A 57,671-nucleotide genomic window follows, 5' to 3' on the forward strand; every position below is an offset into this window, starting at 1 on the left:
ACGAGACCCCGCGCGTTGAGCGCGTATCCATCGACGAAGCCTTTATCGATATCACACCGGGTCGCTTTGCGCCCGAAGACCCGCTGCTGGTTGCGCGGCGTATAAGCGACCGCGTGGCAGGGCTGGGAGTGACCTGCTCCATTGGCGTGGGCTGCAACAAGACGGTCGCAAAGATCGCAAGCGAGCGGGATAAGCCGTTTGGGCTGACCATCGTGCGCCCCGGAACCGAGCAGCGCTTTTTGGCCGCGCTGCCGGTATCTGCCATGAGCGGCATCGGGCGCTCGGCCGAGGAGCGACTGCGCCGCATGCGCATCTACACCCTCGGCGAGCTATCACGTGCACCGGAATCCACCTTGTCCTCTATTTTTGGCGTCAACGGCGAACGCATGCGCCAGCGTGCGCTGGGACTCGAAATCTCCGAAGTCACGAGTCTCGATGAAGAGCGCGAGGTCAAGTCGGTCAGCAATGAACGCACCTTTGCGAAAGATTTGACTGAGCGTGGGGATATTGAGGCGGCGATTGCGCTGTTGGGAGAGTCAGTGGGACGCCGCCTGCGCCGTCAGGGGCTGACGGGTGCCACGGTAACGCTCAAGCTTAAGTATTCGTATGGCAGCGGGCGTACGGCACAGCGCCGGCTGCCTCATCCGACCGACGATGAGAACATCTTCGTGGCGGTTGCACTCGAACTGCTCGACAACATCTGGCAGGATGGCATGCATGTTCGCTTAGCGGGCATCGGCATGAGCGACTTCGACCACCAAGGCGGCATCCAGACTGACCTGTTCTGCGAGATCGATGACCGCGGAGCCCAATCCAGCGACCGCCGCGACCTCTCCGTCGCCATCGACGCCGTCCGAGACAAATTCGGCGACACCGCCCTTTCCTTCGGCCGCCAATCCCGCTTCAACGATTAACCGCCTTTGGGCAAAAAGAAAGCCGGGCAGGTGCGGAAAACCACAACTGCCCGGCGAAATGCGCGAGGCTAGCTAAAAAGCCCCGTATCAAATGAGCTACTAGAGGAGGTCGAGGGGGAGCTGGGGGGCGTCACCCCAGAGCTTTTCGAGGCGGTAGAAGTCGCGGGCTTCGGGAGTGAAGACGTGGACGACGACCGAGCCATAGTCCATGAGCATCCAGGTCTTCTGCTCGCGGCCCTCGATGGAGAACGGGTGCTCACCGCAAGCCTCGGCGACCTTTTCCTCAATCTCGTCGACGATAGAATCGACCTGACGGTTATTGGTACCGGTGGCGAGCACAAAGTAGTCGCACACATCGGAGAGCTCCGTTAGATCGAGCACCTGCACGTCCTCGCCCTTCTTGTCGTAGGCGGCCTGCGCGGCGGCGCGGGCGACATCCTCGGCGGCGACACCGCTCGCGGACAGCGAAGCGGCGGTACGGTCGGACGTGGCGGCGAAGCTCTTGTGCTCCACACCTTCAAGAATCTGCTCGTCAGTCATGGTCTCGTCGGCCATGGAATACCTCTTTCTAGACACACCCGAGCTAGCGCAGCTGGGCGTAATGGTTGTAAATCGTAATAGCCGTGGGATAAAGATAGCGCCCGGACTGGATCACATAGACCAGACCCTGCGCAAAACAGGAGAAGAACAACTCGTCGAGCGAGGACTTCCCCACCATCTTGCGCAGCGCATGGGCATAGTCGCCGTGGCGGTTGGGCTCGATGGCATCTGCCACAAAGACCACCATATCAAGCGGCGTCATGTCGCAGGCACCCACGGTGTGACGGTCGACAGCCTGGAAAACAGCCGGCGACAGCTCGGGGAAAAGCTGCGGAAGCTCATAGGCGGCAACAGGGCCATGCAAAAGCGGCGTCGCTGCGGAAGGAGAGCCGGCAACCTTGATGCCATAGTGAAGCGCGCGGGCCACGAGCTCGTCATCGGAAAGCACCTTGTCCCAGTCGTGAATTAAGCCGGCGGCAGCGGCATCAAAGCGGTCAACGCCGTAGACCTCGGCCAGATGAAGTGCGGTCTCGGCAACACCCAGCGAATGCACATAGCGCTTGCGCTTATCTTTCATGCGAACATCGAGCAGCTCTTGAATGCGCTTGAGCAGCGCGCGCTCATCGCCCTCAAACTGATCCTCTACCGACAACGTAGCCCCCATCACTCAAAATCTTCTTGACCCAGATCGACATACAAACTGCGCTTGCGAATGTAGCCGAGCACAGACTCGCTCGTAAGATAGCGCACGCTCATGCCGCGGGCAACTCGCTTACGAATGTTCGTCGAGCTGATCGCCAGCGCCGGAATCTGAATATAGCGCACATCGAACGGCAGCCCCGACTCTTTGATTCGGGCACGCGCCGTATCGATATCAAAACCCGGTCGCGTCGCCGCAATAAAGGTAGCAAGCTCAGCGATTTGCTCGGCATCATGCCAGGTCACAATATCGATAATTGCGTCGGCGCCCGTAATAAAGTAGAGCTTTACCTGCGGCGGGTAAAAGTCGCGAAGGGCATGAAGCGTATCGGCAGTATAGGTCACGCCCGGACGGTCGATCTCGAAACGGCTCGCCAAAAAAGCCGGATTCGCGGCGGTGGCGAGAACCGTCATGGCATAACGGTCCTCGGCAGGCGTCACCGGTTTGTCGAGTTTAAAGGCAGGAGAGCCGGCCGGCATAAAGAGCACAGCGTCCAAGTCGAGCGACTCGCGCGCCTGCTCGGCAGTCACCAGGTGCCCGTAATGAATCGGGTCGAATGTGCCGCCCATAATGCCAAGCCGAAACTCTTTGCCCTCTTTTATGGGCAGCTCGGGCAAACCGATTCCACCGCGCAGCGACATGGCTTACTCGCCCTCCGAGGTCTCGGCATCGTCCGCGGCATCCGCCGCATCGACAACCTCGACGCCCTCATCCGCAGCATCGGCCACGTCAATGGCCTCAACAGCAACGTCCTCGCCAGCGTCCTCGAGCTCCTCGTACTCCGAGAAGTCCTCAGCGCCCTCAAAGTCAAAGGCGCGCTGGCAAATGCGAACTTCGTCGCCCGCACGGCAACCGGCCTTCTCGAGCGCGTCATCAACACCCATACGCGCAAACTTATGCTGCAGGTAAATGACGGCTTCCTCGTTTTCCCAGTCGGTCTGAATGACCATGCGCTCGATGGCACGACCGACCACGCGGAAGGCATGGGGCTCTTCTTGAACAATGCGGAAACGCTTCTCACGCTGCAGACGGCGGCGCTCCCACTCATCGTCGCGCAGATCGACCGGCTCATCGGAAACCGCCAACTCGGCGCGCAGCTTAGCCACCTGCTCGCCCACGGCAAGCATCAGCGTGTTGAGGCCGGCGCCCGTCACGGCGGACACGGCAAAGAACATATGTCCGTCGTCGAGCGCTGCGCGCTTAAGATCTGCAATCTTGTCGGCCGTGCCCGGCGCGTCGCACTTGTTGGCGACGACGATCTGCGGACGCTCCGAAAGCTCGGCGCCATACTGCTCGAGCTCACGGTTGATGATGCGGTAATCCTCAACCGGGTCGCGATCCTCAAAACCGCCCGTCATGTCGACGACATGCATGATGAGCGCCGTACGCTCGATGTGGCGCAGGAACTGGTGGCCCAGGCCTTTGCCCTCGCTCGCGCCCTCGATCAAACCAGGAACGTCGGCAACGACGTAAGAATACTCACCGGCACGCACCATGCCGAGGTTCGGCACGAGCGTTGTAAACGGATAGTCGGCGATCTTGGGACGGGCGGCACTCATGCGCGCGATGAGCGAGGACTTGCCCACCGAGGGGAAGCCCACGAGTGCGGCATCAGCCATAAGCTTCATCTCGAGCTCAATCCAGTGCTCCTCGGCCGGTTCGCCCAGCTGAGCGAACGCGGGCGCGCGGCGCACCGACGTCACAAAGTGCGTGTTGCCCAGGCCACCGGCACCGCCGGGCGCCACGACAACGCGCTCGCCATCGTGCACCAGGTCGGCAATCTCGAACATCGGGGTCTGCGTCTCGGGGTCGAGCTCGCGCACCACGGTGCCCATGGGAACCTTCAGGATCAGGTCCTCGCCGCTCTTACCGTTACGACGGGCACCCTGCCCGTGCGTGCCGCGTTCGGCGCGGAAGTGATGCTTAAAGCGGTAATCGATCAACGAAGACAGCTGAGCATCGGCCTGGATGACGACATTGCCGCCACGACCGCCGTCGCCGCCATCGGGGCCGCCCTTGGGGACAAATGCCTCGCGCCTAAACGACATGCATCCGGCTCCGCCGTCGCCGCCGCACACGTTAATGCGGCTGATATCGGTGAACTGTGACAACAGAATCGCCTCCTACAAAAAGAGGGAGACCCTTGAATCCTAAAACTCAAGTGTCTCCCACATATGTGCTCTATGAAGGGTGAATTACGCGTTCGCGAGCGGGCGTACGCTGACCCTGTGCTTGATACCCTTGTGGAACTCAACGGTACCGTCGACCAGCGCGAACAGCGTGTCGTCCTTGCCACGGCCAACGTTCTCACCCGGGTGGATGTGAGTGCCGTGCTGACGGACGAGAATCGTGCCCGTGGTTACCGTCTGGCCGGCATAGCGCTTCGTGCCAAGGCGCTGACCGCGGGAGTCACGGCCATTACGGGAGGAACCGAGTCCTTTTTTGTGTGCCATTGTGTATACCTACTCTTTCGTTACGAGTGTAATCTACTCGGCGACGGGAGCCTCGGCAACAGCCTCGGCCTCTGCCTTGACAGCCTTCTTGGCGCGGGACGTAGCCTGGACCTTCACGATCTTCAGCTTGGTGAGCTGCTGACGGTGACCCTTCAGACGACGATAGCGCTTACGCTTGTGGAACTTAAAGACCAGCTGCTTCTCGCCCTTGAACTGCTCAACGATCTGAGCGGTAACCTTGGCCTTGGCCAGCTTGTCGGGATCGGTGACGATCTTCTTACCATCGTTGAGGAAGATGACCGGCAGGGTGACCTTGTCGCCCTCATTGCCCTCGATCTTCTCGACGGTGATGACATCGTCGGTGGCGACCTTGTACTGCTTGCCGCCCGTGTTAACGATTGCGTACATGTTTACTTGCCCTTCATGCATCAGTTAGTGCAACAGCCGAATATAGTAGCAGGCGAAAATACCCCCGTCAACGAGTATGTGGAGCAAATCCACAAGTTCGCACAGGTATGGGGCTGACGAGTCGGCCCTCGTCGTCCTCGCATGCTTGATTCTGACGCTCGACATCGTAGGAGCAGATGGTCACGAGGTCTTGCATACCGGTGGAAACAATAGGTGCATCCACGCCCGGGGTCAAGCCCTGCAACAAAACATCAGCTGCAGAAAGCAAAATTTCCGGTCGCATAGAGCCCTCGTTATCGGCATGGGTGTCGAGCATAAGCACTAAATGGTCCGGGCACTCCCCCGCCGTGAGCTCATAGCCCACGAGCGTGTGATCCAAATCCAAGCGCTTGCTCTTTTTGCCGCGCGCGTAGTCGATGCCATGGTCCGCGCGCAGCGTGTCGATCGCACGACGCACCTCGTCGGCGCTTACGGGCGCCTCGGGATCCAAGTGCAAATCAATGCGATACGACAAGCGCGTGAGCTGCGCCGTCAACGCCGGCGTGCGCACGTCGATGTACGCCGCCTCGATGGGTGCCAGATCGGCCGGAGAGGCCGCAGCCAGGCGCCCAAACGCCTCGTCGAGCGCCACGAACTCGGTCATAAACAGGTCATACCACTCGCAGGTCGACGACGTACCCACCGGTAGCGCCGAAGAGAAGCTCACGCGCATGTGAGGAGAGAAACCCTGCGTGACGGCATAGGGAAGTCCCGCACGGCGCACGATGCGCTCAATGGTATGGATTACTTCGAGATGGCCCAGGTACTTAAGGCGATCGCGCTTGCCATAGCGAACACGAAGCCTAAAGAGCGTGGGGTTGTCGGTCAGGCGCTCACTCATGCGCGATCACCCATCAATACATTCTTGGCGTGGAGCGTGGGGCAGATTCCGCAGCCGGTGCACGACGTGCGGGTGCAATCGGGAGTCGTGACACCCTCGAGCGAGCGACGGTACTCGCGCTCGAGGAAGCCGCGCGTGCAGCCGGGGCTCACGTGCTCCCACGGCAGGCGCCAGTCCAACTCGTAGGGCAGGTGCACGAGCTCATTGAGGTCGATGCCGTTTTTGGCAGCAGCCTCCTTCCAGTTATCGAGCGAGAAATGCTCTACCCAGGCGTCAAAGCGAGACCCCGAGCGCCAAGCATCGATGATGACGGGCGTCATGTCACGACCGGCGCGGGACAGCGCGGCCTCGATGAGCGAGGTCTCGGCATCGTGGTAATGCACGCGGACGGCACGGTTGCGAACGCTCGTGATAAGCAGCTTCTGGCGGCGCTTGACATCGTCGTAGTCGAGCTGCGGGCACCACTGGAACGGCGTGGCAGCCTTGGGGATAAAGACCGAAACCGAGATGGACACCGAGATCGAGCCGCGACGAGTCTTGGGCACCACGGAACGACCGAGCTCCAGCACGTGATCGGCCAGATTGGCAATGGCCACGATGTCCTCGTCGCGCTCGCTGGGAAGGCCCATCATAAAGTAGAGCTTCATGCGGTTCCAGCCGGCCTCGAAGGCCGCCTTGGCCGCACGGTCCAGGTCCTCCTCGGTCACGTTCTTGTTAATGATGTCGCGCATGCGCTGGCTGCCGGCCTCGGGCGCGAACGTCAGGCCGCCCTTCTTTTCGCCGGCGACCGACTCGGCCATATCCACGCCAAACGAATCCAGGCGCTGAGACGGAATCGACACGCGAATACCCGTATCCTCCAGGCGACGGTTGAGCCTGCCGAGCACGTCACGAATGCAGGAATGGTCGGTCGTGGAGAGCGAGGTCAGCGACACCTCGTCATAGCCGGTCTTTTCCAGACCCTGAATCACCGACGAGACGATCTGGTCGGCCGAACGCTCGCGCACCGGGCGATACGTCATGCCGGCCTGGCAAAAACGACAGCCGCGAGCGCAGCCGCGCAGAATCTCGATAGACAGGCGATCGTGGACCAGCTGCGCATAGGGTACGCACGACTGCGACAGCGGATTCGTGGCGCCGAAATCCTCGACGACGCGCTTGTAGACCACGGTCGGAGCATCCTTGCTCTCGCGCGGCACGGTGTAGCCATGCGGCGAGCAGGGCTCGTCGTGACGAACCTCATAGAGCGACGGCACGTAGTTGCCGGCAATGGATGCAAGCTGCTCAACAATCTGCTCGCGCGGGACCCCTTCGTCGCGCAGGTGGCGATGCAGCTGGCAGGTCTCGAGCAGCGATTCCTCGCCCTCGCCGATGAGGATGGCATCGAAGAAGGCCGCGTACGGCTCGGGGTTGTACACCGAGGGACCGCCGGCGATGATGATGGGGTCGTCTTCGCCTCGGTCGGCCGCCAACAGCGGAATGCCAGCGAGGTCGAGAGCCTCGAGGAAGTTCGTCACCGCCATCTCGTGCGGCACATGCAGGCCGACAATATCAAACGAAGCGACCGGCGCTGCACCCTCGAGCGACAGCAGCGGAATACCCGCCTCGCGCATGGCGTCACCCATATCGGGCCACGGCACATAGCCGCGCTCACAGGAGATGCCCTCGGCCTGGTTAAGGATGTTGTAGAGGATGGCGATACCCTGGTTGGGCAGACCGACCTCGTACACATCCGGGTAGATCAGGCAGCAACGGTAGTCGGCATCGGCCTTTGAAAGCGTGCCCCACTCGTGATCGATATAGCGGCTCGGCTTTTCGACCTTGGCGAGCAGCGGCTCAATTAAATGAAAGCAGTCTTGATACGGAACGCGCAACGGAAAACCCCTAAGCAGCGAGATCGGATGCGTCTTGGTAGGACGCCATAGGACGGGTAGCGCCCGCGACCGTGGTCACCAGATCGCGAACGCGGGAGAACGTGGCAGTGACCACCTCGTTGGCATGGCTGTAGTCGACATCGCGCTCGTAGAGCGAAACAAGCGCACGGCCCATGCCATAGGTGCCCGCGGCAGCAGTGAGCGCCTTAACGGCAAACCCAATATGCGGCGTCTGCTTGACGAGCGCGCGGGTGACCGCGCGGATCACAAGACCGCCGGCAAGCACGCCCGCGACCTCGTAGCCGCGCTCAGGCTTAATGCCGCGTCCAAAGACGGCAGCGAGCTCAAAGAGCATGCCCACCTGCGCCAGCGCCATAACGGGATAATCGGCGCCCGGCAAAAACACCAGCGCACCGGTCGCCATATTTGTGAGCGCGCACGAGGTGATGATTCGATTGGCCGCCGCGATGCGCATGAAGGCAAAGTTCGCCGCAAAAGCCGTTTCCTTTTCGGTGCGATCGAGAATCCAGCGGGCAAGCGTCTCGAGCAGATACGTCTTATCGGTTGCCGCCACCACGCCGAGCATGGGCGTGGACTCCTCGATAAACGGCACCTCCACAGCAGACTCGGCAAGCACGCACACGGGCGCGCCGGCGATCACGAGCTCCTGCACGGCACTCTCCAAGCGGTCGGAACCACACGAGAGCACCAGTACCACATCGGTATCGGTCTTTGGAGCAATTCGCTCCTCCCCCAGACGCTCGACGCGCACAATGCCCGAGGTCGTCTGCGGCACAAAGGCGTCACGCACCGTCTCGGCCAGAAAGCGCGAGGCAGACGAATCCAGATAGACCGAGACGCGCACCGGCGTATCGGAATCCTTCTTAACGGACGCGCCCATCTTAAAAGCGCGGGTAAGCTTATCTACGGGAATTTTCATAGCAAACCCCTCCAGCGGTTACGCGGCGCCCGAACGATGCCGCCATATGGATTGTACGATACCCACCGTCAGCAGCTGAATCATCATCGAAGACGAACCGAAGCTAATAAACGGTAGCGGAATACCGGTAATCGGCATCATGCCGATGCACATGCCGATGTTTTCGAAGGTCTGGAACGCCCACATGCCAACGATGCCCACACACGATAGGCGCAAGAACAGCGACTCACACTTAAAGGCGACGCGAATCGTCGAAAAGATCAGCAGCACGTAGAGACACAGGAGCAAAAAGGAACCGCAAAAGCCAAAGGTCTCGGACAGGAAGGCGAAGACGAAGTCGGTGTGGAACTCAGGCAGAAAGCCGCCGGCCGACTGCGTCGCATGGCCCAAGCCCTTACCAAAGAAGCCGCCCGAGCCAACGGCGATAAGCGACTGCTGCAGGTTGTAGGCATCGTCCGAATCGGCATTATCGGGGTCGATAAAGACCGTCAGACGGTTCATCTGATACTGCTTGATGAGCACATCGTGGCCGAGCAACGAATCAAAGACCGAATCGAGCGCCAGGACGAGGGCCACCAGGCCCACGAGCAGGGCCAGGGTCGACAGCACCCATTCGCGGCGTGCACCGCTCATGCAGATAACGATGGCGCCCGAAACCAGCACGACCAGACCCGAGCCCAGGTCGCCCATGGCGACGACGGCCAAAAACGGAATGGACAGCATGCCGCAGAGCTTGACGTAGTCGCGAACGGTATCGATGCGGCCGTTATACTGCGAGCCAAGCGTGGCAATAAAGAAGATGGTGATGAGCTTGGCAAGCTCAACCGGCTGGAATGTCAAGCCGATACCGGGAATCTTGATCCAGCCCGTCATGCCCAGACCGCCTGTATAGGACAGACCCGGAATCTTGGGCGAGAAGATAACGATCAGGTCGATGACGAGCAACGCCGTCGAGAAATTAGAAATACCGCGCAGGTCGGTACGCCAGACCAGCACCGCCAGCACCGCCCCGATGCCAATTCCCAGAAGATGACGTGAGAACGAGGCATCGGCCTTAAACTGCGAAGCCGACCAGATAATGATGGCACCGTAGGCGACGAGCGCCACTGTAGCCACGAGCACACCGATATGCACCTTTTGGCGAAACGTGCCGCGCGAGGCCGAAAGTTGCTTGTTGACGCGGTCCAGGCTGCTGCGAGAGCCGGTCTTGGTTGAACGGAACAGATCCGCCGGAGAAAAATCCATCGCAACCTCCTATCGAACCGAAGAATCGCCCGAAGCCGAAGAGGTATCGGGCTCGTCATAAATCACGCCGAGCACGTCGCGCACGACATGCATCGCGGTATCTGAGCCACCGCCGCCCTGCTCCAGGACAGTAGCGATGACATACTTGGGATCATCGGCCGGCGCATAGGCGCAGAACCACGCGTATTCGTCCTCGCCGCTTTTCTCGCCCGTGCCCGACTTGCCGTATACCTGCGGCGTCAGGGTGCCAAAGTGAGCCGCCAGGGACGTCGATGCCGTGTAAATCACGTCGTGCATGCCGTTGCGAACAAGAGCCAAATCCGAATCGCTGTTGATCTTGGCCTCCAGGCGCTTTTTCTTGCCTTTGCCGTTGTACTTATAGGCATCGCCGTCGCCATCGCGCGACACGGCAGACAAAAACACGTGAGGCACGTACTGCTTACCGCCGTTGGCGAGGCCCATGTAGGCGCATGCCATCTGCAGAGGCGTCACCAAAATGTCGCCCTGGCCGATGGCAATGTTGGTCATATCGCCGGCATTCCACTTGCGGTCCTCGGCAGAGGCGTCGGTGAAGTACGACTCTTTCCACTCGGCATCGGGAATACGGCCCGCGCCCTCACTCGGCAAATCGATACCGCAGGTCTTGCCTAGGCCCCAGCGACGAAAGACCTCCTGCAGGCCCTCGGAATGTTGCTCGTTATAAAAGAACGCCTTGCCCATATCGTAGAAGACGGGGTCGCACGAGTTGGCAATACCCGACTGCAGAGTCATGGTGCCGTGTCCAGACGTCAGCCAGCAGCGCTTGCCCCAAGCCTTGCCCAGGCCCGTCCAATAGCCCGTGCAGTTGGTTGTCTGCGTTGAGGTATAGGTTCCAAACTCAAGACCGGCCAGTGCCGAGAGCGGCTTGATGGTCGAGGCCGACATGTACTGTCCGCTAATGGCGCGGTTGAGCAGCGGGTGCGAACCCTTGTCATCATTGAGCTCGGTCCACACGTCATTTGAGACGCCGCCGATAAAGACGGACGGATCGAACTTGGGCTCGCTCGCCATGCCCAGGATCTCGCCATTGTTGGGATCGAGGCACACCACAGCGCCGTTGCCGGCATTGCTGTAGCCAGTGGTCTTGGCAAGCTCGATGGCGCTCGCCAACGCCGTCTCACAGGCCTGTTGGATCTTAAGGTCGAGCGTGAGCTTAATGTCGGAGCCGGCCTTGGCGGGCACGGCGCCGGCCTGACCGGTCACATTGCCCGAGGCATCGACCTTGACGGTCTGCTCGCCACGAATACCCTGCAGCAGGTTTTCGTAGTAGCTCTCAACACCCGCCTGGCCCACGATATCGCCCGACTGGTACGTAATCCGGCCAGCAGAAGCATCATCATCGCCAGAGGTTTTCTTATTCTGGGCCTCGAGCTGCTCGGAGGTAATGGTGCCGGTATAGCCCAAGATATGGCATGCCGTCTCGCCATATGGATACTGGCGCTCGGTACGCTCGGCAATCTTGACGCCCGGGAACTCGCCGGCGTGCTCCTTGATATAGGCAACCGTGGAGCGACGGACGTCCGTCGCGATGGTATGCAGGCTCTGGGCGCCCTCGGAATTGTCCTGGATATTGCGCAGAACCGCCACGTAGGGCATACCGAGCACATTGGCAAGATGGCGAACCAGAACCTCATCCTCGGCAAGGTCGCGGTAGGCCACGACAGCAAGTGAGGGACGGTTCTGGACAAGCGCCACGCCATTGCGGTCGAGGATGCGGCCGCGCACAGCGGGTGTGGTAACGGTGCGTGTCTGATTACTATTGGCCTGCTTCTCGTAATAGTCCGACGAGACCATCTGCATGCCCCACAGCTTGACGGCAAGCGCCGCAAACATCGCGCCCACACCCGTGGTGAGGATGGAGAAGCGGCCCTTAAAGGCGGTCGCCGCGGTATTGCCCTCGCCCTCGGTGGCGCGCGGGGCCGTTCCATGCTGCGTATCGTAGGTAAAACGGGAATCGCCGCGACGCATGATGACCAGCGCGACCACGATGGCCACAACCAGCACGATACCGGCGATAATAACCGTCATCTGGGAAGACATCTACGGGCCTCCCCTATTTGAGCTTACGGGTCTTGGGCTTAAAGCGCATGCCCGTCTGGCGTCCGCCACGTGCGGAGAATCCATAACCGGACTGCGGCACGACGCCGGACATCAAAAACGGAATGGCAACCAGACCCGTCAGGATCGAAGACGGCAGCGCATGGCCGAAGATCGCAACGACAAAGCTCGTCTCCAAACCCATAAACAGCAAGATGATGCTGTAGATCACATTAATGACGAGCGCGAAGGCGCCCACCGTGATGCCGCGCGCACTCGGGGTACCGCCCGTCTGACCGGCGGCGCTATGCACCAGGGCAAAAGAACCCACGGTCAGCAGGAGCGACATAACGCCCACCGGCACGGCAGCGGAAAGGTCATAGAACAAGCCACTGCAAAAACCGCACACGACGGCACGGGTCGGGTCGCCCGAGAACACGCTTAGGCACACCAGGATAATCATGAAGTTGACGCGACCGCCCGCAATGGAGATCTGCGGTGCCAGGCCTGCCTGCAGCAGCACGCACACGATGACGGCGATTACAAACGTGCGGGAGCTCATCCCCTGCTCGTGTAGATCCATGGACATGCCCCCTATTCGCTCGAGCCGGAATCGGTCGTCTCGGACGTGTCGGAACCGTCATCCGAGCTCTCGTTCTTCGTCTTGGTCGCAGCATCGCGCGACGTTCCCTGCGGCGTGCTATTAGCGGTGCTCACGTCCTCATCCGAGGCCGACTGTTCGTCGGTCAGCGAGGTGATGACCAGCACTTCCTCGTTGTTCTCGGCCGTGGTCTGATCGCGCACCACAATGGTGTAGTACACGTCGTTTGCCGATTTCTCAACCGACGAGACGGTGCCGAGCGGTAGACCCTTGGGGAACACACCGCCAATGCCCGAGGTCACGATGATGTCGCCAACCTTAACGTCGGAGTCGACGCTCACATACTCAAGACGCAGCGTGCCGTCAGCCTGACCCTGCAGCATGCCCTGGGCGCGCGTGTCCTGCACCATAGCGGACACGCCCGAGTTCTCGTCGCCAATCAGGCGCACGGTGGACGTCTTGGCCGAGACCTCAATAATCTGGCCTATGACACCGGCAGAACTCGTCACAGGCATGTTGATGGTAAGACCGTCGGCAGAACCCTTATCGATGGTAACGGTCGAGGTCCAGGCATCGCCCGAAGCGCCGACGATACGAGCTGCAGTGGACTTGAGGTTGTAGGTCGACTGCAGACCGACCAGACCCTCCAGTCGCTCGGCGGTCTTTTGAGCCTCGGAGAGCTCGGCGACCTTAGAAGTCAGTTCCTCGTTTTGCTTCTTAAGCTCGTCAAGCGTGTCCTGTGACGCCGTAAGGTTAGAGAACACGTTACCGATCGCATTGAAGGGAGCCGCCACAGCCGAGCCCAGAAAACGCACCGGCGAGGTAATCGTCGTCACGCCCGAACGCACGGCATGAATCGGCCCCGTCTCGCCCTCGCGAATGTAAAACGTGAGCAGCAACACCGAAATCAGGCTGAAAACAATCAACGGGCGCATACCCGTTGATTGTCGCTTGGTATTCAGATTTGTGGAGAAACCCGAAGATCGTGCCAAATGGAATCCACCTTTTGGAAATTAAGCATTGGTCTGGACGAAGCCGCCATCAAACGCATTGGCCTCGAGCACGCGGGCACAGCCGTTAACAACGTTATCGAGCGCCGTGGGGCTGACGTTGACCGAAACGCCGGTCTCATCGCGCAGGCGCACGTCGAGACCGCGCAGCAGCGCGCCGCCACCGGTCAGCAAAATGCCGTAGTACATAAGGTCCGAGGCAAGATCGGGAGGCGTAGCGTCGAGTGCGTCCTTGACGGCCTTGGCCATCTCGTCGAGCGGCTTATTGAGCGCGCGACGAATCTCCTCGCTCTCGATGCGCACGGTCTTGGGCAGACCGGTAATCACGTCGCGGCCGTTGACCTCGACGTCGAGCTCGTCCTTAAGCGGCACGGCGGAGCCGACCTTGATCTTGATGTCCTCTGCCGTACGCTCGCCGATGGCCAGGTTGTAGGCATCACGAACGTGCGTGAGGATGGCCTGATCGAACTCGTCGCCGGCAATACGGATGGACTGCGAGACGACGATGCCGCCCATAGCGATAACGGCAACCTCGGTGGTACCGCCGCCGATGTCGATGACCATGGAGCCGGTGGGTTCCTCGACGGGCAGGTCGGCGCCGATAGCGGCTGCCATAGGCTCTTCGATCAGATAGGCCTGGCGGGCACCGGCCTGGATCGTGGCCTCAAAGACAGCGCGCTTCTCGACCGACGTGACACCGGAGGGAACGCAGACGACAACACGCGGACGCGGAGTCCACGGATAGCGCTTCTCGGACGCCTTGTCGATAAAGTAGCGAAGCATGGCCTCGGTAACATCGAAGTCGGCGATGACGCCGTCCTTCAGGGGACGAACGGCCACGATGTTGCCGGGCGTACGGCCGAGCATGCGCTTTGCCTCGATACCGACCGCCAGGATGCGCTCGTCGTTCTTGTCGATGGCGACAACGGAGGGCTCGCGAATAACGATGCCCTTGCCGCGCACGGAGACAAGCGTATTTGCGGTGCCGAGGTCGATGGCAAGATCGCCCGCATAGCTACCGAAGAACATATCCATCAAAGAAAACAACGCAACTCCTGATGTGTTGGATGATTGCTGGAAAACTACTAGCTCATCATACTAGCGCAAGCCCGGCACCTCACTTGCGGTGAAGCGCCGGGCAAAGCTAAATCCCATAAGGTCACTACTGGTTGTCAGCAGCCGAGAAATCCATATCAAGCGAAGAAACGGCCCAGCCGATATGGTTGTCGGAGCGCACGAATTTGACGGTGTACTCCTGCTCGCCGCCCTTGGACAGCGATGCCTTCACCTTAGCGGTCGTCTCGGTCATGGACTGATCCATGCCCTCGACGGACACGGTGGCACCCTGCGGAATCGAGGAGATGATCATCGACTTAGCGTCCTCGGACAGGTTCGAGGCCAGGCAAGAATCGGCCTTTGCGGTGTCACCGTCGCCGGCAGCCTGGAACAGATCGGTAACGACAGACTCCTGAGACGGGAAGCCAAAGCCGCGCGTGTAGGCAAAGCCCAGACCGCCCGCGGCGATCAAAATGAGCAGAAGCAGCACGATGAAGACTTTGAGACCCGTGTGGCGATGGCGACGACGGACCTTGGCCTGCTTACGATCCTGACGGTCCTGCTGGACCATCTCGGACTCGGACAGCGTAAAGAAGCCGGTGTCCGAGGGATCGGGCATAAACTGACCGGTCGCGCCCGTAGGATCGAGCGGATCGACGGCAGGAGCGTCCATCGCGGGCGCCGGGGCCGTGGCCATAGCCGTCTGGGCAGACAGCGCGGCAAGCGAATCGTGCACGCGGGCAAGCTCATCGGCCTGCTCGGAGGTGAGCTGGTAGATGCCATCGGCAGTAGCGGCGTTAAAGGCATCGAGTGCGTCGGAGGGACGGCCGGCGGCAGAAAGCGCCTGACCCATGCCGGCGTTGAGCGCACGCGTGTCGTCGCGGGGGCCGGCAAAGTCGATAGCCGTGCGGTAGGTCTCCACGGCATCCGCCGGACGGCCGAGCTTAATGAAGCAACGACCGAGCTCGCCGAGCGCGGCGGCAGGAGCCGGATTGGCGCCGTCGATGGCAGCCTGACGGAAGGCGGTTCCCGCGTTGGCATAGTCGCCCGATTGGAACAGCGCATTGCCCAGGCCCAGATAGGCCTTGAACGGCGTGGCATAGGAAGCATCCTGCGTAGCAGCAGAGAACGCCTGGGCGGACGTCGTGTAGTCGCCCACGGCGGCGAGCGCCTTGCCGCGGTTGGTAAGCAGCGCGCCGCGCTTGCCGTAGGTGCCGTCGTTGAGGGCGGCGGCATAGGCCTCGGCGGCCTCGGCATACATGCCCAGGTGCATCAAAGCGTTGCCACGAAGGTGATCGGCCTCGCCCATAATCTCATCGGGAGTCTTTGCCGCCCCAAGCATCTGGGCTGCAGCGGAAAAATCACCCGCGCGGTAAGCGGCGCGGCCCTGTTGGATCAGCTGGCTATTCAAGGAAGTCCCCTTTACTCGTGAACGATCTCGACATGGACGATCTCGTCGCCGGCACGCAGCTGCGAAATCACATCGAGACCCTCGACCGTGGTACCAAAGACGGTGTAACCGGAATCGAGGTTATGCTGGGCACCCAGGCAGAAGTAGAACTGCGAACCCGCGGAATCGGGGTCCATGGAGCGTGCCATGGCGAGGGCGCCATCGACATGGCTGTTGCGCGGATTGGTGGCAAACTCGCCCTTGATGCAGTAGCCGGGGCCACCGGTACCGGGCATACCGTCGGGGCCCTCAAGACCGGCAGCGACGTCGGCGCCGGACATGTCGCGGGTATTGGGGTCGCCGCCCTGGATAACAAAACCGGGCACATAGCGATGGAACTTAAGGCCATCATAGAAGCCCATCGTGGAAAGCTCGCAGAAGTTCGCGACATGAATGGGAGCGCCCTCGCCGTCAAACTTGACCTTGATGGTACCCTTCGACGTCTCGATTACGGCGCACTCGTCGCCGACAAGCTGATACTCGGGCGTGTAGAGCTCTTTCTTAAAACCAAACATGTGGTTCCTTCCTCGTGCGTTTAAAGCATATTTGTACGAATTGTAGCAATAAGCACGGGTTTACATCAATTGCGCACGTAGGTTATGCCGACTATGGCGAACTAATTTTAGGAACGCTGCTGCGGCTTCCAGGAACCCACATTGGCATCGTACTGGTTCAGCGCGCTGTTGCCGCCCTGCGCGATGGGCGCCAGGATCTCGCTTTGGTGGGAACTCATCGACTCGCCATCGGGAATGGCCAGCGAGATATCCCAGCTCTGGCAGATCACGTCGACGCGCTCATACATCCACTCGGCAAGCTGCTTTAAGTGGGCGATGTCGTCCGCATAGACCGTATCGTCCTGGTACTTAAGGTTGTTGAGCTCATCTTGCGTCTTTTTGATCTGGTCGCGCAGGGCGTAGGCACTCTGCGACAGCTCCTGACGGGTGGACAGCGGCGTTCGGAGATAGCCGTTGTTAAAGGAATCGATGACCTCGCCGATCTGGTCCTCGTCAGCATAGGACACGATGGTCTGATACAGACCGTCGAGCCTGGTATAGAGCTGATCATCGGTGAGCACGGTTTCTTCCTGGACCACCTCGGCAGAATCGTCCTGCTTGGTATCGTCCTCGGTCGCCTCGCCCTTTTGGCGCGTGGGGAAGGTCGTCTGCGCGGCCTGGCCAAACTGGTCGTAGAAGCCGGGCATGACACCCATGGGATCGGCCGTCACGAACCAATAGGCACCACCGCACACAAGGGCAAGGACCGCGATGACAATAAACGGCTTGGGGATATGACGCTTGTGCTTGTGATAGGCGTCCTCGTCGGGATGCACCTTGCGCTTGGGTTTTTGAGCATCGTCGTGCAGGGAAACCGGCGTGGGAATATCGACCTTGGGGATACCGAAATCCTTATCGAAAGCTGGCAGCACGCAGGTCTCATTGGGGTCGGCGGCGTCCGAAAGCACCGCAGCGGCAGAGGCCGGCGCATGCGGCACCTCGGTATCGATCTGCTCTTGCGTTAGGCGCGGAAAGCCCGCCGTGCGGCCCGCTGCCAGGTCGGATGCTGCCGCGTCCTCGGAGAGGATACCCGGAGCGGGGCGTCCGCATTTGGGGCACGTACGATCATGCGGAGAAAGACGGGCACCGCAGCCCTCACAGAACACGAACTCGGTGTGCTCGGGACCATCGCCCGGACCCACATAGGCGTTGCAGTAGGGGCAGAACGAGGCGCCGTCCTCGATAGTCTTAAGGCAATGCGGGCAGATCACGGCATCCTCTTTTCGAAGCAATTCAAACAATCGAGGTTAGAGCATAACATCGCCACGGCCCCACAGGAGCAAGGCACCAATTCAACATCGCCAAGGCGCGTAGTTACTTCTTCTTTTTGCTCGGCATCGAGACTTTGATGCCTTGGGCGGACTTGGTTACGCGAGAGCGCTTGGCTCCGCTACCCTTCTTTTTCTTGGGCTGGGCCTGGGCCACGCCCTCGAGTGCGCGGGCCTCGGCCTCACGAACGGTGCGAGATTCGCGGCGCTGCGCCATGTCGGCGGCGACGCGCTTGGCAAAACGCTCCGCCGTCGAACCCGTCGAGCTCACCTTGCCGCCACCGCGACCCAGGCGGACGCGCACACCGCGACCAAAACCAGTTGCGGCATGACGACGACGCGGCTTAAGCGAATCTATCATCGTGGCGAGCTTAAAGAACACCGAGCAGGTAAAGGCCACGATGACAGCCAAGATAACCATCTGGCCCATCGACAGGTTGGCAATAGACAGCAGCTCCGGGAATCCGATAACGCCCACCAAGATGCCAGCGACTACAAACACAAAGAGCGCCACACGTAAGGGCGTGAGGGGCTGCGAGATACGCCAGATCAGGCTGACGCTCGCCGCGCACGACGTAAGTAGGCACATCGTAGACAGCGTGAGCTGGTTAAAGCCAAACACGCGCGCCACAAAGATATCGAGCGCCGCGGCCAAAATGACCGCAATCGACGCCGGCAGTGCCCGCTTGAGCACGTTCGTCAGGAACGACCCCTTCACGCGAGCATTGTTGGGCTCCAGGCCCAACACAAAGCCCGGCGCGCCGATGCAGAAGAAGTTGATGAGCGTCATCTGAATCGGCTCGAAAGGGTACGGCGGCAGCGCGATGCACAGTGCCGCCAGGCCCATCGAGAACAGCGTCTTAGTCAGGAACAGCGAGGCCGAACGCTGCAGGTTGTTGATGGAGCGACGGCCCTCGGCCACCACGGCAGGCATCGAGGCAAAGTCGTTGTCGACGAGCACGATCTCGGCCACGTTGCGCGCGGCATCGGAGCCGGCCGCCATAGCCACGGAGCAGTCGGCCTCCTTGAGCGCCAGCACGTCGTTGACGCCGTCGCCCGTCATGGCCACGGTGTGCTCGCGGCGCTTGAGCGCCTGCACGAGCTCACGCTTCTGCTGCGGGGTCACACGACCAAAGACATGGTAGCGGTCCACTGCGGCATCGAGCTTGGCCGGCGTATCGAGCGTCGTGGCGTCCACATAAGCGTCCGCCCCTGGCACGCCCACCACGCGCGCGATCGACGACACCGTACGCGGGTCGTCGCCACTGATCACGTTAAGGGTCACGCCCTGCTCGTTAAAGTAGCCGATGGTCTCGGCCGCCGAGGTACGAATCTCGTCGCGGATGGTCACAAAGCCCACGGGCTCGGCCTCGCCCACCATATCGCCATCGGGCGTAAAGCCGTCTACGCTCGCCACCACGAGCACGCGGCAGGTATCGGCAAGCTCGGCGACACGGTTCTCGACCTGGGCAAACGCACGATCAGAGAGCACAAACTGCGCCGCACCCATCACATAGGAGCCCTGCGCAAACGACGCGCCGCTCCACTTTTTGGAGGACGAGAACGGAATGACCGACAGCGGCTCGGACACCTCGACCGGGCGATCGGCGTAATAGTTGAGCAGCGCCTGGCAGGTCTCGTTGGCATCGGCCGAAGTCGCACGCGCCACGTTAGCCAGAGCAAAATCGAGCACCGTGGTATCAACGGGAACGGCGGCGTCGCTCTCCCCCGCACCCATACCCTCGATCGGCAGCGGATACGTGCCCTCGACCTCCATGCGACCCGACGTGATGGTGCCCGTCTTGTCCAGGCACAGCACGTCGACGCGAGCGAGCGTCTCGATGCAGTAGAGCTGCTGCGCCAGCACCTTGCGGCGGGCCAGGCGCACCGTGGCGATGGCGAGCACCGACGAGGTCAGCAGCACCAGGCCTTGCGGGATCATGCCCAGCAGGGCGCCCACCGTGGACAGCAGCGCCGACGAAGGCACATGACCAGCCAACAGCTCGGAGAAGCACCACGAAAGCGCGCTATCGCCCGGAGTTCCCGCGGCATCCCACAGCTCGCTCACACTCGAGGCAAACAACGCCAGACCGAGCGGGATCATGATGATGCTCGCAAAGCGCACGATGGCGTTAAGCGCGTTCATGATCTCGGAATTGACCTTTTTGACGTACTTGGCCTCGTTATTTATTTTGGCCACGTAGTTGTCGGCGCCGGCATGGATCACGCGGGCGCGCAGCAGGCCCGAGTCGATAAAGCTGCCGCTCATGAGCTCGGAACCGGGCTGTTTCTTAATAAGATCGCTCTCGCCCGTCAGCAGGCTCTCGTTCACGAGCGCCTCGCCCGAAACCACCACGGCGTCAGCGGGGATCTGGTCGCCGCGCCCCAAGCGGATGATGTCGTCGAGCACGATCTGGTCCAGGTCGAGCTCCACCTCGGCGCCGTCGCGCACCGCGATGGCCTTCTTGGAGGTCAGCAGCGTGAGCTTATCGACCATCTTCTTGGAACGCATGGACTGAATGACGCCGATAGCGGTGTTCAAGAACACCACGAACAGGAACGTCAGATTCTTAAACGAACCGGTCAAAATGACCAGGAACGCCAAGATCACGTTGATCAAATTGAACAGCGTGCAGAGGTTCTCGATGATGAGCTCTTTGACCGACTTGGTCTTGAGCTCCATGTTGCGGTTGATCTTACCGGCGGCGATGCGCTCCTCGACCTCGGCGGTCGAGAGTCCGCGCTCGATATCCGTTGCTGCCATACCACGTCCCATCACGTCGCGTCGGTATAAGAAAAACCGCCCGGACCATGCGAGGTTCGGACGGTCTTACGTTCGATGGTGCCCCATGTTGGATTCGAACCAACGGCCTTCTGCTCCGGAGGCAGACGCTCTAATCCCCTGAGCTAATAGGGCCAACGTTTGGCATTATACCCAAGTGCACCACGGGCTATCAAAATAAAAGAAAAAGCTTTGCAATTCCGAGGAAGACGCGGCGCAACGGCTCACTTTAGAAGGCAAAAGCGAATCAGATAGTATAAACTCTCATGCACCATATATACACGGCTCGCGATGCGGGCCGTTTTTGCAAGGGTTATCCACCGAGATGAGAGGCGCACCATGATTGCAATTTTAAAGCAGAGCGCCAGCGACGAGGCCGTCAGCCATATCGTCAGCTGGATTGAGAAAAAGGGCCTGAAGACCGACGTCTCGCGCGGCGAGAACGAGACGATCATCGGCCTGGTGGGCGATACGACCAAGATCGACCCGTTCCTGCTCGAGTCCATGGACGTCGTCGAGCGCGTGCAGCGCGTCTCCGAGCCGTTCAAGCGCGCCAATCGCAAGTTCCACCCCGAGGACTCCGTCATCGACTGCGGCCACGGCGTCAAGATCGGCGGCGATCAGTTCCAGGTCATCGCCGGCCCGTGCTCCGTCGAGGGCGAGAACCTCATCCGCATCGCCCGCCGCGTGAAGGCCGCCGGTGCCACGATGCTGCGCGGCGGTGCCTACAAGCCCCGCACTTCCCCGTACGCCTACCAGGGCATGGGCCCCGCCGGCCTGGACCTGCTGTGCGAGGCGTCCGCCGAGCTCGACATGCCGATCGTCACCGAGATCATGGATCCGCGCGACGTGCAGGTCTTCTTGGACAAGAAGATCGACGTCATGCAGATCGGCGCGCGCAACGCCCAGAACTTCCCCCTGCTCAAAGAGGTGGGCAAGACCAAGACTCCGATCTTGCTTAAGCGCGGCATGTCCGGCACGATCGATGAGCTGCTCATGGCCGCCGAGTACATCATGAGCGAGGGCAACGACAACGTCATCCTGTGCGAGCGCGGCATCCGCACCTTCGAAACCCGTACTCGCAACACCTTCGACCTCAACGCCGTGCCGGTGCTGCACCACCTGTCGCACCTGCCCGTCGTCGCCGACCCCAGCCACGCCACCGGCTACACCCGCTACGTTGAGCCCATGGCGCTTGCCGCGACCGCCTGCGGCGCCAACGGCCTGGAGATCGAGGTCCACGACGAGCCGAGCCGCGCCTGGTCCGACGGCGCCCAGGCCCTCACCCCCGATCAGTTCGACGACACCATGCGCCGCATCCGAGCCATCCGCGAGGTCGTCTGCCAAGAGACCATGGAGTAGCCCATGGGTACAGTGAGAAACGCGCGCGTTAACCAGGGCGGCCCCAAGTGCGCCGGCATCGTCGGCCTTGGCCTCATCGGCGGCAGCTTTGCCCGCGGCTATGCGCAGGCGGGCGTCCGCGTGCTGGCCTGGGATCCCGATGACGATGTCATGACGGCTGCCAGCATGGGCACCGTTGCCGGCGAGCTCAACGACGAGACGCTCGGCGAATGCGACATCATCGTCCTGGCTTGCTACCCCGAAGCCTGCATCGAGTGGCTCGAGGCACACGCCCAGGCACTCGCCGACGCCACCGATACCGAGGCCATCATGGGCCCCGTGGTAATTGACACGGTGGGCGTCAAGGGTATCGTGTGCGAGCGCGCCTTTGAGCTTGCCCACGAGCACGGCTTTTACTTTGTGGGCGCGCACCCCATGGCGGGCACGCAGTACTCGGGCTATGCACACTCCCGCGCCGACCTGTTCCAGGGCGCCCCGCTGGTGCTCGTACCGCCCGCGGTGGACGATGCGCTCAAGCTGGAGCTTTTGGGCCAGGTGCGCGAGATGGTGCGCCCCTTGGGCTTTGGCAAGTTCAGCGTGACCAGCGCCGCCGAGCACGACCGTGTCATCGCCTTCACGAGCCAGCTTGCGCACGTGGTATCCAACGCCTACGTCAAAAGCCCCACTGCCCAGGTCCACCACGGCTTTTCGGCCGGTAGCTACCGCGATCTCACCCGCGTGGCGCACCTCAACCCGCAAATGTGGTCCGAGCTCATGATCGACGACGCCGACGCGCTCGCCTTCGAGATCGACCATCTGATCGAATCGCTTGGCGCCTACAGCCGCGCGCTCAAGGACCGCGACCAGCGCTATCTGGAGAATCTCCTTGCCGAGGGCGACCGCATTAAGCGCGCACTCGACGACGAGGCCTCCCACTAGACAACCCATCACGCCAGGTCGAAAGGACCGAAGCTTATGGCGATTACCATCGATATCGACACTGCACGCCCCTACCAGGTGCATGTTGGCACGTTTTTGTTGGAGCAGGCGGGGCCGCTCGTGCGCGCCACCGCCGGCGGCACCAAGGCCGTCATCGTGACGGACACCAACGTGGGCCCGCTCTACCAGATGCCCGTTAAGCAGAGCCTGGAGGCGTCAGGCTACGAGGTGAGCATCTGCACCTTCGAGGCCGGCGAGGCCCATAAGCGCGCCGAGACCTACGTTGCCATTTTGGAGTTTGTGGCCGAGCACGAGCTTTCGCGCTCCGACGTGATCGTGGCACTCGGCGGCGGCGTCGTGGGCGACGTGGCGGGCTTTGTGGCCGCCACCTACATGCGCGGCTGCAAGTTTGTGCAGATCCCGACGAGCCTGCTCGCCATGGTGGATTCATCGGTGGGAGGCAAGACCGCCATCGACCTGGCTGCCGGCAAGAACTTGGCCGGCGCCTTTTGGCAGCCGAGCGTGGTTATCGCCGACGTGGGGTGCCTGGCCACCCTCACGCCCGAGCAGTTCGCCGACGGCTGCGGCGAGGTCGTCAAGCACGCCGTGATCGCCGACCTGGAGCTTTTCGCCGAGCTGGAGAAGACCCCGCTCACGCTGGAGCTGCTCAACCGCGATGTGGCCCGCGTAGCGCTCATCATCGCCCGCAATATCGACATCAAGCGCGCCGTGGTCGTCGCCGACGAGCGCGAAACCAACCAGCGCAAGCTCCTCAACTTTGGACACAGCGCCGGACACGCCGTCGAGGCCTGCGAGCACTTTGAGCTGGGACACGGCAACTGCGTGTCGATCGGCATGGGCATCATCACGCGCGCCGCGGCCCTGCACGGCGTCTGCGATGCCGCACTGCCCGGTCGTATTGAGGAACTCTGCGCCCGTCATGGCCTCACGACCCGCTGTGACCTAGATGCCGATACCGTCTTTGCCGAGGCGCTCCACGACAAGAAGCGCGCGGGCGACACCATAGACCTGGTGATTCCGCACGGCATTGGCCGCTGCAGCATCGACCGCACACCGCTTTCCACTTTCCACGAACTCATTGCCGAGGGCCTCGGCCAGAAGGGAGACGCATCCGCATGCTAGCCCGCATCACCCCGTCCCCGCTCAAGGGCACCGTTCCCGCCATCGCGTCCAAGTCGATGGCGCATCGCCTCATCATCTGCGCTGCGCTTGCCAACGGCGAGACGCACGTCACCTGCAACACCACCTGCGCCGACATCGAGGCCACGGTGCGCTGCCTTACGGCACTGGGTGCTCGCATCGAGACCGTCGAGGACGGCTTCCAGGTCCACCCCACCATGAAGAGTGTTGAGTTTGGCCTGCTCAAGGCCCTTGCCGGCGGCACGCTTGACTGCGGTGAAAGTGGCTCCACGCTGCGCTTTATGCTGCCTGTCGCCTGCGCGCTGGGTGCGGATGCCACCTTCGTAGGCCAGGGCCGCCTGGGCGCCCGCCCGCTCTCCCCGCTCTCGGACGAGATCATCGCCGCCGGCTGCGACCTACAGGGTCTGGGCGGTTTTCCGCTCAAGACGAGCGGCCGCATGCGCCCGGGCACCTTTGTGCTTCCGGGCAACGTGAGCTCGCAGTACATCTCGGGCCTGCTGCTGGCAGCCCCGCTGCTGGCCCAGCCCTCCTGCGTGCAGGTAACCGGCCTCATCGAGAGCCGCCCCTACATCAACCTGACGATACAGGCCATGAAGGCCTTTGGCGTCGAGGTCAACGTCGAGCGCATTCCGGCCAAGGACGGCCAGCCCGAGGTCACGAACTTCCGCGTGAGCAGCGGCTCGTACCGCACGCCCGGCAGCGTAGCCGTCGAGGGCGACTGGTCCAACGCCGCCTTTTGGCTGTGCGCCGGTGCCATCGGCACCGACCCAATCACCGTCGAGGGCGTGTCACTGAGCTCCGCACAGGGCGACCGTAACGTGCTTGCCGCGCTTTCGCGCTTTGGCGCCCGCATCGTGCGCTCCACCAACGCCGCCACCGTGCAGTCCGACAAGCTCGCCGGCTTTGAGATGAGTGCCCACGACATTCCGGACCTGGTGCCCGTCATCTCGGCCGTGGCCTCGCTGGCACAGGGCCGCACCTTTATCCGCGATTGCGCCCGTCTACGCATCAAGGAATCCGACCGTCTGGTCACCACCACCCGCGAGCTCACCGCGCTGGGCGCGCAGGTGCGCATTGCCGGCGATGACCTCATCATCAAGGGTGTCGATGCCTTCACCGGCGGCGAGGTCGATTCGCACAACGACCATCGCATCGCCATGATGGCCGCTATCGCCGCGAGCCGCGCCACCGGCGAGGTCGTGATCCACGGCGCCGAGGCCGTCAACAAGTCCTATCCCGATTTCTTCGACCACTACCGCCTGCTGGGCGGCAAGGTCACACTCGAGGAGGAATAGCATGTCCTCGACCTTTGGCAACGTCTTGCACTTAAGCATCTTCGGCCAGTCGCACTCCCCCGCCATCGGCTGCTCCCTCGATGGCATTCCGGCAGGTATCGCCGTGGACCAGGAGCAGCTGCAGGCCTTCCTCGACCGTCGCGCCCCCGGTCGCGACGAGACCGCGACCAAGCGCCGCGAGGCCGACGCCGCCCAAATCATCGCCGGCGTGGTCGATGGGCACACCACCGGCGCGCCCATTGCCGCGATTATCGAGAACACCAACACGCGCTCCAAGGATTACTCCGAGCTGCGCCGCAAGCCCCGCCCCGGACATGCGGACTTCCCTGCGCGCGTGAAGTATCACAACATGCACGATGTCGCCGGTGGCGGGCATTTCTCCGGCCGCCTAACGGCACCCCTGTGCATCGCCGGCGGCATTGCGCTGCAGGCACTCGAGGCCCGCGGCATTAAAGTGATGGCGCATGTGGCGCAGATCGGCGGCATCTCCGATCTGCCGATGGACGACATAGTCTATCGCGAGGCCGACCGCAAGGCGATCCTTACGAACGATCTGCCGTGCATTGACGCCGCCGCAGCCGGCCGCATGCGCGAGGAAATCCTAGCCGCGCGTGACGAACTCGACAGCATCGGCGGCATCGTGGAGTGCGGCATTTATGGGCTTCCCGCGGGCATCGGCGACCCCATGTTCGACGGCATCGAGAACCGCATCGCGCAAATCGCGTTTGGCATTCCCGCCGTAAAGGGCGTGGAGTTTGGCATGGGCTTTGCCGTGGCCGCCATGCGCGGCAGCGAGAACAATGATCCGTATCGCATCGATGCCGAGACCGGCGAGATCGAGGTCGAGTCCAACAACGCCGGCGGCATCCTGGGCGGTATTTCGACCGGCGCGCCCGTCATGTGGCGCATGGCCGTAAAGCCGACGCCCTCCATTGGCCGCGAGCAGCAGACGGTGGACATGGACGCTATGGAAAATGCCGAGCTCTCGGTCCACGGCCGCCACGATCCCTGCATCGTCCCCCGAGCTGTCCCCGTAGCCGAGGCAGCCGCCGCCCTTGCCATCTGGGACGCCCTCCTCGAAGACGCCGCCCAGCGCTAACTACCCACCCCTCAACATCCCCCGACACGTGAAAGGGGCCTCCATGGACCTTGCTGACATCCGCCAGGCCATCGATAGCATCGACACCACGCTCCTCAACAGCTTTGTCGAGCGCATGGACATTGCCACCGAAGTCGCCAAGTCAAAAATCGAGATGGGCAAGGCCGTCTTCGACCCCGCCCGCGAGCGCTCCAAGCTCAATAACCTCGCCAGCCGCGCACCCGAGCGCTACGAAGCCCAGACTATCACCCTGTTCCGTCTCCTCATGAGCATGAGCAAGGCCGAGCAGCAGCGCTACATCAACGAGCTCAAGGGCATCACGGTGTCGCAAAAAGCCCATGCCACGGCCGTAGCCTTCGATGCGCCCTTCCCCCAAACGGCCAGCGTCGCCTGCCAGGGTGTGGAAGGTGCCTATAGCCAGATCGCCGCGTGCAAACTCTTCGACGTGCCCGACATCGCGTTCTTCGAGACCTTCGAGGGCGTCATGCGCGCCGTGCGCGACGGCTTCTGCGAGTTTGGCGTGCTGCCCATCGAGAACTCCACCGCCGGCTCAGTCAACGCCGTCTACGACCTGCTCGCCCAGTTCGACTTCCACATCGTGCGCTCGCTACGACTCAAGATCGATCACAACTTGCTCGTCAAACCCGGCACCAAGCTCGCCGACGTGCGCGAGGTCTACAGCCACGGCCAAGCCATTGCCCAGTGTGCCGGCTTTATCGAGTCCCACGACCTGCACGCCACCAAGTACCCCAACACCGCCATGTCGGCCGAGATGGTCGCCAGCTCCGAGCGCACCGATGTTGCCGCCATCGCATCGCGCAGCTGCGCGGCACTCTATGGCCTGGAGGTGCTGGAGCCCAACATTCAGGACTCGGACAACAACTACACGCGCTTTGTCGTCATCAGCCGCGAGCCGCGCGTCTACCCCGGCGCTAATCGCACCTCGCTCATGATCACCACGGCCAACGAGCCGGGCGCCCTCTATCGCGTGCTCGAGCGCTTCTACGCGCTCAACATCAACCTCATCAAGCTCGAGAGCCGTCCCATCCCCGGCCGCGACTTTGAGTTTATGTTCTACTTTGATCTGGACTGCCCCTTTGGCAGCAAGGCCCTCGACGACCTGCTCGATTCCATCGACGAAGTGTGCGAGAGCTTCACCTACTTTGGCAGCTACACGGAGGTGCTCTAGATGACCGATACCGCCGCAACCCGTCCCTACGGCGTGCTGGGCCGTGAGCTGGGCCACAGCTACACCCCGACCATCTACAAGGAGCTCGCTGGGCTCGAGTACGTGCGATTTGAGCGCGAGCCCGAGGACCTCGCGGCCTTTATGATGGGCGACGAGTGGGAGGGCACCAACGTGACCATCCCCTACAAGCGCGCCGTCATGGAGTATCTGGACGAGCTGAGCCCGCTCGCCGAGCGCATGGGCAACGTCAACACCATCACGCGCCTGCCTGACGGCCGCCTGCGCGGCGACAACACCGACTACTTTGGTTTTCAGTGCCTGGTCGAGGAGCTGGGCGTAGAGGTTGCCGGCAAGAAGGTCCTCGTGCTTGGCGCCACCGGTGGTGCCGGCACCACGGCAAGCATGGTGCTCGGCGACCTTGGCGCCACCGTGGTGCCCGTGGGCCGCACGAGCGAGGTCAACTACGGCAATATCGCGCAGCAGTCCGACGCCGCACTGCTCGTCAACTGCACGCCCGCCGGCATGTTCCCCCATTGCCCCGACGCGCCTTGCACGCTCGAAGGGCTCGATGCGCTCGAAGGCGTTATCGACATTGTCTACAACCCCGCCCGCACGGGACTCATGCTCGAGACCGAGCGCCGCGGCATCCCCTGCATCGGTGGCCTGCTGATGCTCGTGGCCCAAGCGGCACAGGCCGTCGAGCACTATACCGGCCAAGTCACCCCGCGCAAGCGCATCTTAGACGTAACGGAGCGTCTGTCCCGCCGCGAACAAAACATCGCGCTGATCGGCATGCCGGGTTCGGGCAAGACCCGCGTGGGTGAGCAGATCGCCCAGCTCACGAGCCGCGAGCACATCGACTTGGATCGCGCGCTCGAGGAGCGTCTGGGCATGCCCTGTGCCGACTTTATCGTCGAGCGCGGCGAGGCGGCCTTCCGCGAACAGGAGACGGCTACGCTGGCCGACATCTCCAAGCGCAGCGGCCTGGTGCTCTCCACCGGCGGCGGCGTGGTCACACGCGACGAGAACTACCCGCTGCTGCACCAGAATAGCCAAATCGTGATGCTCAACCGTATGCTCGACGAGCTCGCCCACAAGGGCCGCCCCATCACCGCGCGCGACGGCATCGATAAGCTGGCTGAACAGCGCATGCCGCGCTACCGCGCCTGGGCCGACTACATAATCGACTCACGCGACTGCGCCGCCAACACCGCTTGCGCCGTCCTCGACACCCTCCCACCCGCTCTCTAACCAAAACCACCACAAAGGGGACAGGCACCTTTGTGGTGGTTTTCCAACCGCAAAGGAAGCAACCATGAAAGCACTCGTCATCAACGGTCCCAACCTCAACATGCTCGGCATTCGCGAGCCGGGCATCTACGGCAGCGACAACTACGACCGCCTGGTCCAGATCTGCCAGGAGGCAGGCGCCGCGCAGGGTTTTGACGAGGTCGAAGTCTTCCAGTCCAACCACGAGGGCAGCATCGTCGATAAGATCCAGGAGGCCTACGGCAAGGTCGACGGCATCGTCATCAACCCGGCCGCCTACACACATACGAGCGTGGCGATCCTCGATGCGCTCAAAGCCGTCGCCATCCCTGCCGTCGAGGTGCACATCAGCGCCGTAGAGACGCGCGAGGACTTCCGCCAGGTGAGCTACGCACGCCTAGCCTGCTTCGCCACCATCACCGGCGAGGGCTTGCAGGGGTATGCACATGCGCTAGAGCTGTTGGAAGAGCATCTGGAAAAGTAAAATGCCAACCCCAACAAACAGCAGCGGCTTGCTCGCGCTCGGCTCCAGCAGCACACAAGATGAAAAAAGCCCAGACCACCAAGCGGTCCGGGCTTAATAAACGATGGTGCTCCATGGCGGATTCGAACCGTCGACCTTGGGATTAGAAGTCCCCTGCTCTATCCAACTGAGCTAATGGAGCAAATAACCGCACGCCCAAGCAAGCGTAAGCCTGTCAGGCGCAAGTAATTATAACCTAGTTGAACTGCTCGCGGTACGCCTTGCAGACCTCATCGACCGGGCCATCCATGCGAAGGTCACCCTTCTCAATCCAAACGGCACGCTGGCAGATGCGCTCAACCTGCTCCATGGAGTGCGAAACGAACAGAACCGTCACGTCGCCGCTCTGGATAAAGTGCTGGATGCGGGCCTCGCACTTCTGCTGGAAGAACACGTCACCGACGGACAGCGTCTCGTCAACGATCAGAATATCGGGCTCGGTAATCGTCGCGATTGCAAAGGCGATACGCGCCACCATGCCCGAGGAGAAGTTCTTAAGCGGCATATCGACAAAGTTCTGCAGCTCAGCGAACTCGATAATGCCGTCAAAGTTGGCGTCGATGAACTCCTTGGTATAGCCGAGCAGGGCGCCGTTCAGATAGATGTTCTCGCGGGCGGTCAGCTCGGGGTCAAAGCCGGCGCCAAGCTCAATCAGCGGCGCGATGTTACCGTGCACCTTAACGCTGCCCTCGCTAGGCTCAAGCACGCCAGCGATAATCTTGAGCATCGTAGACTTGCCGGAACCATTGGTGCCGACCAGACCCACGACCTCGCCGCGATGAATATCAAACGAGATGTGCTTAAGCGCCCTAAACTCCTCAAAGAACAGCTCGTGCTTGGCAAGCTTAATGAAGTACTCCTTGAGGTTGGTCAGCGACTCGGACGCCATGTTAAAGATCATGGTGACGTCGTCGACCTCGACAGCCAGAGGCTGCTCGCTGTAATCAACAACAGATTCAGTCATCACAGCACTCCTTAGATGTAGAGGATGAACTTGCGCTCGGACTTATGGAACACGGTGTAGCCAATAGCAAGCGCAAGAACCGCCCAAGCGACGCACATACCAAACGTCAAAAGCGAGGGCGTGGTCTGGAACAGAAAGATATCGCGCATAAACTGCAGGTAGTTATACATGGGGTTCGCATAGACCAGAATGCGCACGAGATGCGGCATTTGCGCAACGAAATCGGTCGTCCAGAAAATAGGCGTGATATAAGTCCACGCCGTGATGACAACACTCCATAGATGCATGACATCGCGGAAGAAGACCGTGAGGGCGGAGAGCATCATGCCCAGGCCCATGCAGAAGCACATAAGCAGCAGCAGGCAGACCGGCAGCAGAATAAGGTGCCAAGAAGGCATAACGTGGAACCACAGCATAACGATGGCAACGGCGACCAGCGAGAAGGCAAAGTTGACCAGCGAGAAGAGCACCTTCTGCACCGGGAAGACCCAGCGGTGCACCTTAACCTTCTTGAGCAGAGGGGCAGCACCCACGATCGACGTCAGGGCCTGGTTCGTAGACTCGGACATGACGGCAAAGGTAACATTACCCACGATCAAGTACAGCGGGTACATCTCGGGCGTCATTGAGCCATTGCGGCCCTGGCCAAAAATCGTCGAGAACACGATGGCCATGACAATCATCATCAGCAGCGGGTTGAGCACCGACCATGCGACGCCCAGAACGCTGCGGCGATACTTGATCTTAAAATCCTTGGTAACCAGCTGACGAAGGATAAACGCGTCCTTCTCAAATTCGTTCTTAGCAAACGTCGCAGGCAGACTGCGAGTTTCTTGTTGCTTTGTCTGATCCGACACGGATGCAACTCCTTTACTCGTAATCGTTGACAAACGAACAGTATAGACCCGACGACCATGCAAACGATTCGCGCAACAAAACTGGAGAACTAACCCACATCTTAGGATGCCAAGCCCAAACGGCTATACTTTCAAAGATTGAATGTATAAGGAGCATTGAATGTATTCAAAATCCATCGCCGTCATCATCCCCTGCTACAACGAAGCCCTCACGATCGGCAAAGTCATCGACGACTTTCACCGCGAGCTTCCGCAAGCGACGGTCTATGTCTATGACAACAACTCGTCGGACGATACCTCACGCATCGCCACCGAGCACGGCGCCACGGTCCGCTTTGAGCCCCGTCAGGGAAAGGGCAACGTGTGCCGCCAGATGTTTCGCGATATCGACGCCGATTGCTACCTGATGGTCGACGGCGACGACACCTACCCCGCCGAGGCGGCCAAGGCCCTCTGCGAGCCTATCCTCAACGGCGCGGCCGATATGACCGTAGGCGACCGCCTTTCCAACGGCACCTACGCCGAGGAAAACAAGCGTGCTTTCCACGGCTTTGGCAACAATCTGGTCCGCGCCATGATCAAGTGGATCTATGGCTACAGCTTCGATGATGTCATGACCGGCTACCGCGCCATGAGCCGCCCGTTCGTTAAAACCTTCCCTGTGCTTTCCGAGGGCTTCCAGATCGAAACCGAGCTCTCGATCCACGCCGTCGACCACCGCTGGCGCATCAAAGATGTGCCCATCGAGTACCGCGACCGTCCGGAAGGCTCCGAGTCCAAGCTCAATACCGTGAGCGACGGCATTAAAGTCGTCACGATGATCGGCACGCTGTTCAAGGACTACCGCCCGCTGAAGTTCTTCAGCCTCGTCGCGCTTCTGTTTGCGGTGATCGGCCTCGCCCTGGGCATGCCCATCGTTGTCGAGTATTTCCAGACCGGCCTCGTTCCGCGCTTCCCCACCGCCATGCTCGCCGCGTCGTTTATGTTCCTGTGCGGCCTGAGCCTTGCAACAGGATTCATCCTGGATTCTGTAGCAAAGGTCGAAAAAAAGCAGTGGGAGGTCAACGTATATAGCAAGTACGCCTACGACGACCAGCCCGGCCACCCTACTTCCAAGCCAAGCGAGAGGTAAACCACCATGCCGCTCATCTCCATCGTCGTGCCGTGTTACAACGAGCAGGAATCACTTCCGATCTTTCTCAAAGAGCTCGATGGCGTCGTTCGCATCATGACCCGGCAAGACCCCGGCATCTCCTTTGAAGCCGTCCTCATCGACGATGGCTCGGCAGACAAAACGCTCGCCGTCATGAAGGCAGAAGCTGCGGCGGCGCATCCATACGCCATCCGCTGGCACTCTTTCTCGCGCAACTTTGGCAAGGAGGCGGCACTACTCGCCGGACTCCAGCACGCAAAGGGCGACTATGTCGCCACCATGGATGCCGACATGCAGGACCCGCCCTCGCTCCTGCCGCAGATGTACGAGATCTTGCAAACCGAAGACTACGATAACGTCGCCACACGCAGGACCACCCGCGAAGGCGAGCCTCCCATCAGGTCGTTCTGCGCCCGTATGTTCTACAAGATCATCAACCGCATTTCCAAGGCCGACATCGTCGACGGAGCACGCGATTTTAGGCTCATGAAGCGACCTATGGTCAACGCCATCATCTCCATGGGCGAATACAATCGATTCTCCAAGGGCATCTACGGCTGGGTCGGCTTCAAGACCAAATAGCTCCCCTACGTAAACGTCAACCGCGTGGCCGGTGAGACCAAATGGAGCTTTTGGTCGCTGCTCCTCTATTCCATCGACGGCATCGTCGCGTTTTCCACGGCGCCACTCTCCCTCGCCGCCCTCACGGGTATCGTCTTCTGCCTCATCGCCATCATGGGATTTATCGTCATCCTGGTCAAAACGCTTGTTTGGGGCGATCCCGTAGGCGGATGGCCCTCCCTTGCCTGCCTCATTACGCTGTTTGGCGGCATGCAGCTCCTGTGCCTGGGAATCATTGGCGAGTACCTAGCAAAAGCCTACTTGGAGGCCAAGCACCGCCCCATCTATATCATTCGAGAATCCAACGAGGAATCTGATGACACGGCCCAATAACAGCACGCTCAAGAATGTGGCGTTCTACGCCGCCTGCTTCACGTTTTCCATCGCATTTTTTGTCGCACTTGCAGAGGCGGGGCATGTCTACCCCTTTGGCGACAACTCGTTTCTCACCAACGATCTCAAATACCAATACATCGACTTCTTCGCGTGGTTTCGCCGCGTCCTTTTAGGCGAGGCAAACCTTCGCTATTCCTTCTCACAGGGCCTCGGTATGAACACATGGGGGCTCTATAGCTACTACCTCGCCAGCCCCTTCAACCTGCTCTGCGTGCTGTTTCCCGCAGACAAGCTAACGCTCTTCGCGTTTGTTATCTCCGCGCTCAAACTGGGCTGCATCCACATCAGCAGCGCTTGGTATGTGCAAAAGCGCTTTGACCTTTCCAAGCCCGCCGCATTCTTGCTATCCCTCTCGTTCACGTTTTGCAGCTGGACCATCAGCAACCTGCGCAACCCACTCTGGATTGATTGCCTGATCCTGCTGCCCATCTGCGCCTACGGATGCCACGAGCTCATCCGCAAGCAGCGCATGATCCGCCTCATCATCACAACGGCGCTCAATGTCATGTTCTGCTGGTATACGGCCTACATCAGCATCCTGTTCCTCTGCATCTTCGTATTGGTCGAATTTGTCGATTATGTTGTAGAAGAAGGTTTTAGCTGGAAGCTCATGCTCGATCGGGCCCTCCGATTCGCAGGCGCCATTGTGCTCGGGCTACTTCTGTCCGCTTGGACCTTTTTGCCGACCATCCTTGCCATGTCCAAGGGCGGCCCCGTCCTAGCCCTCGGGCCGCTGCTTAAAACCAGCCTCAAATCGCTCATCAGGGGCTTTCTCCCTGGCATGTGGGTGAACAACGATAGTACACCGCAGTTCTATTGCGGCGTCATCATGATGCTGCTCGCGGTGAGCCTGCTGTTTAACCGCACGGTTTCGATCAAGACACGCATCGCAACGCTCGTCGTCACGATAATCCTGGTCGCCAGCTCCGTTTTGAGCCCGCTCGAGTACATCTGGTGCGGCATGCGCGTGCCCAACGGATTCTATTCGCGCACGACTTTCTTGCTGAGCTTCTTTGCGCTGTGGGCAGCGGGCTATTCGTTGCAGGTGTTCGAGGGCCAGCCCAAATTTCGTCATGCCTATCGACCAGCCGTCGTATTACCAATCCTGACAATCACCGCAATTGAGTTGTTTATCAACGCCCATGTGATGTGGAACCAACTGTACGCAGGCTATTCCGAAGAAGCCAACAGCACCTATGTCGCCACCGCAACCAACACGATCACAGCCATTCAAGACCAGGATTCTGCGTCATTCTACCGCATCGATCGAACGACCACGCGTGCCGATAGCGCCGCCCTCAACGAAGGCCTAGCGCTTGGGTACAACCAGTTGTCTTCGTATTCGTCTGCCAACAACCCGCAGGCCATCGCACTGCTCAACTCCCTTGGATACAGCAGCGTCGGCGAATTCTCGACCCGTTATGCCGAGCCCATTCTCGCCGTCGATGCCCTATTGGGAGTTAAGTACGCCATTCCTGAAAACGCGCCTGCAGGATACGTTTCGGCCAAGACGAATCAGGCCGACTCCACAAGCTCGGTGTACGAGAACCCCTATGCGCTCAGCATTGGCGTCGCAGCCTCAAGCGATATCCAAAACAGCACGCTGAAGAGCGAGAACCCCTTCGAAAAGCAGAACGACCTCTACAGCAAAATCCTAGGCCGCAAGGTCGAGCTCTATACCAAGATCGAGGCCGCGAGCACGGAGAATAGCGATAGCTTAAAGCAATGGAGCGTTACTCTTCCGGCAAGCTCCATCGGGTATCTCTACATCAACAAAGATGCGACCGCCGGCAGTTATTGGCCCGTCGCCCTTACCATCGACCAGCGAGCAATCGAAAACGAGGCCTGGAGATTCGACAATAATATCCGCCAGATTGCGGATGCATCGGACACCCCGAGCCAGCATACGGTGTCAATCGGAGTCGCAGAGGGCTATACAGACATGCCCCAAGACAATGAGCCGGTCTTTTACGCCCTCAATCTGGATGTTTTCGAGCAGATTATTAACGAGCTTAAGGCGAGCGAGTTTATTACGACGGTTTTTGAGGACGGAAGGATCGAAGGCGAGTATACCGCCAAGGATGACGGCAACCCTGCTGTTGAGCGTTCCGTACGATGAGGGCTGGAACGTAACGGTAAACGGAACCGCCGCAGAACTAACGCCCGCCGCCGATAAGGGCTTGTCGTCCCTGAACATGCAGAAAGGCGCGAATAAGATCGTGATGACCTACAAGACTCCGGGCGCCCTTGCGGGGCTTGCAGTGAGTCTGGCGACCGCCGCCGCCCTTGTTGCAGCGGGTCTATACGCCAGGCATAAGAAAAGCCGCCGTTAACAAGCGGCGGCTTTTTCTCTCGAAAAGTTAATAACGGCTAGAGCGTCTTGAGGTACTCCCCCAGCTCTTCCTCCCAGTCGGGCATGTGGAAGCCCGTCGACTCGAGCCTGGACAGGTCGAGCGCGGAGTGGACCGGGCGCGGGGCGACGGGGCCGGCGGCGTTCGCGTAGTAGTCGGCGGTCGAAACCGGCACGACCCTGTCGCCGTTTCCGTTGGCGGCCTCGAAGACGGCGCGGGCGATGTCCGCCCAGCTCTTCACGGCACCGGAGCCGGTGCAGTCGTAGGTGCCGTAGGGCGCGTGCGTGCCCAGCACGTGGAAGATGGCCTCGGCCATGTCGCGCGTGAAGGTCAGGCGGCCCAGCTGGTCGTCCACGACCGTGATCTGCTCGAGCCCGTCCTCGGGGTCGGCGACGCGGTCGGACAGCGCCCTCATCGTCTTGACGAAGTTGCGGCCCTCGCCGATGACCCAGGAGCTGCGCATGATGTAGTGGCGCGGGCAGCCGGCCACGGCGATGTCGCCGGCGGCCTTGGTCTGGCCGTAGACGGACAGCGGGCTGAGGGGCTCGTCCTCCGTGTGGACCTCGACCGTGCCGTCGAAGACGTAGTCGGAGGACACGTGGACGAGCGTGATCCCGTGCGCGGCGCAGGTGCGGGCGAGCAGCGCCGGCCCGGTCGCGTTGGCCTTCCAGGCGATGGCGCGGCCCTCGGGGGTCTCCGCCCTGTCCACGGCCGTGTAGGCGCCGCAGTTGATCACGGTGCCGTAGAGCGACCAGTCGTATTTTGAGTAGGAGTCCGGGTCGGACATGTCGAAGGCGTCGATGTCGCAGAAGTCGAAGTCCTTCGCCACGCCGCGCTCCTCGGCGAGCGCGCGCACCGCGCGGCCCAGCTGGCCGTTGCAGCCGGTGACGAGGGTGCGCCTGGGCGCCATGGGGACGACGTCCCTCAGCATCGGATGGTTGAGGTCGGCCTCGGAGACGGTGGCCTGGTCCAGCGGGATCGGCCACTCGATGGCGAGCTCGGGGTCGGCGAGGTTCACGAAGGTGTAGGTCCTCTTCAGCTCGAGGGACCAGTGGGCGTCCACCAGGTAGGTGTAGGCGGTGCCGTCCTCCAGGGCCTGGAAGGAGTTGCCCACGCCGCGCGGGACGTAGATGGCCTTACTCGGGTCGAGCGTGCAGGTGAACACCTTCCCGTAGGTGGCGCTGCCCTCGCGCAGGTCCACCCAGGCGCCGAAGACCGAGCCTCGGGCCACCGAGATGAACTTGTCCCAGGGCTCGGCGTGGATGCCGCGGGTGACGCCGCGGCTGTCGTTGTAGGAGATGTTGTTCTGGACGACCCTGAGGTCCGGGATGCCCAGGGCGGTCATCTTGGCGCGCTGCCAGTTCTCCTTGAACCAGCCGCGCGAGTCGCCGTGGACGGCGAGGTCGACGACCTTCAGGCCCTCGATACCGGTCTCCGCCACGGAGAGGTCCTTCTCGAATGCGATGTCTGCCATGTGGGAAAAGCTCCTATCGAAGAGGTTGGGTAACCGGGGGCGCCCGCGCGGGGACGCAGGATCATCCCCATGCCCTGCGGCCCCGCGCGGGCGCCCCGCGGTGCGGTTCGCCGGGGTCCGGCCTACTGCCCCTGGGCGCGGTAGCGTGCCTCGGTGGCCTCCTTGGCCGGGCGCCACCAGGACTCGTTGGCGACGTACCAGTCGATCGTCTGCTTGAGCCCCTCGGCGAAGTCGGTGTGCGCCGGCCTCCAGCCCAGCTCGCGCTGGAGCTTGGTCGAGTCGATGGCGTAGCGGCGGTCGTGGCCGGGGCGGTCGGCGACCCAGTCGAAGTCCTCGGGGTCGCGGCCCATCGCCTCGAGGATCATGCGCAGGACCGTGATGTTGTTCTTCTCGCCGTCGGCGCCGATGAGGTAGGTCTCCCCCGTGCGGCCCTTGGTGAGGATGTCCCAGACGGCCGAGGAGTGGTCCTCGGTGTGGATCCAGTCGCGGACGTTCTCGCCGCGGCCGTAGAGCTTGGGGCGCACGCCGTCGATGATGTTGGTGATCTGCCTGGGGATGAACTTCTCCACGTGCTGGTAGGGGCCGTAGTTGTTGGAGCAGTTGGAGATCGTGGCGCGCAGGCCGTAGGTGCGGGTCCAGGCGCGCACGAGCATGTCGGAGCTCGCCTTGGTCGAGCTGTACGGCGAGGAGGGCTTATACGGCGTCTCCTCGGTGAACTTGGCGGGGTCGTCGAGCGCCAGGTCGCCGTAGACCTCGTCGGTGGAGACGTGGTGGTAGCGGATGCCGTATTTGCGGACGGCCTCCAGCAGGCGGAAGGTGCCCTCCACGTTGGTGCGCAGGAACGGCTCGGGGTCGGCGATGGAGTTGTCGTTGTGGCTCTCGGCCGCGTAGTGGACGATCGCGTCGTGGCCCGGCACCAGCCTGTCCAGCAGCTCCGCGTCGCAGATGTCGCCCACGACGAGCTCCACGCGGTCGGAGGGCAGCCCCGCGATGTTCTCGGGGTTGCCGGCGTAGGTCAGCTTGTCCAGGACGGTGACGTGGACGCCCGGGTGGTTGTCGACCACGTAGTGCACGAAGTTGCTGCCGATGAAGCCGCAGCCGCCCGTGACGATGATGTTCTTAGGTTCAAAAATCTCAGACATGAATCTCCTTTTTTCGCCTACTAGAGATGTAAGTACTTAAACATTTGAACATATGAGCCTTCAGCAGAATCAGAATCTTCTCCTGCAGGTTTGTTTCTTATGCCAAACTCTCTGTATCCCATGCGACTATAGAACTCAATAAGACCAGGCTCATTGACAGAGTCCAGAAACACAAACCTTCCGCCAACAAGACGCTGTATGTCAGAAATAGACTTTTCAACGAAAGCCATGAGTTCTTCACCGGTTACGCGACCTATACCTGAATCGCTTTTCCCAAATTGCGCCAACAGAACACAAGGCAAATCAAAACAACCAGTTTCTGATCTAAGTTCACCAAAAGAAGCCAACTTCTTGTGAGCTGTTTTTGAAACGACATTCTCAGGAATGGAGGCAATCTTTAGAGCAAGGGCATAAAAGCCAACTAAAGCGGCCGCATCTGTATCAAATACAAGATAAGAGGCACAGAAACCCCTCAGGTTAAAATCAAACGCGTTATAACGAACAAAATCCTCTATATCCTTGTTACGTTCACAGCGAAAAGAGGAGAGAACGTCCGAAACCTCGTCCTCTCCTCGCGCATTAAGTAATTGGAGTAAAGAATACGATACAAGCGCCATTTCTAGAAGCCCATCGATTTAAACAAAGAATCGATGGCCTTCTTCATGTCTGGCGTCAAAGACGGATCCGAAGGCGATGGCTTGAACTTCAAATCCTTGGTTACGCCTTCATCATATGCGTCGCACAACGCCTTTACGCCCTGAGGAGAGAGCATCCTAATCGGTGTTTTTAAACTTGAAGTAGCCATATGCCCTCCTTCCCTTAAAAATATCTACTTAGATTATAACCGAAAATACGAACACATATTCGAATTGCCCGATTATCATGAAATTCTAACGCAGCTTCTTACTTCGCTTGCTGCTCAAGGCGCTTTACAAGCTGTTCCTCAGAATGGACAAACTCAAATGGTTCATACTCGCCATATGCGGAAGGACGACTGATGTTAATGAGCTGAAGGTCAGAGATGCCGAAACGATCCTCTATCCTTCGCATCATCTCGACAAGCTCCTGGCCCGGCTTAACGGCCATTACCAACGAACCTTGCTCAGAAAACCACTTAGCAACCAGATAACGCATCAGCCAACTCGCCTCCCCAGTACGAAAGGGATGAGAGAAGGTCGACTGAAAGGCCATCACGCTCAAGAATGTCGTTCATCTCTCATCCCCTTCCACCAGGCAATTAGTACTCGCGCGGGCTGTTGACGATCTCGCCGGCGGCGACCTTCTTCAGGTGCTGCCCGTAGACCGACTTGCCGTAGGCCTTCGCGGCCTCCTCGAGCCCGGCGGTCGTGATCCAGCCGTTCTCCCAGGCGATCTCCTCGGGGACGGACACGGGAAGGTCCTGGGAGTGCTCCACGGCGCGGACGAACTCAGCGGCCTCGTGCAGGCTCTCCATGGTGCCGGTGTCCAGCCACGCGTAGCCGCGGCCGAGGGTGACCACGGACAGCGTCCCCTCCTCCAGGTACATCTGGTTGAGCGTGGTGATCTCCAGCTCCCCGCGGGCCGACGGCTTGACCTCGTGCGCCTTGGCTGCCACGTCGCCCGGGTAGAAGTACAGGCCGGTGACGGCGTAGGAGCTCTTGGGCTCGGCTGGCTTCTCCTCGATGGAGACGGCCCTGCCCTCGCCGTCGAACTCGACGACGCCGAAGCGCTCGGGGTCGTCCACGTGGTAGCCGAAGACCGTGGCCCGGCCCGACTCGGCGTTCTGGACGGCGCGCGTCAGGTGGCGCGACAGGCCGTTGCCGTAGAAAATGTTGTCGCCGAGCACGAGGGCGCACGGCTCGCCGGTGATGAAGTCCTCGCCGATGGTGAAGGCCTGCGCCAGGCCGTCCGGCGAGGGCTGCTCGGCGTAGGACAGGTTCACGCCGTAGCGCGAGCCGTCCCCGAGCAGGCGCTCGAAGTTGGGGAGGTCCGTCGGCGTGGAGATGACCAGGATGTCCCGGATGCCAGCCAGCATGAGGGTGGACAGCGGGTAGTAGATCATGGGCTTGTCGTAGACCGGCAGCAGCTGCTTGGAGGTCACGAGCGTGAGCGGGTACAGGCGCGTGCCGGACCCGCCGGCGAGGATGATGCCTTTCATAACATAACTCCTTAGAATTAAAGCAGCCAGACATTACATATCTGCGGCAACATGAACTTAAAGGTCAACGAAGCCGCAGATACGCATCAATCAAATCAAACTATAGCATCAGTCATATAGGCAAACGACTTTATCCGTCAGTTTTGACCAGTCCCTCTCCTCCGCGGTCTTCAATCCCTCGTCATACAGCGTCTCCCGAAGCTCGTCATCATTAACGATACGATTGACGCAGCTCACCGCAGCTTCAATATCTCCACGGCTGTAAAGCAAGCAATTCGACCCATCACGAAGGAACTCTGCATTGCCCCCATTGGGAACAGCAACAACATACCCACCCGTCGCCATCATCTCCAACGGCGGATATGAAAAACTTTCAAGAATGCTAGTCTTTAATAGAATATGGCACTGATTATAGATGTCCGAAATTTGGTCATGCGGAACCCTGCCAAGGAAATTATCAATACGGTACCATGACTTCTTCTTACCAGTGTAATTCATATACCAGATCTCAAATCTCTCAGAGTCAAGCCTTTCAACGACTCTGAAAGCTTCATCAACGTTTTTATATTCCGAGCCACAATCGCCCTCAATTAAAATCCGAATTTTGGGCAGAGAGAAATCACGCTTAGAATGAGGAAACGAGGCAAGGTCAAGTCCATTCGGCACCGACTTACAGTTTTGACCAAACCTATCCGAAAGCCATTCCTCACACCAAGGCGAAATCGTCAGATAGTCAATATCGTCATTAAGATACGTAGCATTCGCCTGGAGTCGTAGCCTATCTCCAGGAAGATAGAAATCAGTCTCCAGATTCTGAACCAAATACTTTTTCTTTCCGATACGGGGATACCGTTTAACAAAATCTAGAGTATCCCAAAGAGTCGCAACCGCAGTATCGATTGCACCCGACAACGGACATTTATCTAATTTACCGCTAGGAACTACACGATTAAGGACAGGAATACGATGCCCAAAAACTTCAAGCCACTCTGTTGAATCATCAGTATTAAGTATTAGTACATCAACGCCAGCGTCTTGAAGAATGCACAGATGCTTAAGGGCAACTAAGACACCGCCACTAGTGTTCACACTTGGCATAACCATTCCGAGATTGGGGAATTGCTCTTTTACAATAATATCTCGAATCGTTTTTGCGGCCGAAACAGTGGTGCAATGCTCATGGCAGAATAAGTATGCAGATTCGCCGACGCTCTTCCTAAGACCAGAATCTATAATTAAACGGTCGAGAACAGCGCACCAGTCCTCATAATCATCGCAAAGAAAACCAGTAACGCCATCCTGAATCATCTTTTTAAAGGCGCCAACATTACTTGCAACCGTGGGAACCTTAACAAGCGATGCTTCAATCCATTTATTCTCGGACTTAGCACGATTAAAGAGAGTGTTCTCCAAAGGAGCGATATTGATATCGCAGGAGGCAATATAATTTGGAAGTCGGCGCCAATCACAAAATGGGAATGTAACAATACGATCGGAAAATGCCATCAAATCATCGGGAACATCAAGTTCTCCACCCACCATTAAGGTGACGTTGCGATGAGTCTCCATTACCTTAGATAATGCAGGGAGCACTAAATTGAAGTCTGCATTATGGGTAATGCTTCCGCTGAAGTATCCAATTCTGATTTCCTGGGTTTTCTGTTTTTCATTCCTACGCTCAATCGCTCGCTTGTATGGAACCCTATCCTCAGGCAAGACGCTTGAGCTTTGCAAACTGGGGAGTACATCTCGACGATAGATAGCAATATTCGAATAATCAATCATCGATTCGGATGCTGCATTTCTATTTATATAAACCCTGGGAACATATTTTTTTAATTCGTCCGCCATTCCCTCGGTAGTAGTGATAGCGCAATCACAAAGCTTCAGCGTTTCACCCATTCGTCTAACGCCATCGTCATAGCAAGACTTATCATGTGCAGCCATTGCTTTAACGAACGGAATAGAATCGGTATAAGCAGTGTCGATAACCAAATCATCGATGTCATAAATCACACGCTTATTGAGTTTTTTTGCCTGAATAATTAAAGATTCAACTTCATCACTCAGGGGGCAACGGAAAATAATGAAAGTTCGCGCATGCCTAAGAATATCTTTTTTCATCTCCCAAGCATTAACCTTTTGAACCGTTAAGCCAGCAGCCTCAAGTTCCTCAATCTGATGATCGACACGGTACCTAATAGGATGCGGAACGGAATAATCACATCCATTAATGAAAATGACGTCAAAAAAAGAATTGTCTTGGCGAGAGCTGAAATCAAGTCGAGGCCTATGAATTGAGAGCACATGAGAGACCTTCTTGGGGACGTTATAAAATCCCTCTTCTTTAACGGTATAACCAATGCCCTCAAGAAGGTTCAACATGAAACACTAACTCCTAAAACGCAGAAAGAATTGAAATAAAGTCAACAAATAGAATAGTACTCATTATCAATGAAGAACCAAGCAAGACATGTCCTTCAGAACTTGATTTTATCGGTCGCAAGATATTCAACAGAACCGGAAGGACCAGTGGGAATAAATATCGTCCTTGGACCCCCATGATAATATCTTCACGCTTATCAACAGTAAGAGTCCAGTTCCTCATCGTCATAACAATCAGGAAGAAATTGACGAATACAACAGCAATCATTACAAAGCGATCCGTACTGCAGAATAATTTTTTATTATTCTCATCGTTATAAAACAGAACAACGGACTGAAGAATGATGTAAAGCCAAAAACAAAATGGCCAAACATTAATCGAAAGAGCGCCAAGATTGTAACCTGCATAGGATTGAAACCAGAATGGCCCCATCTCCCAAATAGACTTAATAAAGACCTTTGCGCAATGCAGCGGCGCTCGCATCAAATCAAAAGAATCTGGCATGAAACTACCATGATAAAGAGACACGAACGCACAGCTCGCAACAAAAGCTATCGCAAAGAAGGAAAAGATGAACTTTATATAGCTGTCTGTTCCTTTAAGTTTTTTCCAGTGAATAAGATTCAAGAGTACCAACGGGAAAAACATTATCTTTGAAAGAAGCAGTAAAACGGATAGCAGTATTAACGCCAGCAGAGATCGATATGAGTACAACGAGTCCGCATAAATCTTAACAACTACAGCAACGTACAAAATGGCAACAATGTTTGCGACAGAATCAGCCGAAACAGACGCTTCCTGCTGCAATAAAATGGGATTTAGTAAAAAAATCAAAACAGCATTTTTACCAACTGGCATCAGTTTGATTATCCAATAAGCCGCGAAGCAATATATTAATCCAGCGCACACGCGCGAAACTGAAAGGGCCACAAAGGCATTGAAACCCGTTTGCTGCGCAAATCCTAGAATTACTCCCGGAATTAAATAAAGATGAGGGTAATAGCTCCCCAAATACGTATGGCACACAAAGACGCTAGACCAATCGGTAGGCTGAGTCATTGCATTAAAATAATCTGCGTACGATGAAGGAAACTGACCCAATTGGAAGCAAGAGACAACATCAAAGCCATTGCCGTTACGAGACAATAAGGCGGCCGCCTGCCAAATATGAGAAGCCTCGTCTGGAACATTAGCGGGCAGCATGAAAAGGCCAAAAGCAGTTACAGCGGGCACACCAATCACCACAAAGCAAATTGCGGGATTGTGCTGCTCTTTAATTAATAATAGGACACCAACGAACAAGCAGGCGATTAAGGGCAGAGCCGAGAGCCATAGCCCAGGCAATCCGATAGCGCTGGCTTTAAAGGCGCAATAGTAGAAAAATCCCAAGCAAAGAGAGAGTGCAGCTATAAGTGGATAAACGATAAACGTCAGAGCTTTTCGATAACTATCAGATAGTTTCAGATGACCAGTAAAGGTATCTAGATTCATAACTCTACAACTCCGTCTCGATAAATGTTCAACTTACGCCGGCATTGTTGCAGCGTCATAAAGAATTGCTTCTCATGCTAAGCGAATACAGGCTACAGACTATTGGAGCAAACCACTTGGGCCAGAATTTTTGAAGCATAGTTTCATCCTCCGACCTCCTTGTATCATCTTTAATCAACGCCGTAGTCTCAGAGCCTTCATGAATTCGATGAAACATTAAAACCTCGGGAGAATAAACGAAAGATCCGTCGATTTTCGAGAATCTTTCCCATGCCTCCCAGTCCAAGTCACATTTCATGTCTGTCATAAATAACGGTGTCTGTAAGATGCTTAGATTAAATGTCACAGAAGGACAGCAGATGGCGGAACCGAACCTCAGGATATCCCTTTTATCCTTAACCGATGAAAGAGCGCCGTGGCGAGCAAACTTACGAAGTAAAATTCTCTTAATTTTCAGAATAAGGAGGTTTTCTTCATATACGCCATTTCTTATCTCACCATAATTAGAAAAGAAGATTAAAGGTCGATCCGCTTCTTTCATAGCCCGCAGCATAGTTTCCGTATAACTAGAGCTATAGATATCATCCTGATGAGCTATAGTCACAAGCTTTGTATTTGAATTCGCAATAGCACAATTCCAGTCATGAGATATGCTAGGCGACCCCTCGTTAACAATTACCGGAATCGAATAATTAGACGCTATACGATCAATATAGGAATTAGGAGTTGACGTCGATATAAGGATATTACTTCGGGTGCTTTGGTTCACTAAAGAATCTAAACAGTCAGACAAGTACGGAGACTCGCCGTATGCGCACAATACAAATGTATGATCTTTTGCCAAGCACATGGCATTACTCCCTGTTTTTTGATTCAAGCTCTTTTTCAAGCAATGCAATTCGTTGAGTTAAGTTAGCAATTGCAGAAGATTGTTTACTTGACAGACATGCCATAGAAAGAACAATGCATATCAAAAATAAAAACCCTAAGACAAAAACAAAATTGGCTGGAGTCTGAAAACCAAATAAACTTGAAATGAAGTAAAGAGGTTGCGGAAAGAGGCCGCATACCAACAAAACCAATGCAAGAACAATCCAAAGAAGTGAATACTTGAGCTGAAGGCTATCCTTTAATACAAGACGCAGCACAAAACAAAGCAAAACTAAACAAGCAGTAATGACACCAAACTGTAAGGAAATATGCATAACAACCCGTCCTAATTCGAGAATGAAGAGATGATAATCGCCAAAGTAACCTTTATCATGTAATAAATGCTACTAAAACCAGAAATTGACGACTTTCCCCCCTGTCGTTCTTTCATTACGACAGGCACTTCTGTAACGCGAAGGCCCTTAACCATAGCCGCAACAGCAGAATCCGGCTCCGGATAGTCTACGGGATATTTTTTACAGAACAGATCTATGGCCTTAGATCCACATGCGCGAAAACCAGAAGTGGGGTCGCTAACACGAACGTGAGTTGTAAGATGAATTACCGCAGAGAGCCATCTAATTCCAAGACGCCTCAAGAAGGTTGACTTGAAGCCTTCAGATTCCTCAAGAAATCGCGATCCGATAACTAAATCAGACCCATTATTTATTTCATCAAGCAAGCGCGATATGTAATGGGCGTCATGCTGCCCATCACCATCAACTTGGATGTCTACATCATAGCCAAAGCGTTTGGCATATTTGTGTCCGGCTTGAACCGCGCCTCCAATGCCAAGATTCTGCGGTAAATCCAGGACATTAACCCCCGCATCGCGACAAACACGCAAAGTGTCATCAGTGGAGCCATCGTTAATAACTACATAATCGTATCCAGCTTCCTCCACAGAAGAAACCGTATCTAAAATGTTCGCCTCTTCATTAAAAGCTGGGATGATAACCAGCGCTCTTAATTCATGCATCATCTGAATCCTCAGTACAGAATATCAATCAAACAGCCCAAGTCGAACTGAAAAACCCTATCGAAACAAGGAGAGCGAATTTACAGTTCGGATGTGACAGATTGCTTCGCCTTCCGATTTAATAGGTTAATTATACAAAGGAAGGAAAATAATAATCCAAAACCGTATGCCACCAAGATAATGATATTGATGACATTTGCATCAGAAGCAAATACCGGATTCACAAAACAATAACGAGAAAGAAACACGGCCAACGCTAACGAAGCGGCACCAGAAATCGTGCCAATAATCGGTTTCCCAAATGCAATAAAGACATCAATAGTGAAAAAGTTCAAACCAGTGAATGCGGTAGCAACGAGTGCCAACGGAAGATAATCTGAGTGAAGGCCAACTTCTTTGCCATAAATAGCAGTAAGCACAGGTTCGCCTATGAAAGCACTAGCCATGGCACACATCGCCGTCAAAACGAATACGGAAACGAGCATCTTAATAAATACTAAGCGTAATCGGTGAGTTTCGTTTTCTCGCCACATTGCCGAAATAGGTCCAAGCAGGGGGGCATATAGATAAGATACGAGAGCCTGAATTACGGCAGTCGGAGTGGCAACGGCGGCATAAAAACCCAACGCCTCATTTCCATAGGAAAGGCCATAGAACTGTCTTGTTACGCTAACAACAGCCGTGCACGCAAGAGATGCAACAAAACCGGGAAAGCAGATACGCGACAATTTGATAAGGGAAGTAAAATCAAAATCAGGTATAACGGCACAAAACCGTTTTGTCATTCTAAAATCATATGTAAGCACAACAGCTATGGTAACAAAAGCCATTGAAGCAACGGCTATTACCAAGTTATCAAATAGCAACAAGCACAACGAAAAGGAGACTAGAACTCCTACGCCACGAACTATTTGAGAGATAGCCGCAATGTCCAATCTGTTGTTTACCTGATCCACACCGTGAAGAACATCGACAAATGAATCACCAGCTTTAAATAGGCAATAAACAGCAACAACTGCCCAATCGTTGAATGCAACAGAGACTAAACAATAGAAGAAGCAAATTACACAGGCAAGTATTGTTGCAACGATTCTATGAGCGATAAAATTCCCAGTCGTAAAATCAGAATAGCTCTCAGAAACCTGAACGGGGCGCGCTCTAAGCAAAACAATGGTCGCAAAAATATTACCAACAGACATAGCCACAGCAAGGCTACCAGACATGCTAATGTCGGAACCAAGTGTCACCACAAGAACAGTAATCAGCCAGTTGCAAATCAAATACGCCATCGAGCCGACGCTGTTCCAAACAAGACTCTGCTCAACAGAGAGTTCTTTCGTTTTTCTATTAGACACAATCACTCCAGCAGTGGATCATCAGGCCTTGTTGAATAAAAACAAAACGCGAAGAAGTAAATCAGAAATCAAAGTAGGTCGCAGACGCTTTGGGAAAAATGCTTTCCTAAGTCTTGAAATAATCCCATCATCATTGGTGAAAATATCAAGCTCATGTTTCTGCTCAAAACTAAGCTCATCATAAAACACCGCAGAAAAATGGCTTAACTTTTTACTCTCATCTTTCGATCTATCACCAAATAGCTCGTCCTTAAAATAGGTCTTTAAAAGATCAAAATAACGATTATCTCCAGACGTGACCGCAGAGGAATGACGAACATGTGAAGCCGTACAGACGGAATCAAACAATACCTTTCCAAATGCCGAAGCACACCGAATCAGCCAGCGATCATGCATTTCATTCCCTGGATCTACCTCAAGAATAAAGGCCCTGCAGGCAAGGCGATTAAATACTATCGTGAAGCCTAGTCCGGGAGTATAAAACAAGGTGTTATGAAAAGAGAGGTACTTGTCCTGCGGAGCCGACTCGCGTATCGTCTCGCCATCTTCGTTTACATATGAAAAGGAAGAAAAGTAGACAGTCGGCACCTTGTCTCCACTATTTTCAATTGCCCTGACTGCCCGTTCAATTTTATCGGTCTTCCAAATATCATCCTGATCGGCAAATGCATAGTAGTCATATTCGGGAACCCGTTTGATAATTTCATAAAAACTATTTGGGCACCCAAGATTACCGATTGAATCTTGAATTAAATGAATGCTGGAGTTTGACCGACAGTACCATTGTGCAATTTCAACAGTTTCATCCGTTGAACCATCATCACGAATATAGACGGAGCAATTAGGCCAAGTTTGCTCCAAGATACTATCAAGCTGTTTGGCCAAATACTTTCCGCCGTTATATGTGGGTAAAACAATGCAAACAGACTTGTCTTTGATTTTATCCATAATCCTATTTATTTCTTTGCGAGGCACGATATTTAAGAAATGCGGGAATCAACCCGCTGATCACTTTATAACGAAGCTGAGGAAAAGGCCTGGTTAGGAAATTAAAAGTCCGCCAAGCAAGAAAATAAGCGCCCCAACCATCTTCATCTTTCGCGTCCTTCCAGAACGTTTCTGATAAATAAAAGTGATACTCATTATTGAAGCGATGAGTATTCCCCCGCCGCCATGGCCTCTCTTCGCCGAGATAATGGACAACGATGGGCTTCGATCTTGCGGTATTAAAACTGTTTTCATCCGAAAAGCCCGGCATTAACGAGTTTAAGAATATAAACGGATAGTAGTCAAAGATATTGGAATAATTGAACGCAGGGGATAAACTGCAAATCTTATCTTTAAGTACTGCATTTAGAGCATCTTGATCATTCGCAAACAAGCGTCCTGAGCGGCGCTCGCAATAATCCAATAATTGATCTTCGCAACAAGTTGATCTCCATTGCTTTAAATCAACGAGCAACACGCCAGCATTGTGGTACAGACAGCCATTTAAGTCTAAATCATTAAGTCGAGATGGGCCGACCGTTGGCTCGGGAACCATTCCAACCACGCAACCCTTAAGATCTTGATTCCAAAGAAGAGCAATATCCCCAAGAACAATCGTATCGCCATCGAGGTAAATAACTCTTTCGATCTCATTAGGTAGAAAATGTGCCATCAAAAGCCTAGCAAGAACTATTTCATTCCATCCCGATGTATCAAAATCAAACCCGAGAGCATCTTTGAAGTTCGAAATATCATAAAATACAAGGTTTTGGTTGTATTCGGTCACCATCTCCTGGAGCAAACGCTGGTTATCCTCTGTAATGCCATTAGAGAAGACATGAAAAGTAATGTCTTGAATACCGGAATGATTTGAAACAACCGAGCAAATATTGGCGGCCAACTGTGGGACAAAATTGTTATCAACCGTATAAAGCAAATTCATGATTACCAAACTTCACCTTAATTCACCCAATAGAAATTAATGATGACGACTTAATGAAAGAGGCCGAAACGAAATCCTTACACAAAGGATAAAGTCTAGCACGGTTTGTCTCTTTCAAATAACTTGCAACTAAGGAGGGTGAATTGAGGGGACTACAACCCCATCAATTCACCCCCACTTCATTAGCGTTGGTATATAGGCAAATTGGATCTATATTTAGCTTTTCTCAACCAGCCTAACCTCAAGCGCTTCTAGATGCAGAGCCTCACCAGTTGTACCGGCACACTCGCCCGATTTAACCCAGTCTAGCCAACCTTTGCTTTGAACGTGTGCCCTATAGACAACGTCATAATGCTTGGCAAGATCTCCCGTCAGTTTTATTTCAACAGCCTCAACAGCAAGAGACTTCCCCGTAGTACCGGCAACCTTTCCATTTTTGACCCACTTTTGCCAGCCGATATTTTGAACGTGAGCTCGATACTCGATGCCGCCGGAATACCCTAGGTCAGGCTTGCTAATCGTCAACGCCTCAACAGCAAGATTTCGGCCAGTTGTGCCAACGGTCATGCCTTCGTAAACAGGCGACTGCCAACCAAGGTTTGAAACATGTGCCTTGATTGAAAACGCTCTCTGAATAGAGGGCTGACTCGTATCCCCAGGAGCGGGCGAACCCTTTTCGACCAAAACGACCTGAAATGCCTCTAGCCTCAAAACGAAACCGGTCGTTCCGGCAACTTGATCATTGCAGGCCCAACCGAGCCATCCCTTATCCTGAACGTGAGCTCGATAATAAACGTCATAGTGATTGGCCATCTCACCAGTCAGGCGAATCTGAATAGCCTGGACAGACTTGCTCTGGCCCGTAGTACCAGAAACTTTCCCCTCCTTCACATAGCCCTGCCAGCCATAATCGGAAACATGTGTCCTGTACTCCAATGCACCATCATAGGGAGCATTCTGCAGATTGAGAGTAATAGCCTCGACGGCTTTTGACTGCCCAACGGTACCGGAAGCATTTCCACCCTTAGAGGCCGATTGCCAGCCGTCATTTGAAACATGCGAAGTTGCCAAGACGTCAAGAGGGCCTCGTGACACCTTAACAACATCATAGCCCGACTCGCCCTTCTTGAAATAAGTCAGAGCACCGCTATTGTGCGAATAGATAGCAAAGTCGTAATTTGCCGAAGCAAGTATGGAATCCGAAAACTCTACGAGATAGCAAGAGTCTCCCTGTTTGCAAAGGGATCTGATAGCAGCATCCGTGTCTTCGGTAATCGGAGAAGCAAACCAATCCATAATGGAATAATCGATGACGGCACCCGGCTTCAAGGCCTCGGCCTTTGTGGAATTCCAAAGTCCACCAGCAGCATCGGCACTGGCCGAGTTATACGTACTAGACCCATAACCAGACAGACCGATCTCCGGATTAAAGAAGAGGATCAGCTCTGCAGCGACGGAAGAATCGACATCGGTAATGCCAAGACGGTCAAGCTGTTCCTGCTTTTGGGGATACATACCCGTCGGTGTGTTTGGATGCCCCTTGTAATAATACAAATAGTCATCGCCATAGATAACTTCGGTCAAGTTGGCATAGTCGTCAAAATTCTGCTCGTAAGAAACGTACGTTCCAAGCAGCATCATTACCTTTTTGCCCTGCTGAGTCGCCGCATCAAAATAGCCATCGTTAAAGTTGTACAGCGCCTTAAACGCTTGGACTGTATCCTCTCCCCTATTCTGCAGGCTCGTAAGCATGCCCGAAACATTCACCTTCTTAACGCCGGGATCGGACGCGATCTTATTCGCAAAGGCATTATCGTCACCACTCGTAAACAGATTCGTTCGAGTCATCCACCACTGAGTGCCAGGCTCAATACTCAGCACGGCATACATAGAATCCCAGTGATCGTGATAATCGCTATACGACTTTGAGACCTCACCGGTTTCGTATTCCTTATTCTTGGCGGCGTTCCATAAAGTAATCAGCTCCGCTTGCTTAGAATCTGGATCCTTAACGTCAAAGGCTTCGTTGGTAAAGACATACGTGGCGGATCCATCGGACAACAGCCGAATGGAGTATTGGCCTGCGGGAATCTTGTTGGCGTAAATCATCCTATGGATCAACGAACAGGTGATGTCATTGATATACAGATTGAACTTTGCCTTGGGATTGATCTTGTAGAGAGCAGCGACATAATCCGCGAACGCCTGATAGCTCGAACTAGAAGCATTCTCCTCATGAGTCAGATACGGAAGACCGTACATCCCGGATGGAAGCGAGTTCCAGTTATAGGCACTTGGACGATCGAGCATTACAATTGACGGAACGGTCGTTCCAGCAGAAGAGGTACTGATATCCCAGAAAGATAGCGAATAGAGAACAACGGGGAAAGAAGCACTCAAAGGGGCAAGGTTGTACTCACTCGCAGAAATGCCAATTGACTGATGGTCCTCTTGAACGATGTTTCCGTTCTTCAAATACTGCAACGTAACGTCAAACGGACCATAATCGCTAAATTCAATTTCACTGGAGCTAGAGCCCAGATCTCCGAGTGCAATCGTGCTTGAGACGGAACGGGTGACCCTCCCTCCATACGACATGGAGCCTGCCACCTTTATCGAATCAGCGATCCCGAGTCGTTTTATATCCTCGATCTGCGGAATATTCAGGGTTACTTTAGTCGTCTCCCCAACCTGAGAAAGAGAGCAATTAAAGACATATGGGACATAGGCACCAGCAGTATCGCCGGGCGCCGCGTCACCCTTTTTTACAATGACGATCTGTATTGCTTCAACGGCATAAGACCAACCGGTGGTTCCCGCAGTCGACCCATTTGAAGTCCATCCAAGCCAGCCGAAATTAGAAGCATGAACGCGATAATACAGGTCATAAGAAGCCGCCCTGTTGCCCGTCAGCTTGAGCTCGACGGCTTCAATCTGAAGGCCCTTTCCCGTTGTGCCGGAGACGGCTCCATTAGAAACCCAATCCTGCCAGCCTTCATTTTGAACATGAGAGCGGTATTCGATACCAAGGTCTTCTGAATTAGGGAGGGAAACCCTGAGTGCTTCAAGCCTACGGGACTGGCCTGTTGTGCCAGAGGTCGAGCCATTCGATGTAAACGTCGGCTCCCAACCAATGCCTGAAATGTGAGATTTATAGCTGACGTCCGGGGCCGCCTCTTTGGGCTCCACGGTAGCATCAATCGAAGGCGCCGTTTCATCGGCTACAGCAGCAGTTTGATCCGAGGGGTCGGATTGGGTCTCTGGAACGGATTCATATTCGTTGGAACCAACATTTTGATCTGCCCAACAAGCCAAAGGGCTCAAAAGCAGCATCGTCATGAAGCAGGAAATCAGAACAATAAATGCTCTAAATTGCCTTATCAAAAGAATCGCCTCCTAGATAGACGGTCGTCAATAACCATACTATCGGGAGTTAGCTTCATTAATGTCACCAATTAGGTGAACGAAGAAAAAGGAGCCTAATCCAACGGCAAGGGCCCTTTCCTGTTGCCAAGACTACGGCAACAGGAAAGGGCCCTCTAACAAGCTCTCACCGCTTACGGGAATAGTTAGTAGATTACCACCTTGGTAGCAAGGGGCACGTTATCCCAAATCCATTTAGCGCGATCAATGGGCAAACGCACGCAGCCTTGTGAAACATGCATTCCCATTCGGCTGTCCATGGGATTAAAAGTTCCCTGGTAGTACGGTATTGAATGGAACAGATAGTCACCGTAAAACTGCGTGTAGTAGTAGCAGGTATACCCATGTCCAAACGAGTAGCCCTTGCCGGTGACGGTATACTCACCCGTAGGCGTTGGAGTACTAGGGGCGCCGGTAGAGCAAGTCCAGTATTGAGCGTAACTCCACGACCCGCGCTGTCCACGAAAAACTCCAAGGCGGCATGCTTGCCTGTCAACCATAATGAGCCAGCTTGTGCTGCTCGAATATCTATTAGCTCGATTAAGCATAGTCATCATATCTGCCGGCAACAAGGGCTGGTCAGTAAACGGACGCGCAGTAGAACCGGGAGCACCAGCGCCCTTGGGAACAATCTTCACTTGAACAGACTCGACTCTGCAGCCTATCCTAGACGTACCCGCAGGCTGCCCATTTGAGGTCCAGTCGAGCCACCCAAAGTCTTGGCAATATGCTCGATACCAAACATCAAAGTAGTTCGATAAATCACCGGTCAACTTAATCTTAAGAGCCTCGATACGCTTTGCGCAGCCTACTGTGCCAGCGACATTCCCATTGGAAGTCCAACCTTGCCAGCCCACATCCTGTACATGGGCGGAGTACTCAATACCGCCTGATACGCTACTGGAGACATTCAACTTCAGCGCCTCAATAGCAAGCGATCTGCCGGTTGTGCCCGCAACACCACCGTTGCCAACGGGATTCATCCAACCAAGCGTGGCGACATGCGCCTGGAGCGTTAGAGCTGGAGCAGAGATAAATGCGGGCGCAGACGATGAGCCAGGATTCCCGCCCTTCGCGACAAGCTTAATTTGGACAGCTTCTATCTGGATATTTAACCCGGTAGTTCCAGCGGAATCGCCGTTTTTGGCCCAACCCAACCAACCATAACCAGCCGAATGAACTCGATAGTAGATGTCATACTGATTCGCGAGGGGACCATTAATGCGCAGCTCAAGAGCCTGAATGGCCAATCCTTGTCCAACGGTCCCAACATAACCGGCAGACCGCCATTCCTGCCAACCAATATTGGCAACATGAGCTCGTGCCTCAACCAGAGAATCATCATCCACACCGGCCAGCACCACATTCAGAGCTTGAAGCGAAAGCGATTTTCCCGTTGTGCCGGCATCCTGCCCATCTAAAACAGATGGAAACCACCCACGGCTAGCGGAATGGGCCTGATAAACAACATGAGCGCAATCGGCGGAAGTATCGGAAACAAATGCTCCGTCCGTTACTCCGGGAGCGCCACTGCCTTTACTGATAATCCTTACTTCGACAGCCTTAAGGAATGAACCCGGTATCGTTGCCCCCGCATCCGCGCCATTACACGCCCAGCCAAGCCATCCTTTTTTGGAGTCAAAACACCGGTACCAAACGTCATAGGCATTAGACAAATCACCAGTAAGAGTCAATCTCACGGCCTTCAAAGTACGGCCATCATTTTTAGAATTGAGCGCGGCACCGTCAGAAACAACTCCGCTCCATCCACTAAATTCATAGCAGCCTGAATAACCGATTGAACCTGAAGTCTCTTGATTATCAAACGAAATAGAAAGCGATGTTAAAGGCTCAGAGCCGCTCTCGGAACCCATTAAAATCGTTTTACCCTGCACAGTGCCCAAGCTATTGCCATTAAGGCCATACGAACTGCCACTCAGAACATCCGTAGCTCCAATAAAATGATTCGCTGTATCTCCAGGAGCAGAGCAGCCCTTTTCGACCAACATAACCTGAATACCCTGAATGGCGGCACCCTTCCCCACCGAGCCCGCAGGAGACCCGTTGGACGTCCAGCCCAACCATCCGCCCAATTTGGAAGCATACACACGGTACCAAATGTCGTAAGTTGCAGATATCTCGTCATTGAGCTTAAACTGAACGGACTCAACTGACCGAGACTGCCCGGTCGTGCCAACAGTACCTGAAGACCAGCTTTGCCAACCAATGCCAGAGACGTGCGCGCGAGAGGAAATAGAGCCTCCGTGGCCATACCAATTAACACTAAGCGACAGTGCCTCGATTGCATTTCTTGAGTCAATGACCCCCGATGTCTTTCCGTCCGCGACAACACCCATCCATCCAACATTGGAGATATGAGATCGATAGGAAACAGTAGGCGGTTCCTGGGAATGGTCCCTAAAGGCATCGCCTCGCGCTGGCGCATCTTGAGCATTTTTTGGAAGCACCTTTATCTGAATAGCTTCGATCTGATAAGCATAGCCCTGTGTTCCAGCAGGCTCACCATTTGAGGCCCAGCCAAGCCAACCAACATTTGCAGAATGAACGCGATACCAAATGTCATACGAGTCAGAAAGACCGCCCGACAAAGATAGCTTGATCGCTTCGATGGCTCGCGACTGTCCAACTGTTCCAGATGTCTGCCCGTTACCCACCGGCTGAGGCTCCCAGCCGATCCCGGAAATGTGTGATTGGACCGAAATGCTGTCATTCCCCAAAGGGGTGCCATCTTGTGAAAGCAGATTGATCTTGAGGGCTTCAACGCGCTTAGCACGACCTGTTGTGCCAGCCGTCATTCCATTTGAAACGGGAGCCTGCCAGCCAATATCCTGTACATGAGTCTGGTATGAAACAGAACCAAAGACAGCGGATACATCATTTTCGGGTTTCGGCGAATCAGTCGCATTGGAAGCAGACTCGCTAGAAACGGATGAGGGAGAATCATTGTCTGACACAGTCGGCTGCTCGACTTCAACCCCCTGCTGTTCATCATTTAGGACGAAACTCTCGTCTTCCGAGCTGCTGGCGGCGCTATTGGAATAATCAGTAGACTCCGGCTGCACCGGTAAAGAATCAGCCCAGACAGAAAGGGGCGTCAGAAGACAATGAAGAATCAGTAATGGCGTCATTGCCGTTGCTAGCAGTCGTTGCGTCTTTTTCATTCGACTTCCCCATCAATCGACCATCTTTAGCATCATTATTTATCGTTTCGGCAATTGCTTAAATACCGAAAACGTGAATGGCACTTAAATAGAAACGAACGGACCGTTGCAAAACGACCCGTTCGTTTTTAACCAGAGTAACTGCTAGAACCTGTGCGAAGGCATGACTTTCGATCAGCTATGCAAGCGGCACGTTGTCATACCAACCCCACTTTGGCTTATATGAGGTGGAATAATAATCCAACCAGTACGCCATATCGAGCGTCCTGATCTGACCGACATTATCCATAACCTGGTTATTGCCAATATAGAGACAAACGTGACCGTAAATGCTGCCCATGCGGGTATGCGTATGCGAAGGAACGGCAATGACCATTCCAACTTTCAGCTGAGAATAATCGGTGAATTTACAATAATCCCAGTAGTAATCGCAGGCATCTGTATGGACGTTCCTAAATCCGGCACGCTCGTAGATATCTGCAATCCACTCGGAGCACAATCCCGGGCCAGGAGACGGTACCTGTCGGGCAAGATCAACAATCTTCTTCTGCATAGGATTTGCAAACGCAGAAGGCTGCCCAAGCAAACATGGCGAAACGGTGCTCCCGGGGGCATTGGCGCCCTTCCTTGTAAGTCGAACTTGAACAGCTTGGACATGCGTCCCATAGCCAGTGCTACCGGCAACGGCACCATTTTTAGTCCAACCAAGCCAGCCGACATTATCGACATGGACCCTATACCAAACATCAAAATAGGTTGCTAAGTCACCAGAAAGAGAAATTTTAATAGCCTCAACCGAATTAGATTCAGCGGTAGACGAAAGCTGCTCCCCGTTTGTCTTGCCAGAAGTCCAGCCTACATTCGAAAGATGCAGTTGATAAGCAATCCCGCCGGCAACAGATGAAGTAGTTTTAGCCGAAAACCCGGTGATGGGAATTCCCTGACCGGTCGTACCGGACACCTCTCCGGCAGGGACATAATTCTGCCAAGCACCTTTCACCTGAGCGGAATACGTCACCGTAGGTATTTCAAGATGGGGATAGCCCGATGTATCAGGATGGGAGGTACCCTTCTTAATGAGCTTAATCTGAACAGCCTCGAGAGAGCATGACATACCGGTGGTGCCGGCCTCCTCGCCGTCCTTGGCCCAGGCCATCCAGCCGATGTTGGAGGCGTGCACGCGGTAGTAGACGTCGTAGTCCTTGGCGAGGGAGCCCGTGAGCCTCAGGCGCACGGCCTCGACGGCGCGGCCCTGGCCGGTGGTGCCGCCCTCGGAGGCCGAGGGGGTGTCCCAGCCCTGCCAGCCGACGCCCGAGACGTGGGCGTCGATCTG

At 56.5% G+C, this 57,671-nt stretch carries 48 protein-coding genes, 2 tRNA genes and 2 pseudogenes (2 of these 52 cut by a window edge); 13 read left to right on the plus strand and 39 right to left on the minus strand.

Translation table 11 applies throughout. The features are described from left to right. Window positions 1-914, plus strand: partial view of a DNA polymerase IV gene (dinB, locus tag I2H81_RS06415; RefSeq protein ID WP_195644958.1) — the 3' portion only. The gene continues 340 nt to the left of window position 1, outside the view; the window shows 914 of its 1,254 coding nt (coding positions 341-1,254); the start codon falls outside the window, past its left edge; it ends in the stop codon at window positions 912-914. A gap of 99 nt (window positions 915-1,013) precedes the next feature. On the opposite strand, the gene rsfS is transcribed toward dinB, so the two are convergent. The 19 genes from rsfS to I2H81_RS06510 all read right to left on the minus strand — a co-directional run bounded on the left by rsfS (window position 1,014) and on the right by I2H81_RS06510 (window position 20,886). Continuing rightward, window positions 1,014-1,469, minus strand: a complete 456-nt coding sequence (rsfS, locus tag I2H81_RS06420; RefSeq protein ID WP_117786060.1) for a ribosome silencing factor — start codon at window positions 1,467-1,469, stop codon at window positions 1,014-1,016. A gap of 28 nt (window positions 1,470-1,497) precedes the next feature. Then, window positions 1,498-2,031, minus strand: coding sequence for a bis(5'-nucleosyl)-tetraphosphatase (symmetrical) YqeK (yqeK, locus tag I2H81_RS06425; protein ID WP_197736885.1), 534 nt, complete (start codon window positions 2,029-2,031; stop codon window positions 1,498-1,500). An 86-nt stretch (window positions 2,032-2,117) separates the two neighbouring features. After that, window positions 2,118-2,795 carry a nicotinate-nucleotide adenylyltransferase gene (nadD, locus tag I2H81_RS06430; RefSeq protein WP_195644959.1) on the minus strand — a complete coding sequence of 226 codons (678 nt, stop codon included), beginning with the start codon at window positions 2,793-2,795 and terminating at the stop codon, window positions 2,118-2,120. Between the two features lie 3 nt (window positions 2,796-2,798). Continuing rightward, window positions 2,799-4,265, minus strand: coding sequence for a GTPase ObgE (gene obgE / locus I2H81_RS06435; RefSeq protein WP_195644960.1), 1,467 nt, complete (start codon window positions 4,263-4,265; stop codon window positions 2,799-2,801). A gap of 84 nt (window positions 4,266-4,349) precedes the next feature. Further along, a complete protein-coding gene (rpmA, locus tag I2H81_RS06440; protein ID WP_006236075.1) occupies window positions 4,350-4,607 on the minus strand; it encodes a 50S ribosomal protein L27 in 258 nt (85 codons plus the stop codon). A 33-nt stretch (window positions 4,608-4,640) separates the two neighbouring features. Continuing rightward, the gene (gene rplU / locus I2H81_RS06445; RefSeq protein ID WP_035138585.1) at window positions 4,641-5,015 is read right to left on the minus strand and encodes a 50S ribosomal protein L21; all 375 of its coding nucleotides are present in this window, start codon (window positions 5,013-5,015) and stop codon (window positions 4,641-4,643) included. A gap of 67 nt (window positions 5,016-5,082) precedes the next feature. Beyond that, window positions 5,083-5,895, minus strand: coding sequence for a TIGR03936 family radical SAM-associated protein (locus I2H81_RS06450; protein WP_195644961.1), 813 nt, complete (start codon window positions 5,893-5,895; stop codon window positions 5,083-5,085). Next, window positions 5,892-7,769, minus strand: coding sequence for a TIGR03960 family B12-binding radical SAM protein (locus I2H81_RS06455; protein ID WP_195644962.1), 1,878 nt, complete (start codon window positions 7,767-7,769; stop codon window positions 5,892-5,894). The genes I2H81_RS06450 and I2H81_RS06455 overlap by 4 nt, the downstream gene beginning before the upstream one ends. 10 nt (window positions 7,770-7,779) lie before the next feature. Further along, complete coding sequence (locus tag I2H81_RS06460; RefSeq protein ID WP_195644963.1) at window positions 7,780-8,709, minus strand: YcjF family protein; 930 nt, start codon at window positions 8,707-8,709, stop codon at window positions 7,780-7,782. Between the two features lie 18 nt (window positions 8,710-8,727). After that, window positions 8,728-9,954, minus strand: a complete 1,227-nt coding sequence (locus tag I2H81_RS06465) for an FtsW/RodA/SpoVE family cell cycle protein (protein ID WP_022094759.1) — start codon at window positions 9,952-9,954, stop codon at window positions 8,728-8,730. Window positions 9,955-9,963: 9 nt separating this feature from the next. Continuing rightward, window positions 9,964-12,033 (minus strand): penicillin-binding protein 2, encoded by a 2,070-nt coding sequence (gene mrdA / locus I2H81_RS06470; RefSeq protein ID WP_195644964.1) that lies wholly within the window; start codon window positions 12,031-12,033, stop codon window positions 9,964-9,966. A 13-nt stretch (window positions 12,034-12,046) separates the two neighbouring features. Further along, on the minus strand, window positions 12,047-12,613 hold the full coding sequence (locus I2H81_RS06475; protein WP_195644965.1) for a rod shape-determining protein MreD: 567 nt from the start codon (window positions 12,611-12,613) through the stop codon (window positions 12,047-12,049). A gap of 11 nt (window positions 12,614-12,624) precedes the next feature. Beyond that, entirely contained in the window at window positions 12,625-13,566 is a 942-nt protein-coding gene (gene mreC, locus I2H81_RS06480) for a rod shape-determining protein MreC (RefSeq protein ID WP_195644989.1), read from the minus strand. A 78-nt stretch (window positions 13,567-13,644) separates the two neighbouring features. Beyond that, window positions 13,645-14,676 carry a rod shape-determining protein gene (mreB, locus tag I2H81_RS06485; RefSeq protein ID WP_006236061.1) on the minus strand — a complete coding sequence of 344 codons (1,032 nt, stop codon included), beginning with the start codon at window positions 14,674-14,676 and terminating at the stop codon, window positions 13,645-13,647. 127 nt (window positions 14,677-14,803) lie between these two features. Beyond that, window positions 14,804-16,108, minus strand: coding sequence for a tetratricopeptide repeat protein (locus I2H81_RS06490; protein ID WP_229108104.1), 1,305 nt, complete (start codon window positions 16,106-16,108; stop codon window positions 14,804-14,806). An 11-nt stretch (window positions 16,109-16,119) separates the two neighbouring features. Beyond that, window positions 16,120-16,662 carry a peptidylprolyl isomerase gene (locus I2H81_RS06495; RefSeq protein ID WP_055249980.1) on the minus strand — a complete coding sequence of 181 codons (543 nt, stop codon included), beginning with the start codon at window positions 16,660-16,662 and terminating at the stop codon, window positions 16,120-16,122. A gap of 107 nt (window positions 16,663-16,769) precedes the next feature. Continuing rightward, window positions 16,770-17,912 (minus strand): zinc ribbon domain-containing protein, encoded by a 1,143-nt coding sequence (locus tag I2H81_RS06500; protein WP_195644966.1) that lies wholly within the window; start codon window positions 17,910-17,912, stop codon window positions 16,770-16,772. A gap of 103 nt (window positions 17,913-18,015) precedes the next feature. Further along, window positions 18,016-20,733: an HAD-IC family P-type ATPase gene (locus I2H81_RS06505; RefSeq protein ID WP_195644967.1), complete on the minus strand. Its 2,718-nt coding sequence runs from the start codon at window positions 20,731-20,733 to the stop codon at window positions 18,016-18,018. 76 nt (window positions 20,734-20,809) lie between these two features. After that, window positions 20,810-20,886, minus strand: a tRNA-Arg gene (locus I2H81_RS06510). Between the two features lie 204 nt (window positions 20,887-21,090). Between I2H81_RS06510 and aroF the strand changes: the two genes are divergently transcribed. The 8 genes from aroF to aroQ all read left to right on the plus strand — a co-directional run bounded on the left by aroF (window position 21,091) and on the right by aroQ (window position 29,528). Continuing rightward, window positions 21,091-22,113, plus strand: coding sequence for a 3-deoxy-7-phosphoheptulonate synthase (gene aroF / locus I2H81_RS06515; protein ID WP_117629151.1), 1,023 nt, complete (start codon window positions 21,091-21,093; stop codon window positions 22,111-22,113). Between the two features lie 3 nt (window positions 22,114-22,116). After that, window positions 22,117-23,031, plus strand: coding sequence for a prephenate dehydrogenase (locus I2H81_RS06520; protein WP_117629150.1), 915 nt, complete (start codon window positions 22,117-22,119; stop codon window positions 23,029-23,031). Between the two features lie 36 nt (window positions 23,032-23,067). Beyond that, complete coding sequence (gene aroB, locus I2H81_RS06525; RefSeq protein ID WP_117629149.1) at window positions 23,068-24,174, plus strand: 3-dehydroquinate synthase; 1,107 nt, start codon at window positions 23,068-23,070, stop codon at window positions 24,172-24,174. Next, window positions 24,168-25,487: a 3-phosphoshikimate 1-carboxyvinyltransferase gene (aroA, locus tag I2H81_RS06530; RefSeq protein ID WP_117757150.1), complete on the plus strand. Its 1,320-nt coding sequence runs from the start codon at window positions 24,168-24,170 to the stop codon at window positions 25,485-25,487. Before aroB ends, aroA begins: the two co-directional genes overlap by 7 nt. 1 nt (window position 25,488) lies before the next feature. Then, window positions 25,489-26,586 carry a chorismate synthase gene (aroC, locus tag I2H81_RS06535; protein WP_195644968.1) on the plus strand — a complete coding sequence of 366 codons (1,098 nt, stop codon included), beginning with the start codon at window positions 25,489-25,491 and terminating at the stop codon, window positions 26,584-26,586. A 43-nt stretch (window positions 26,587-26,629) separates the two neighbouring features. Beyond that, complete coding sequence (gene pheA / locus I2H81_RS06540) at window positions 26,630-27,775, plus strand: prephenate dehydratase (RefSeq protein ID WP_195644969.1); 1,146 nt, start codon at window positions 26,630-26,632, stop codon at window positions 27,773-27,775. Further along, entirely contained in the window at window positions 27,776-29,026 is a 1,251-nt protein-coding gene (locus I2H81_RS06545; RefSeq protein WP_195644970.1) for a shikimate kinase, read from the plus strand. Window positions 29,027-29,090: 64 nt separating this feature from the next. After that, window positions 29,091-29,528: a type II 3-dehydroquinate dehydratase gene (aroQ, locus tag I2H81_RS06550; RefSeq protein WP_195644971.1), complete on the plus strand. Its 438-nt coding sequence runs from the start codon at window positions 29,091-29,093 to the stop codon at window positions 29,526-29,528. Window positions 29,529-29,632: 104 nt separating this feature from the next. Here aroQ and I2H81_RS06555 read toward each other — a convergent pair. From I2H81_RS06555 to I2H81_RS06565, 3 genes are all read right to left on the minus strand, one after another. Further along, window positions 29,633-29,709 (minus strand) — tRNA-Arg (locus I2H81_RS06555). A 54-nt stretch (window positions 29,710-29,763) separates the two neighbouring features. Next, entirely contained in the window at window positions 29,764-30,531 is a 768-nt protein-coding gene (locus I2H81_RS06560) for an ABC transporter ATP-binding protein (protein WP_006236046.1), read from the minus strand. 11 nt (window positions 30,532-30,542) lie between these two features. Further along, the gene (locus I2H81_RS06565) at window positions 30,543-31,388 is read right to left on the minus strand and encodes an ABC transporter permease (protein WP_271817498.1); all 846 of its coding nucleotides are present in this window, start codon (window positions 31,386-31,388) and stop codon (window positions 30,543-30,545) included. A gap of 160 nt (window positions 31,389-31,548) precedes the next feature. Here I2H81_RS06565 and I2H81_RS06570 point away from each other — a divergent pair, with 160 nt between their 5' ends. From I2H81_RS06570 to I2H81_RS06580, 4 genes and pseudogenes are all read left to right on the plus strand, one after another. Continuing rightward, entirely contained in the window at window positions 31,549-32,520 is a 972-nt protein-coding gene (locus tag I2H81_RS06570) for a glycosyltransferase family 2 protein (RefSeq protein WP_195644972.1), read from the plus strand. A 6-nt stretch (window positions 32,521-32,526) separates the two neighbouring features. Next, window positions 32,527-33,123 (plus strand): glycosyltransferase family 2 protein, encoded by a 597-nt coding sequence (locus I2H81_RS10400; RefSeq protein WP_229108106.1) that lies wholly within the window; start codon window positions 32,527-32,529, stop codon window positions 33,121-33,123. A 24-nt stretch (window positions 33,124-33,147) separates the two neighbouring features. Then, window positions 33,148-33,495, plus strand: a complete 348-nt coding sequence (locus I2H81_RS10405) for a hypothetical protein (protein ID WP_229108107.1) — start codon at window positions 33,148-33,150, stop codon at window positions 33,493-33,495. Beyond that, window positions 33,479-35,891 (plus strand): annotated as a pseudogene (locus I2H81_RS06580) (YfhO family protein). Before I2H81_RS10405 ends, I2H81_RS06580 begins: the two are co-directional and overlap by 17 nt. Window positions 35,892-35,928: 37 nt before the next feature. Here I2H81_RS06580 and I2H81_RS06590 read toward each other — a convergent pair. The 17 genes and pseudogenes from I2H81_RS06590 to I2H81_RS06670 all read right to left on the minus strand — a co-directional run. Beyond that, entirely contained in the window at window positions 35,929-37,383 is a 1,455-nt protein-coding gene (locus I2H81_RS06590) for a sugar nucleotide-binding protein (protein WP_195644975.1), read from the minus strand. Window positions 37,384-37,505: 122 nt separating this feature from the next. Further along, window positions 37,506-38,525: a dTDP-glucose 4,6-dehydratase gene (gene rfbB / locus I2H81_RS06595; protein ID WP_195644976.1), complete on the minus strand. Its 1,020-nt coding sequence runs from the start codon at window positions 38,523-38,525 to the stop codon at window positions 37,506-37,508. Window positions 38,526-38,545: 20 nt separating this feature from the next. Continuing rightward, entirely contained in the window at window positions 38,546-39,142 is a 597-nt protein-coding gene (locus I2H81_RS06600) for a hypothetical protein (protein WP_195644977.1), read from the minus strand. Window positions 39,143-39,144: 2 nt separating this feature from the next. Continuing rightward, on the minus strand, window positions 39,145-39,330 hold the full coding sequence (locus I2H81_RS06605; RefSeq protein WP_089573662.1) for a hypothetical protein: 186 nt from the start codon (window positions 39,328-39,330) through the stop codon (window positions 39,145-39,147). A 98-nt stretch (window positions 39,331-39,428) separates the two neighbouring features. After that, entirely contained in the window at window positions 39,429-39,659 is a 231-nt protein-coding gene (locus I2H81_RS06610) for a DUF6718 family protein (RefSeq protein WP_089573667.1), read from the minus strand. Window positions 39,660-39,762: 103 nt separating this feature from the next. Beyond that, window positions 39,763-40,662 carry a glucose-1-phosphate thymidylyltransferase RfbA gene (rfbA, locus tag I2H81_RS06615; RefSeq protein WP_195644978.1) on the minus strand — a complete coding sequence of 300 codons (900 nt, stop codon included), beginning with the start codon at window positions 40,660-40,662 and terminating at the stop codon, window positions 39,763-39,765. Window positions 40,663-40,770: 108 nt separating this feature from the next. Further along, window positions 40,771-43,047 carry a glycosyltransferase gene (locus tag I2H81_RS06620; RefSeq protein ID WP_195644979.1) on the minus strand — a complete coding sequence of 759 codons (2,277 nt, stop codon included), beginning with the start codon at window positions 43,045-43,047 and terminating at the stop codon, window positions 40,771-40,773. Window positions 43,048-43,060: 13 nt separating this feature from the next. Next, window positions 43,061-44,539, minus strand: coding sequence for a DUF2142 domain-containing protein (locus I2H81_RS06625; RefSeq protein ID WP_040360056.1), 1,479 nt, complete (start codon window positions 44,537-44,539; stop codon window positions 43,061-43,063). 55 nt (window positions 44,540-44,594) lie between these two features. Next, complete coding sequence (locus I2H81_RS06630) at window positions 44,595-45,389, minus strand: glycosyltransferase family A protein (RefSeq protein ID WP_082222967.1); 795 nt, start codon at window positions 45,387-45,389, stop codon at window positions 44,595-44,597. 4 nt (window positions 45,390-45,393) lie between these two features. Continuing rightward, window positions 45,394-45,744 (minus strand): DUF2304 domain-containing protein, encoded by a 351-nt coding sequence (locus I2H81_RS06635; RefSeq protein ID WP_082222966.1) that lies wholly within the window; start codon window positions 45,742-45,744, stop codon window positions 45,394-45,396. Between the two features lie 11 nt (window positions 45,745-45,755). Next, window positions 45,756-46,451, minus strand: coding sequence for a glycosyltransferase family 2 protein (locus tag I2H81_RS06640; RefSeq protein WP_082222965.1), 696 nt, complete (start codon window positions 46,449-46,451; stop codon window positions 45,756-45,758). A 77-nt stretch (window positions 46,452-46,528) separates the two neighbouring features. Beyond that, complete coding sequence (locus I2H81_RS06645; protein ID WP_138341626.1) at window positions 46,529-47,803, minus strand: lipopolysaccharide biosynthesis protein; 1,275 nt, start codon at window positions 47,801-47,803, stop codon at window positions 46,529-46,531. A 21-nt stretch (window positions 47,804-47,824) separates the two neighbouring features. Beyond that, on the minus strand, window positions 47,825-48,751 hold the full coding sequence (locus I2H81_RS06650) for a glycosyltransferase family 2 protein (protein WP_006236225.1): 927 nt from the start codon (window positions 48,749-48,751) through the stop codon (window positions 47,825-47,827). Window positions 48,752-48,755: 4 nt separating this feature from the next. Next, a complete protein-coding gene (locus I2H81_RS06655; RefSeq protein WP_115596199.1) occupies window positions 48,756-49,733 on the minus strand; it encodes a glycosyltransferase family 8 protein in 978 nt (325 codons plus the stop codon). A gap of 216 nt (window positions 49,734-49,949) precedes the next feature. Beyond that, the gene (locus I2H81_RS06660; RefSeq protein WP_195644980.1) at window positions 49,950-53,117 is read right to left on the minus strand and encodes a hypothetical protein; all 3,168 of its coding nucleotides are present in this window, start codon (window positions 53,115-53,117) and stop codon (window positions 49,950-49,952) included. A 185-nt stretch (window positions 53,118-53,302) separates the two neighbouring features. Continuing rightward, complete coding sequence (locus tag I2H81_RS06665) at window positions 53,303-56,338, minus strand: L,D-transpeptidase family protein (RefSeq protein WP_117638171.1); 3,036 nt, start codon at window positions 56,336-56,338, stop codon at window positions 53,303-53,305. 178 nt (window positions 56,339-56,516) lie between these two features. Then, window positions 56,517-57,671, minus strand: a pseudogene (locus I2H81_RS06670) (hypothetical protein) (its annotated part continues 457 nt past the right edge of the window); the annotation flags it as partial.

This window comes from Collinsella aerofaciens (genome assembly GCF_015561195.1).
Taxonomy (GTDB): Bacteria; Actinomycetota; Coriobacteriia; order Coriobacteriales; family Coriobacteriaceae; genus Collinsella; species Collinsella aerofaciens_AC.

What these genes read in the sequence shown, in the direction of transcription:
- aroC (WP_195644968.1), top strand. Translation starts at nt 25,489, where the DNA reads ATGTCCTCGACCTTTGGCAACGTCTTGCACTTAAGCATCTTCGGCCAG.
- I2H81_RS06505 (WP_195644967.1), bottom strand. Translation starts at nt 20,733, where the DNA reads ATGGCAGCAACGGATATCGAGCGCGGACTCTCGACCGCCGAGGTCGAG.
- I2H81_RS06570 (WP_195644972.1), top strand. Translation starts at nt 31,549, where the DNA reads ATGTATTCAAAATCCATCGCCGTCATCATCCCCTGCTACAACGAAGCC.
- I2H81_RS10400 (WP_229108106.1), top strand. Translation starts at nt 32,527, where the DNA reads ATGCCGCTCATCTCCATCGTCGTGCCGTGTTACAACGAGCAGGAATCA.
- I2H81_RS06520 (WP_117629150.1), top strand. Translation starts at nt 22,117, where the DNA reads ATGGGTACAGTGAGAAACGCGCGCGTTAACCAGGGCGGCCCCAAGTGC.
- pheA (WP_195644969.1), top strand. Translation starts at nt 26,630, where the DNA reads ATGGACCTTGCTGACATCCGCCAGGCCATCGATAGCATCGACACCACG.
- aroQ (WP_195644971.1), top strand. Translation starts at nt 29,091, where the DNA reads ATGAAAGCACTCGTCATCAACGGTCCCAACCTCAACATGCTCGGCATT.
- rplU (WP_035138585.1), bottom strand. Translation starts at nt 5,015, where the DNA reads ATGTACGCAATCGTTAACACGGGCGGCAAGCAGTACAAGGTCGCCACC.
- rfbA (WP_195644978.1), bottom strand. Translation starts at nt 40,662, where the DNA reads ATGAAAGGCATCATCCTCGCCGGCGGGTCCGGCACGCGCCTGTACCCG.
- rfbB (WP_195644976.1), bottom strand. Translation starts at nt 38,525, where the DNA reads ATGTCTGAGATTTTTGAACCTAAGAACATCATCGTCACGGGCGGCTGC.
- mrdA (WP_195644964.1), bottom strand. Translation starts at nt 12,033, where the DNA reads ATGTCTTCCCAGATGACGGTTATTATCGCCGGTATCGTGCTGGTTGTG.
- aroA (WP_117757150.1), top strand. Translation starts at nt 24,168, where the DNA reads ATGCTAGCCCGCATCACCCCGTCCCCGCTCAAGGGCACCGTTCCCGCC.
- I2H81_RS06600 (WP_195644977.1), bottom strand. Translation starts at nt 39,142, where the DNA reads ATGGCGCTTGTATCGTATTCTTTACTCCAATTACTTAATGCGCGAGGA.
- I2H81_RS06620 (WP_195644979.1), bottom strand. Translation starts at nt 43,047, where the DNA reads ATGTTGAACCTTCTTGAGGGCATTGGTTATACCGTTAAAGAAGAGGGA.
- I2H81_RS06650 (WP_006236225.1), bottom strand. Translation starts at nt 48,751, where the DNA reads ATGGATAAAATCAAAGACAAGTCTGTTTGCATTGTTTTACCCACATAT.
- I2H81_RS06545 (WP_195644970.1), top strand. Translation starts at nt 27,776, where the DNA reads ATGACCGATACCGCCGCAACCCGTCCCTACGGCGTGCTGGGCCGTGAG.
- I2H81_RS06590 (WP_195644975.1), bottom strand. Translation starts at nt 37,383, where the DNA reads ATGGCAGACATCGCATTCGAGAAGGACCTCTCCGTGGCGGAGACCGGT.
- I2H81_RS06450 (WP_195644961.1), bottom strand. Translation starts at nt 5,895, where the DNA reads ATGAGTGAGCGCCTGACCGACAACCCCACGCTCTTTAGGCTTCGTGTT.
- I2H81_RS06475 (WP_195644965.1), bottom strand. Translation starts at nt 12,613, where the DNA reads ATGGATCTACACGAGCAGGGGATGAGCTCCCGCACGTTTGTAATCGCC.
- I2H81_RS06630 (WP_082222967.1), bottom strand. Translation starts at nt 45,389, where the DNA reads ATGTGCTTGGCAAAAGATCATACATTTGTATTGTGCGCATACGGCGAG.
- I2H81_RS06605 (WP_089573662.1), bottom strand. Translation starts at nt 39,330, where the DNA reads ATGGCTACTTCAAGTTTAAAAACACCGATTAGGATGCTCTCTCCTCAG.
- I2H81_RS06610 (WP_089573667.1), bottom strand. Translation starts at nt 39,659, where the DNA reads ATGCGTTATCTGGTTGCTAAGTGGTTTTCTGAGCAAGGTTCGTTGGTA.
- rsfS (WP_117786060.1), bottom strand. Translation starts at nt 1,469, where the DNA reads ATGGCCGACGAGACCATGACTGACGAGCAGATTCTTGAAGGTGTGGAG.
- I2H81_RS06640 (WP_082222965.1), bottom strand. Translation starts at nt 46,451, where the DNA reads ATGATGCATGAATTAAGAGCGCTGGTTATCATCCCAGCTTTTAATGAA.
- I2H81_RS06655 (WP_115596199.1), bottom strand. Translation starts at nt 49,733, where the DNA reads ATGAATTTGCTTTATACGGTTGATAACAATTTTGTCCCACAGTTGGCC.
- mreC (WP_195644989.1), bottom strand. Translation starts at nt 13,566, where the DNA reads ATGCGCCCGTTGATTGTTTTCAGCCTGATTTCGGTGTTGCTGCTCACG.
- I2H81_RS06465 (WP_022094759.1), bottom strand. Translation starts at nt 9,954, where the DNA reads ATGGATTTTTCTCCGGCGGATCTGTTCCGTTCAACCAAGACCGGCTCT.
- aroB (WP_117629149.1), top strand. Translation starts at nt 23,068, where the DNA reads ATGGCGATTACCATCGATATCGACACTGCACGCCCCTACCAGGTGCAT.
- I2H81_RS06625 (WP_040360056.1), bottom strand. Translation starts at nt 44,539, where the DNA reads ATGAATCTAGATACCTTTACTGGTCATCTGAAACTATCTGATAGTTAT.
- I2H81_RS06495 (WP_055249980.1), bottom strand. Translation starts at nt 16,662, where the DNA reads ATGTTTGGTTTTAAGAAAGAGCTCTACACGCCCGAGTATCAGCTTGTC.
- I2H81_RS06460 (WP_195644963.1), bottom strand. Translation starts at nt 8,709, where the DNA reads ATGAAAATTCCCGTAGATAAGCTTACCCGCGCTTTTAAGATGGGCGCG.
- I2H81_RS06635 (WP_082222966.1), bottom strand. Translation starts at nt 45,744, where the DNA reads ATGCATATTTCCTTACAGTTTGGTGTCATTACTGCTTGTTTAGTTTTG.
- aroF (WP_117629151.1), top strand. Translation starts at nt 21,091, where the DNA reads ATGATTGCAATTTTAAAGCAGAGCGCCAGCGACGAGGCCGTCAGCCAT.
- I2H81_RS06560 (WP_006236046.1), bottom strand. Translation starts at nt 30,531, where the DNA reads ATGACTGAATCTGTTGTTGATTACAGCGAGCAGCCTCTGGCTGTCGAG.
- yqeK (WP_197736885.1), bottom strand. Translation starts at nt 2,031, where the DNA reads ATGAAAGATAAGCGCAAGCGCTATGTGCATTCGCTGGGTGTTGCCGAG.
- rpmA (WP_006236075.1), bottom strand. Translation starts at nt 4,607, where the DNA reads ATGGCACACAAAAAAGGACTCGGTTCCTCCCGTAATGGCCGTGACTCC.
- nadD (WP_195644959.1), bottom strand. Translation starts at nt 2,795, where the DNA reads ATGTCGCTGCGCGGTGGAATCGGTTTGCCCGAGCTGCCCATAAAAGAG.
- mreB (WP_006236061.1), bottom strand. Translation starts at nt 14,676, where the DNA reads ATGGATATGTTCTTCGGTAGCTATGCGGGCGATCTTGCCATCGACCTC.
- I2H81_RS06665 (WP_117638171.1), bottom strand. Translation starts at nt 56,338, where the DNA reads ATGAAAAAGACGCAACGACTGCTAGCAACGGCAATGACGCCATTACTG.